Source organism: Bacteroides sp. AF39-16AC, from assembly GCF_003602735.1.
Taxonomy (GTDB): Bacteria; Bacteroidota; Bacteroidia; order Bacteroidales; family Bacteroidaceae; genus Bacteroides; species Bacteroides uniformis.
Genome location: NZ_QTLN01000029.1, coordinates 1 through 55,925, shown reverse-complemented (window position 1 = coordinate 55,925; position 55,925 = coordinate 1). Strand labels below are relative to the sequence as shown.

Genomic DNA, 55,925 nt, shown 5'->3' with positions numbered 1-55,925 from the left:
GAATTTCAACAATTTCAAAGAACGACTATGATTTTTTAGTGGACACTAATGTTAATGATATAACATAATAATTTAATACCATGAAGAATAGATTGAAATTACTGGTTTGGTTGTTTGCCCTCTCAGGTCCGCTGGCAGCACAGAGTGTATCTGTCAATGGTCCGGATGGAAAATTGCAGCTTACGGTATCCTGCCCGTCAGCCAACGGCGAAGTGTCTTACGCCGTCACCTACAATGGAAAGCAAATGCTGGAATCTTCTCCCTTGGGGATGGAGACAAATGTGGGTGATTTCTATAGAGGATTGCAGTTGAAGGAACATAAAGTCACAGCTCTCGATACGGTTTATGAACAATCCCGGATCAAAGCTTCGCGCATCCATTACTGGGCAAACGAATTGCTTTGTTCATTCGTCAACGGTGAGGGGAAGAATGTGCAGATAACTTTCCGCGTCAGCAACAATGATGTGGCTTTCCGTTACACGTTGCCCAGACAGGGGGGACGGGGAAGTGTGACGATAAAGAGCGAAAAGACCGGTTTCCGTTTTCCCGGACACACCACTACTTTCTTGACTCCGCAGAGCGATGCCATGATAGGCTGGAAGCGTACCAAGCCCAGTTATGAAGAAGAATACAAGGTGGATGCTCCAATGAATGTCCGTTCGCAGTACGGGCACGGCTATACTTTCCCCTGCCTGTTCAGGGTGGGCGAAGACGGCTGGGTGCTTGTCAGCGAGACGGGGGTGGACAGCCGTTATTGCGGTTCACGTCTGAGTGATGCCCAAGACGGATTGTACAGTATCGCTTTTCCGATGACCGAAGAGAATAATGGAAACGGAACGGTGGAACCGGCTTTTGCTTTGCCGGGTTCTACGCCATGGCGCACGGTGACGGTAGGTGAAAGCTTGAAACCCATTGTCGAGACTACCGCTCCCTGGGACGTGGTGGAACCGCGTTATGAGTCGGAACATGAGTATAAGCCGGGGCGCAGCACTTGGAGTTGGATTCTTTGGCAGGACGACAGTGCCAATTATGATGACCAGGTACGTTATGTCGATTTGGCTGCGGCTATGGGCTACGAATATATTCTGGTAGATAGCTGGTGGGACAAGATGACGGGATATGAACGCATGGAGAAACTGGTGGAGTATGCACACAGTAAAGGTGTGGACGTATTCTTGTGGTACAGTTCCAGTGGCTATTGGAACGACATCGAGCAAAGCCCCATCAATAAAATGGATAATTCCATCATCCGCAAAAAAGAGATGCGCTGGATGCAGAGTCTGGGCGTGAAAGGCATCAAGGTCGACTTCTTCGGCGGTGACAAGCAGGAGACCCTGCGTTTGTACGAAGAGATTCTGAGCGATGCCGACGACCACGGCCTGATGGTTATCTTCCACGGCTGTACCTTGCCTCGCGGTTGGGAGCGGATGTATCCCAACTATGCAGGCAGTGAGGCTGTGCTGGCTTCCGAGAATCTGGTATTCAATCAGCACTTCTGTGACAACGAAGCGTTCAATGCCACGTTGCACCCCTTTATCCGCAACACGGTGGGGTGCATGGAGTTTGGGGGAGTATTCCTGAACAAACGTCTGAACAAGGGAAATGATGGCGGCACGACACGCCGTACGACGGATATATTCCAACTGGCCACCGCAGTGCTTTTCCAAAACCCCATTCAGAATTTTGCTTTGGCACCCAACAACCTGACGGATGCTCCGCAAGTCTGCCTCGACTTTATGAAACAAGTGCCCACCACTTGGGACGAGACCCGTTTCATAGAGGGGTATCCCGGAAAATACATTGTCCTTGCCCGCCGTCACGGTGACACATGGTATGTCGCTGCTGTCAATGCAACGAAAGAACCGTTGAAATTGAAGCTCGATCTTCCCATGCTGGCAGGGCAGGAGGTATCTTTCTATAGTGATGACAAGAAGATGCAGCCCCAACTGAAACAGCAGAAGATAAAGGCCGACGGCAGTCTGCAACTCACGGTTCAGCCGCAGGGAGGGGCGGTCATCGTAAGGTAAAGAGTGCATGGAGTAGTCTTTGTTTGTAATAATATATCATCAAGGTTTGCTCCTTTGCAATCTTTTGATTATCAGTAGGATATAACTACCCTAATTCAGTCGTATACTGAATGGCATTCACTATACGACTGAACCCTATTCAGTATACGACTGAATGGCATTCAGTATGAGACTGATTGCGACTGTCGAACTAAATGTAAATGATTAATACCTATTTAATACCATGAACAAATTCTTGAAATTATTGTTTTTGTGTTTGCTTTTGACACTGACTGCTTCTTTGCAGGCCAAGACAAACGGAGTGGCGAACGAGCCCGACTCGGTCTACCTCTTCTCTTACTCCCAGGCCGATGGGCGTGGCGGCTTGAGGCTTGCCTGGAGTCCCGATGGCAACCGGTGGTTCGGCTTGGCAGAGGGTAGTTCCTTTGTCAACTCGGACTTCGGCCCCTGGGGGCAAATGAAGCGGATGCTGAAACCGCACTTGATGCAAACCTGTGCCGACGACCGTTGGCACTGCATCTGGGAACTGACGGAAAGCGGAAACTCCCTTGCATACGTCGAGTCTCCCGACCTGCTGCAATGGAAAGCGCAGAAATACTTTGACCGTTCCCGCCTTGCCGAATACCGGCCGGCAGAGGTCTATCCCACCGTGCGGAAGGAGGTTCTGCTGAACGGTACCATGCAGCAGGGCTGGATGCAGCGTGTGCCGTATGCCACGGTGCAGCGTGTCATCTCCTTTGCGGAGCATAAGAAGTACCGCCAGGCACTCTATGCCGAACGTGCCGAGCAAGACCCCATTCGTTTTGCCGGCCTGAAACCGGTGGAGGCGACTATCGAGGTGGAGACGGAATGTGCAAAACCCATCAACAAGCATCTGATAGGCATCTTCTTCGAAGACATCAACTATGCAGCGGACGGCGGGCTGTATGCCGAGCTGGTACAGAACCGTGACTTCGAGTATTCGTCCAAAGACGGTTCTTGTCAAGGTTGGGACGCTACATATGCCTGGGCGGTGAAAAAGGGCAATGCTTCGGCTGCCGTAACCATTGCCACTGCCGACCCCATCCATCCCAACAATCCTCATTATGCCGTACTGGAAGCTCGTCCCGGAGTGACATTGCAGAACGACGGTTTCGACGGTATTAGCTTGAAGAAAGGGGAGAAGTACGATTTCTCTCTCTTCGCCCGCGTGGCACCGGGCAGCAAGGGAGGCAAGGTGGTTGTTTGCCTGCTCGACCAGGATGGCCGTGAGATTGCCCGTTCCTCCGTCAATGTGTCCTCCAAAGAGTGGAAAAAACAGCAGACGGTGCTGACGGCGAATGCCGACGTACGTGCCGCCGTCCTCTCGCTTCAGCCGCAGACGGTGGGGACACTGCACCTCGATATGATTTCCCTTTTTCCGCAAAATACATTCAAGGGACATAAGAACGGCTTGCGTATCGACCTGGCGCAGACGCTTGCCGACCTGCATCCACGCTTCGTCCGCTTCCCCGGCGGCTGCGTGGCTCATGGCGACGGCATTGATAATATCTATGACTGGAAAGGCTCTATCGGACCGCTCGAAGCGCGTAAGCCGTTGCGCAATCTGTGGGGGTATCATCAGACACGCGGACTGGGCTACTTCGAGTACTTCCGCTTCTGCGAAGATATAGGTGCCGAACCTCTGCCGGTATTGGCAGCGGGCGTGCCGTGCCAGAATTCGGGCACACACTCGCACTATGCCGACAACTGTCCGCAGGGGGCCAACAAGGAACTGATGCGCTACGGCCAGCAGGGTGGCATCCCGATGGAAGAGATGCCTGCCTATATCCAGGATGTGCTCGACCTGATAGAGTATGCCAACGGCGATGCACGCCGCACCGTGTGGGGCAGGAAGCGTGCTGAGGCAGGCCATCCCAAGCCTTTCAATCTGAAGTATATCGGCATCGGCAACGAGGATATGATTACCGAAGTGTTTGAGGAGCGCTTTGCCATGATATACAAGGCTGTCAGGGAGAAGCATCCCGAAATTACGGTTGTCGGCACTGTAGGTCCCTTCTACGAAGGCGCGGACTATGCGGAGGGCTGGCGCCTTGCCACGGAACTGGGCGTGCCCATGGTGGACGAACACTATTACGTGGATCCGGGCTGGATGATTCACAACCAGGACTACTACGACCGTTATGACCGTACCAAGTCCAAGGTCTATCTGGGCGAATATGCCGCCCACCTGCCCGGACGTCCCAACAACATAGAGACAGCGTTGGCAGAAGCTCTCTATCTGACTTCGGTGGAACGTAATGCCGATGTGGTGGAGATGACCTCGTACGCCCCGTTGCTGGCGAAGGAAGGCCATACGCAGTGGAATCCCGACTTGATTTATTTCAATAACACGGAAGTGAAGCCTACCGTGGGCTACTACACACAGCAGATGTACGGACAGAATGCGGGTACGCAGTACATCACCTCGCACGTCACACTGAATAATGGGCAAGAGGCTGTCCGTAAGCGCGTCGGTGTTTCGGTGGTAAAGGATGAGGCCACGGGTGACCATATTGTAAAGCTGGTGAACCTGCTTCCGGTGGAGGTTTCCTCTACAGTGAAGCTGAAGGGCATCGACTTGCAGAATCCCTCGGCAGTGAAGACGCTCCTGACGGGTGACCCGAAAGACAAGCAGGCACGTTCCGTGACTTCCGCCTTCGTCGACATCGGCGGTACGGAGTTTCCTTATACCTTGCCTGCCTATTCGTTTACGGTGATACGTATCCATGAGAATAAGGGGAAATAAGGATAAATCCGTGTAATTCCGTGCGTGGGAACTTAAGAACTTAAAAACTTAAAAGATATGATACGATTATTGACTTTGGCACTTGTTGCAGCCATGACCGGCAGTGTGTCGGCACAAAAGCAACAGACTTTGCATTCCGGTTATCCCATCGACCCGGTTCCTTTCACTTCAGTGAAGGTGACGGACAGTTTCTGGGGACAACGCTTGAAGGCAAGCCGCGAGGTAACCATCCCGTTGGCTTTCAGTAAGTGTGAGGAAACCGGACGTTATGAAAACTTTGTGAAAGCTACTCATCCCAGTGATGAGTATAAGGTGGGAGGCTTCTCCTTTGACGATACGGATGTCTATAAGACGATTGAAGGTGCAAGTTACTCCTTGCAGACTTACCCGGACAAGAAACTGGAAGAATATATCGACAGCGTATTGGTCATAGTGGCCGCCGCCCAAGAACCGGACGGGTATCTTTACACCGCACGTACCATGAACCCCAAGCATCCGCACGATTGGTCGGGGCCGGAACGCTGGTCGGAGGTGGAGAATTTGAGCCACGAGTTCTATAATCTGGGTCACATGGTGGAAGGGGCTGTGGCTTATTATCAAGCTACAGGCAAGCGGAACTTCCTGGATATAGCTATCCGTTATGCCGACTGCGTATGCAAGAATATCGGTGAAGGCCCCGGACAGAAGCGTGTGATTCCCGGACATCAGATTGCCGAAATGGCATTGGTACGCCTCTATACCGTGACAGGAGATAAGAAATATCTCGACCAGGCCAAGTTCTTCCTCGACGCGCGCGGCACTACGGCACGCAAGGACATCTATTTGCAGTCGCACAAGCCTGTACTGGAGCAGGAAGAGGCAGTGGGACATGCCGTACGTGCCGGTTACATGTATTCCGGTATGGCTGATGTGGCTGCCATTACGGGTGACAGCTCCTACATCAAGGCTATCGACAAGATATGGGAGAATATCGTCGGCAAGAAGATATATATTACCGGCGGTATCGGTGCGCGTCACACGGGCGAAGCTTTCGGTGATAACTATGAATTGCCGAATCTGACTGCCTACAATGAGACCTGTGCCGCCATCGGCAATGTTTACATGAATTACCGCCTCTTTCTGCTGCATGGCGATTCCAAGTATTTCGACGTGCTGGAACGTACGCTTTACAACGGATTAATCTCCGGCGTTTCATTGGACGGAGGCAAGTTCTTCTATCCCAATCCGTTGTCTTGCGATGGTAAGTATCACTTTAATGCCGACCATACGATTACACGCCAGCCGTGGTTTGGTTGTGCCTGCTGTCCTAGCAACATCAGCCGGTTCATTCCTTCTTTGCCGGGATATGTGTATGCCGTGAAAGACAATCAGGTGTACGTCAACCTTTTCTTGTCCAACCGTGCCGAGCTGAAGTTGAATGAAAAGAAAGTGGTGCTGGAGCAGGAAACCGGATACCCCTGGAACGGAGATATTCGTGTGAAGGTGGCTCAGGGCAACCTGCCGTTTACGATGAATATCCGTATTCCGGGTTGGGTGCGCGGCAGTGTACTTCCGAGTGACCTTTATTCGTATGCCGACGACCTGAAGTTGGGCTATCGTGTATTGGTGAATGGCGAGGAGGTGACCGGTGAACTTCGTAAAGGCTATCTCCGGATAGACCGGAAGTGGAAGAAAGGGGATGTGGTAGAGGTGCATTTCGACATGCACCCCCGTGTGGTGAAAGCCAATGAAAAAGTGGTTGCCGACCGTGGACGGGTGGCCGTTGAGCGTGGTCCTATCGTTTATTGTGCCGAGTGGGCCGATAATGATTTTAATATACAGAATATCATCCTGAACCGTCATCCGAAATTCCAGGTGACGGAGAAGCCCGAACTGCTGTATGGCATCAACGAAATTACCACAGAAGTGCAGGCTCTTGGTTTTGATGCTGCCGGAAAGTTGGCAACCAGAGATGTGACGCTGACCCTGATACCTTATTATGCATGGGCACACCGGGGTGAGGGCAAGATGGATGTATGGTTGCCGGTAAATAGGATTGATGTAGAATAGCTAAGTATGTCGTCATAATTTAGCTTATGCTATCGTTATAAACAGATTAAAACCATGAAAAGACTTTTATTTCTATTGACATTGTTCGTTGTTCTTGGCATGCAGGCGCAACAGCATGTGATGACTGTTGATGTATCAAAACCGACGGCTCGGATAAATCCTGCCATGTATGGAATCTTCTTCGAAGACATTAATTTCGGTGCGGACGGTGGTTTGTATGCCGAACTGGTAAAGAACCGCTCTTTTGAGTTCCCGCAGCCGCTGGTGGGGTGGATACCTTTCGGCGAGGTGACGGTACAGGACGAGCGGCCCTGCTTCGACCGCAATCCGCATTATGTGCGCATTACCAATGACGGCTGTCTTTTGCGTGCCGGACTGGATAATGAAGGTTATCGTGGCATCGGCCTGAAAAAAGGAGAAGATTACCGTTTCTCCGCCTATGTCCGTACGCCGGATACCAAACCAATGAAGCTTTCCGTCGAACTGGTGAATTCCAACGGAGAGAATCTCCTGAAGAAGGAACTGGAAGTGAAAGGCAGTGAATGGCAGAAGCTGACGGCTGTGCTGAAAGCTCCTTTTACCGATGTTCGCTCGCGTCTGCGTGTTGTGTTGCAGACGGAGGGTACGGTAGATATGGACCACATCTCTCTCTTCCCGGTGAACACTTGGAAGAAGCGTGAGAATGGATTGCGTGCCGACTTGGTACAAGCCCTCTATGACCTCAATCCCGGAGTATTCCGTTTTCCCGGCGGTTGTATCATCGAAGGCAACAGCCTTGCCACCCGTTATCAATGGAAGAATTCCGTGGGTCCGGTAGAGAACCGTCCTTTGAACGAAAATCGCTGGAACTATACATTCAAGCATAAAGCTTTCCCGGATTATTTCCAGAGTTACGGACTTGGCTTTTACGAATATTTCCTGCTGAGTGAAGACCTCGGTGCAGAGCCTCTGCCGGTACTGAGCTGCGGGCTGTCCTGCCAATACGAAAGCAACGAAGTGGTTCCCCTTGGAGAACTCGGCCCGTACGTGCAGGATGCCCTCGACCTCATCGAGTTTGCCAACGGTGCTGCAACCTCCAAGTGGGGAAAGGTGCGTGCCGATATGGGACATCCCGAACCGTTCGGTCTGAAAATGATTGCCATCGGCAATGAACAGTGGGGGGAAGTCTATCCCGAGCGTCTGGAAGTGTTCACGAAAGCCATCCGTGCGGAATATCCCGATATGCAGATTGTAGGTTCTTCCGGTCCGAGTGCAGATGGGGACAAGTTCGATTACCTCTGGCCCGAAATGAAACGCATCGGGGTGGATTTGGTGGACGAGCATTATTATATGGCTCCCGACTGGTTCTTTGCCAATGCTGCCCGCTATGATGACTATGACCGTAAAGGACCGAAAGTCTTTGCCGGTGAATATGCATCGCATGACCACCCCACCGGGAAAGCCAATAATTTCTTGGCGGCACTGTCCGAAGCAGCTTTTATGACGGGACTGGAACGTAATGCCGATGTGGTGCGCCTGGCTACCTATGCTCCGTTGTTTGCCCATGTGGATGCCTGGCAGTGGAATCCCGATTTGATTTGGTTCGACAATCTCCGTATGATGCGGACTCCCAACTATTACGTACAGCAGATGTACGGTATGAATGCCGGAACAGATGTGCTGAACCTGCAAATGGACGGAAAACCCGTGACGGGGCAGGACAGCCTTTATGCATCGGCAGTGCTGGATGCTCCTACGGGAGAAGTAATTCTGAAGCTTGTCAATGCGGGCAGCAGATCGGAGAAGGTACAGATAGAGTTCAGCGGATTGAAGAAGCGGCAGCTTGTCTCGGGTTCCTGCACCTATTTGCAAAGTGATGACTGGAAAGCCAAGAATACACTGGAGCAGGAGGCTATTGTTCCACGTATTCGTCCGGTGGAGGTGGCTTCCCGTTCTCTGAGCCTGGAGCTTCAGCCCCGTTCGTTCGGAGTCTATCGTTTGCGGATAAGTACTCAATCAAAATAAATTCCCATTTAGTCACCTAATTTAATTATGTGAACTAGTTATGAACACTTATTTAAAGAATTAAATTCAGCCTTTTTTGAACGATTATTCTTCCTTTTAATTATAGGATAGGCGTATCTTTGTGACGGCATACCGGTTCTGCTTGTATGCCGTTGCTAATTTTTATAAACTATTTACCATGAAGAAACATTTCATTACCGGACTGCTTGCGACTTTTGCCATTGCCGCAAGCGCACAGTCCTTCACTGAATGGCAAAACCCTGAAGTGAATGCCGTGAACCGTGCTCCGATGCACACCAACTATTTTGCCTATGAGTCGGCAGATGCTGCGGCTCGTGGAGCAAAAGAACATTCTTCCAATTACATGACTCTGAACGGTATCTGGAAATTCTTCTGGGTGAAGAATGCCGATGCCCGTCCCACGGATTTCTGGAAAGTGGGGTTCAACGACAAGGGATGGAGCGATATGGCCGTTCCCGGTATGTGGGAACTGAACGGTTTCGGCGACCCTATCTACGTGAATACCGGATATGCCTGGCGCAATCAGTTCAAGAACAATCCACCGCAGGTGCCAACGGAGAATAACAATGTAGGTTCCTACCGTCGTGAGATTGTAATACCTGCCGACTGGAAGAGTAAGGACATCATTGCTCATTTCGGTTCCGTGACTTCCAATATGTATTTGTGGGTAAACGGCAAGTACGTAGGTTATAGTGAGGACAGCAAACTGGAGGCTGAATTCAACCTGACACCCTACTTGAAGCCGGGACAAAAGAATCTGATAGCCTTTCAGGTATTCCGCTGGTGTGACGGGACGTATCTGGAAGACCAGGACTTCTTCCGTTATAGCGGTGTAGGGCGCGATTGCTACTTGTATGCCCGTGACAAGAAGCGCATTCAGGACATCCGTGTCACTCCCGATTTGGATACTGCTTATAAGAACGGTTCCCTGAAAGTACAGCTTGATGTGAAGGGTGGCGGCAATGTCAGTCTTGAACTGCTGGACGCTGCCGGAAAACAGGTGGCTACAGCTGTCGCCAAAGGTAACGCTACTGCCTTGATAAATGTGGAGAATCCTCATAAGTGGACGGCGGAAACGCCCTACTTGTATACCCTACGTGCCACTTTGCAAGGCAGCAGTGAAGTGATTCCCGTAAAGGTGGGCTTCCGAAAGATAGAGCTGAAAGGAAGTCAGATACTTGTCAACGGCCAGCCCGTTCTCTTCAAGGGAGCCAACCGCCACGAGATGGATCCGGACGGTGGTTACGTCATTTCTCGCGAACGCATGATTCAGGATATTCAGGTGATGAAGCAGTTCAACCTGAATGCCGTGCGCACCTGCCACTATCCCGACAATAATCTCTGGTACGACCTCTGCGACCAATATGGTATTTACGTAGTGGCCGAAGCCAATATCGAATCCCACGGAATGGGTTATGGGGAAGAGACACTTGCCAAACGTGAGGACTATAGGAAAGCACATATGGAGCGTAACCAGCGCAATGTGCAGCGTAGCTTCAATCATCCCAGCATCATTTTCTGGTCTTTGGGCAACGAAGCCGGCTATGGCGCTAATTTCGAAGCTGCCTACGATTGGATAAAGGCTGAAGACCCGAGCCGTGCCGTACAATATGAACAAGCCGGTAAAACAGGCAAGACAGACATCTATTGCCCGATGTATTATGGCTATGACGGATGTAAGAAATACAGTGAGGATGATTCTATGACAAAGCCCCTGATTCAGTGCGAATATGCTCACGCGATGGGAAACTCGCAAGGAGGTTTTAAAGAATATTGGGATTTGGTGCGTAAATATTCCAAATTCCAAGGTGGCTTTATTTGGGATTTTGTTGATCAGTCTGTACGTTGGACAGGAAAAAACGGTAAGATGATTTATGCCTACGGCGGTGACTTTAACCGTTTTGATGCCAGCGATGGTAACTTCTGCGATAACGGTCTTATCAGCCCCGACCGTGTGCCCAATCCCCACATGTATGAGGTAGGCCGTATCTATCAGGACATCTGGACTACTCCGGCCGACTTGAAGAACGGCGAAATCAATGTGTTCAATGAATACTTCTTCCGTGATCTTTCTGCCTATTATATGGAGTGGGAGGTACTGAAAGGCGGTAAGGTGATACGGACCGGTCGTGTGGATAATCTGAATGTAGCTCCCCAACAGACAGCCAAAATCAAGTTGGACTTGGGCAAGACTTGCCAATGCACCGAGTGGTTGCTGAATGTTTCCTATAAGCTGAAGAACCGTGAAGGATTGCTTTCCGCCGGACATGTAGTGGCAAAAGACCAGTTGACGCTCAATCCTTACCAAGCTCCTTCCATGGAATTGAAGAACTGCGAACAGAGCAATATCGAGATGACGGCTCCCCAAGTACAGGATAACGATTGGAACTACCTCATCGTCTCCGGTGATGCTTTCCGTGTAGAAATCAACAAGCACAACGGTTATCTGACCAAGTACAAAGTGAATGGCCGGGATATGATTAAAGACGGCGAGGCTTTAAAACCAAACTTCTGGCGTGCGCCTGTTGACAACGACTACGGTGCCAATCTGCAACGCAAATATATCGCTTGGAAGAATCCGGAAATCAAACTGACCTCTTTCAAACAGCGCACGGAGAACAATCAGGTGATTGTAGAATCTGCTTACGACATGCCGGGTGTTTCAGCTAAGCTGAACCTTGTTTATGTCATCAACAATGCCGGTGCCGTCAAGGTGACCCAGAAGCTGACTGCCGACAAGAATGCCAAAGTATCGAACATGTTCCGTTTCGGTCTGCAGATGCCTATGCCGCGCAGCTTTGAAACCGTTGAATACTATGGACGCGGTCCGGTTGAAAACTATATTGACCGTAATCATTGCGCCGACTTAGGCATTTATCGCCAAAGTGTGGCCGAGCAGTTCTATCCCTACATCCGTCCGCAGGAAAACGGAACAAAGACCGATATTCGTTGGTGGAAGATGTTGGATCAGTCTGGTAATGGCATCAAGATTGTGGCAGCCGCTCCCTTCTCCGCATCTGCCTTGCACTATACCATCGAGTCTTTAGATGAAGGCTGGAGCAAAGAGCAAGGACACTCGCAAGAGGTGGATGAAGCTGATTTGACTAATCTCTGTATCGACAAGGTGCAAGCCGGTCTGGGTTGCGAAGACAGTTGGGGACGTATAGCCCGTCCGGAATACCTGGTGCCATACGCTGATTATGAGTTTACGTTCATCCTTTTTCCCGTATGCCATAGTATCGGAATAGAATAACATTTCTTCTCAGTGTATTACATACTGAGAAACAGATTTTATAACACTGAAGCGGTCGCCTTTCCGATGGGGGAGGGTGACCGCTTTGTGTTGATGTTTTGCTTGCTTCTGTATATTTCTTTGTTTTATTGTTTCTGATTTCGGCAAATGCAATCCGTCAGATGGTCGTTGATAAACCCCGAAGCTTGCAGATGGGCATAGCAAATGGTAGAGCCGAAGAACTTGAATCCCCGTTTTTTCATGTCTTTGCTCATGGCATCTGATTCGGGAGATGATACCGGAATCTCACTCAATGACTGGAAATGATTGATAATGGGGTTCCGGTCGGGGAAGAAGGATAGCGTATAGTTGTAAAAGCTGCCGAATTCTTTCTGTATGGCAAGAAACTGCTTTGCATTGGTGATGGTCGACTTGATTTTCAGACGGTTTTTCACGATGCCGTCAAAGTGCATCAGCCGTTCCACGTCTTCGTCGGTCATTTGCGCCACTTGCGCGGCATCGAAATTGCAAAAGGCTTTGCGGTAGCCTTCCCGCTTTTTGAGGATGGTTATCCAGCTCAGTCCCGCCTGGGCACTTTCCAATACAAGAAACTCGAATAGTGTCTTGTCGTCTGTTACCGGTTTTCCCCACTCTTCATCGTGGTATTTCACATACAGCTCGTAGGTTCCGCACCAGCCGCAACGTCCGTTTATAATGTCTTGCATAAGCGTTATTTTTGTAATGAGGTGCTAAGGTAGTGCTTTCATTCCGAATAAACAAATCTATCTATTCTAAATGGATAGATTTGTTTATTCGGAATGGAATGTTTATATTTGTATCTGAATATAAATGACATAGCCCTATGATAAGCAAATCGGATATAGTAGAAGCCATACGTGTGCAACGTGAACGGTTGAGGAAATTTCAAAGTTTCCGACGTGACCTATTGTTGTCTTTACCTCCCTTGGTAGCAGACTATGCACTGATTATATCTGGTATTCGCCGTTGTGGTAAGAGTACATTGCTGGCACAATTATCGGTGGATAGATACAAGCCGGAAGAGGTGCTCTCCTTGAATTTTGATACCCCTTTACTGTATGGATTTGAATTCAGTGATTTCCGTATAGTGGATGAAGTTATTAAGGAACATGAAGGGTGTATCGCTCTTCTTTTTGACGAAATACAGATTGTTGATGGTTGGGAGGTGTATATTCGGGGCAAGTTGGATGAAGGGTTTTATGTGGGAATCACCGGCTCCAATGCTTCGATGTTGAGTCGTGAATTGGGCACGAAGTTGACAGGAAGACATATTACGAAAGAACTGTTCCCTTTTTCGTATGCTGAATATTGCGGTTTTACGGGTAAGACTATCGGTGACAGTTCCTTGTACGACTATCTGCATCAGGGTGGCTTCCCTCAATACTTGCAACTGGATGATCAGGATGTTCTGACGGATTTAGTCAATGATATAGTATATCGTGATATTGCCGTGAGATATAATATACGTGATGACCACTCTTTGAAAAGTCTCTTGGCCTATTTGATGGGGAATGTGGGCAATCTGGTGTCTGCTACAAAACTGAAACAGATACTGGGAATGAAAAGTACTTCTACTGTGTCTGATTATTTCTCTTATTTCGAACAGACTTACTTGATAAACTTTGTTCCGAAATTTTCATATTCATATAAAGCGCAACTGTTGAACCCGAAGAAAGTGTATTGTGTGGACAATGGTGTTGTATTTGTCACCTCTCCATCTTTCACCCGTGATGAGGGTCGGAGGCTGGAGAACATGGTTTTTGCGGAATTGCGTCGCCGTTATTCTGAGATATTCTATTATAATGAGAACCGGAAGGAATGCGACTTTATAGTTGTACGCAATTCTGTGCCCCAGCTTGCCATCCAGGTATGCTATGCCTTGACCGCAGAAAACCGGAAAAGGGAAGTAGGTGGCTTACTGGATGCCTTGTCTTTCTTCAAGATGGGGCATGGACTGATACTCACTTATAACCAACATGACAAATTTTCCGTAGGAGATAAAACGATAGAAGCATTGCCGGTGTCTGAATATTTTAAAGACTAATCTTCTTGTCTCTTGCACTCCACCACATGATACAGCGTGCCGAACCGTGTTCTGCGGGATGGCACTTCATGTTTCTGCAGTATCCTTCCGAATACATTCACTCTCTTGGTGGACAGCGGGATGGCGCTGTACCGGCGCAGGCGGTTCAGTATTTCGGCAGACGACAGCCATTCTCCCTCCTCGTCATTTCCGGCAACGCGGAAATAGTGGTAGAACAGTTGCTCTTCGGGCGGTATCTGTTCGAAATCGTGGTTGTTTTCCGTCATAATCCGTTCGTCCGACTGGTCGAACCAATAGCGTTCGCCGTGGTCCAGTTCGTGCATGGCCTGGGTATAAAGCTGGTTGTAGTCTATCGGGCGGTTGGTGTCTATTGCTTCCGTCACTTCTATGCAGATGAACCGGCGACTGCCGCTGGGGTCGGTCAGCAAGTCCTTCTGGTTGCTGGTGGCGATGAACGAGGCGTATCGGCGCATCTCGAGCACGGCATTGGCGTATGGCTTGCGCACGTTGACCACCGGCTTCTGGAGGATATGTTTCAGGAATCCTTGCTGGGTGCTGCTTATTTGGTCGAATTCATCGATGTTGATGAGCGCAAAACGGTTGAGGTAAAGTTCGGCGTCGCGCTTGCGCGAGAAGTCGATGCTGTCCGTATAATAGGCACGCAGCTCGGGCGGGACGATGCTTCGGCAAAAGGTGCTTTTGCGGGTGCCTTGTGCACCTACCAATAAGGGGGAGACGCTGTTGGCATATTTCTTGTCGGTATTGCCGCGCCAGTGTGCCACCATGTTGAGAAACCAGCGGTGGAACAGTTCGGCCCAGTACGGGTTGTTGCAGGGTACTGTCTGGGCGAGTGCCAGGATACGGTCTTTCCCGTCCCAGTGCGGAAGGTCGTACAGATAATCTTCCAGCGGATTGAATACCGGGATGCGGTTGGAGTAGATATATCGGCTGATGTCCCTATCCCACAGGGGAATGCCTTCGCTCTGTGCGTCGAGGGCAATGCTGTTCAGCGTGCGCTTGTCGATGGGGGAGAAGCGGAAACGGAACGAGTGGCGTTCACGGTATTCCACCTCACCCACTTGGGTGTTGTAGCGGAAGTCGTAGCGGCGTTTCATGAACTCGTCCGTCTGTATGGCAAGTCTTTGCTCTTTGCTGAGGCTGCTTTGGGTATTGAAGCCTTTGTTCTCTTGGTAAACGCTTCTTACAATCTGCCGGATGACAGTCTCTTTTTGGCGCAGATAATAATGGAAATAGGTACGCTTCACGGTCTCTTCTTCGGGGATGCCCGAACGGAAACAGTTCTCGGCAAGGCGTACGGTCAGCGAGTGCAGGCTGTTGTCGGCACCGGCACCCGTCGCTTCGGCGAAAGTCTTCTGCAAGGCGGCTTCAAACAGCATGATGATGGCTTCTTCGGCTTCATATCCCGGCACGGCGCGCGTCAGGGGTGACTTCTCGTCTTGCAGGGCTTCCCGATAGGTGGTTTCGTCGGGCATGGAGGCGGGCTGTGCAAGATAGAACTGTATGGAGTCCGGGCGGTACATGGCTTCGGGGTCGAAGGAGAGGCGGGAGTACTGTTCCAGCTTGGGCTCTTTCAGCAGAATGTCGAAAGGCAGTTGGGGCTGGTAGCATTTCACGGCAAGGCGGTAGGCATGGGCGTGGAATACTTCGGCTTCTTCCCGTTTGCCCGGCAGCGAATTGTTCGGACGGGTGAAGGTAGTCCAAATCTTTACAGTCCGTCCGCTGGAACCGGTGAATACGAGCCGCGTCTGGGGCTGTTCCCAGGCAAGACGTTTCACAAGGGCTATTTCGGACTTGCCGGAAAGCGGGCCTACGGTCAGTTCCACGATGCCGTTGTAGGTTTTCATCTGGCAGACACCGTTCGTCTTGCGGAATTCGGCTGCCGGGAGTACTTTGGGCAGTCGGTCTGCCTCGTTGCAGCGCTTGCCGGGCAAGCAGTATCGCAGTTGCTGGCGGAAAGTGGATACGGGCTGGGTTTTGGTCTCCGTTTTGATTTTCTGTAGGAAGGTGTCCAAGTCTGTCGTGCTCAGTGTCAGATTCCCGTCTTTTTCTCTCAGTTGGGTGATTTTCATTTCTATTTTTTGTTTTGTCACATGCAGGCAAAATGGTTTGCTTACAGTGTACTAAGGTACGACAATTAGGCTCTTTTTGCAAGTGATTCCATGCTTTTTTAGGTCGATTCCAGCGTTTTTCTGTGGAAAATCTGATGTTTTGAGTCGAAAAAGCTGGTGATTTGGGATGCTTTGTGCAGACTTCCACGCTGGTTTTGCTTGTCGGAACAATAGTTTCCGGCTATTGAAACAAAAGGTTTTACTTGTTGAAACCAATGGTTTTCCTAAGGGAAACTCTCAGTTTCTCTTGTTGAAACTTTTATTTTAGAAGGTTGAAACCAATAGTATTTGCTTAAGAAACTAAAAGTTTCATACTGAGAACTAAGCATATAGCACTATTCTGTGGTGAATGAAGTAAGTATCGGATACTGCTTTTGTTATGGCGTGATGGATGGTTGTGAAGATTTTTATCTATCACGGGTATCTTTCACGCTTTAATCGGTTTATAATCAAAAGGATATCCCCCTCTGCGTGATAGCATGACAGATGTTTTTCAAAAATAAACTTTGTAAGAGCTGAGCTGTCCGGATGCTTCAATCGTTGTAGCTGTATTCTTCGCTGTATCTCTCGAATTTCGGTTCTTCGGCAATTCCGTATTGTTTGAAAACCTGACGGATATATGCTTGTGCCTTTGGAAACAAGCCTTGTTCCTGGCGGTAAAAGCGATAATAGGTGGTCTTGCCAAAGTGTCCTACAAGCTGGTTCCTCATCGGGGCTGCACATTTGTGGGGTACATTGTCCAGCAGATGCCGGATGCCCCATGCTACTCGGTACTTTTGGGCTTTCCGAAAATAAGGGCAGTCGGTGGTATCGGCAGGGATACGGTTCGGGTTGATGATACTTAAGGTGGGATATTGCGAGGTACAATTGATAGCGGCCAGATGGTGCAGGCATTCTTCCTTATGGATGCACTGGCTGTGGAAGCAATGCGCAAAGCCATAAGGCACAGACTGGTAGTCGAAATAATCTTCCATTATTATGTTCTATATATATGTGCAAAGGTAAAGATAAAATATGGAATCGACTGTTTTTTTCCTGAATATCTACCTTTGTCGTTTGATGTATTCTGAAGGTGTCATTCCGTATTCTTCCTTAAAGCAAGCCCGGAAATACCCCAAATCGTTGAAACCGCTGGCATATGCCGCTTCCGATATGTTGTTGCCTTCTTCCATCAGTAGTCTCAAACTGTTTTTGAGTCTGATTTTCCGGATAAACTCATTGCCCGACATGTCGGTCAGTCCTTTTATTTTTCGGTAGAGGGTGGAATGACTCATGTGCATCTTGTCCATTATGAAGGATATGTCTAACTTTTCGGTTTCTATGTTTTCTTCAATAATCCGGGTCAGCTTGTTTAGAAATTCCTCATCCAGCTTGTTTATCTTCATGGGTTCTCGAAGAATTTCCGGTTTCAGTTCTTTGGTACGGTCAGCAATTAAGTGAGCCAACTTTCTGCGTGATTCCAGCAGATTCTGTACGCGGCTGTTCAGTAATTTGGCACTGAAAGGTTTTGTCAGATACGAATCTGCACCGCTTTCGTAACCTTCTTCCTTATCTTGTATGGAATCTTTGGCTGTAAGGAGAATGATGGGGATATGGCTGGTACGTATATCTTCCTTGATGGTCTTGCAAAGCTCGATACCGTCCATAACGGGCATCATGATGTCGCTGATGATGATGTCCGGTATGCACTTCAAAGCCTGCTTCACACCTTCTTTGCCGTTGGCGGCTGTGATAATCCGGTAGTTGCTGCTGAAGGATGTGGCTATGTATTTGCGGATGTCATCATTGTCTTCTATTATCAGGATTACGGGAAGCATGTCTGTCTCTTCTTTTTCCTCTTCTTCCTTTGGTTTTTCTTTCTGAACGGTTTCCGGGTTTTCTTCTTTGTGCAGAGCATGAGGATAAGTGTTTTGGGTCAGTAATCTGAAAGTGAAGGTTGTCCCTTTACTTACTTCACTTTCAACTGACAGAATACCTTCGTGCAAGTCGGCCAGGGCTTTGACCAATGCAAGTCCTATACCGGTTCCCGATGCTTGATGTTTGCTGTCGGCTTGATAGTAGCGGTCGAAAATGTGCGGCAATACTTCCGTACTGATTCCATATCCGGTGTCACTGACAATGATTTCCGTATACATGTTATCTTGCTCTTGCACAGACTGCATAATCAGACAAATAGTTCCCTCCGGGGTGTATTTTATGGCATTGCTCAACAGATTGTTCAATATGGTAGTGATGATGTCTGCATCAAAGTAAAGTTTAGTCTTATCCGTATCAATGCTGATGTGGAACTTCACTTTAGTGTTGCGGTTCAATTCTTTGTACCGTAATCCGATTTCTGTAACCAGATTTCCCAAATTTCCCTTTGCTACTGTGAGTTTTCGGTTTTGCGTTTCTGTCTTGCGAAATTCCAGTATCTGATTTATCAGGTTTAGCAATCGTAGTGCACTGTCATGAATCACCCTTATCTTGTTGCTGTAGAATACCGGTAGATTGGAGTCATTCACCAAGTCTTCAAGCGGACCGAGTATCAGCGTCAGCGGAGTGCGTAGCTCATGGGTAATATTGGTGTAGAAACGTAGGCGTTCATTGTTGAGTTCTTGTTCGTTTAAGCTCTTTTTACGTTCCAGTTCGAGTGAGCTTTCCAACATCAGCTTGCGTTTGTAGAAGCGGAACCAAATATATCCCCCCAATAATAGGATTAATATGTAGAATGCTTTAGCATACCAAGTCAGCCATATGGGAGGATGAATATGGACTTTCATGGCAGCAATATGCTTGTCATCCCATTCTTGATTTCTTAACCGTGCTTTTACCTTGAAAGTATATTCACCCGGAGCAATGTTTCGGAAGGTCACTTGGTTATCTCCCAATGTATTGGTCCATGAGTTTTCCAAGCCTTCAATGAGATAGGCATACTCTACCAGGCGGCTTTGTGAATAGTCGGGTACGGAGAAGGATATACGAAATGAGTTCCGGTTGTGTGGCAATTCGATACTTCCGCCGGATGGCTGTATCATTGTTTCTCCACTACGGTTTTCTATTTGGTTGTTAAGGCCTTTGCATTCGATGATTTGTATGGGAGCCACTTGCTGTTCTGCTGTAAGGTTCTTTGGATTGAAAAAGCAGACTCCATTCAATGAGCCGAAATAGAGTGTACCGTCTTGCATGCAGCATGCCGAGCCTTCGATAAAATTTCCTATGGGAATTCCATCCCGATAGTCGTAATTCTCGAACTTTTGCCTTTGCGGATTCCAGTGAGAGATTCCATCGTTGGTACTAAGCCAGATGCCTCCTTTCTTGTCTTCCTGTATAGTGCGGACAAAGGTATCTTCGAGTCCCTGGCTATAGCCATAGAACTCGAATTCTTCAGGGCGGTTGGTGTCTTTTATGTAACCTATACCGTTACGGGTTGCTGCCCAGATTCCTCCCTGGATGTCCATGTGGAGGTGATTGATGGCATTGGAGCAGAAACTGGTGTTTGTACTGAGAATAGTAAGGAGTGTGTTGTCTTTGTTGAAAATGGCTATTCCTCCTCCATAGGTACCTACCCAAAGTTTGCCTTGGCGGTCACGGCAGATTCCATATACCGATTTGTCAGGGAGCAGCTTGGTTATATTGTTCTCTTTGTTGAGGATGCCGTCGGTATAAGTGTATATGCCATATTCCGCACCTATATATATCGTTCCATCGGTGTCTTTAAAGAAAGTGATTATATCTATGTTTTCTATATCCAGCAGAATCCTTTCAATATGATTGGTGTTGGTATTGTATTTCAAAAGGCCATCGTCATAGATTCCGAGCAATAAGATGTCATCTTCGGCGTCAATGATAGAGAAAACCTGACCGTAAGGTCTTGATAATTTGCTTGTAATGTCAATGCTTTTTATGAACTTATTATCTTTGAAAAGGCATACTTCATTTTCGCCTCCCAACCAGATTTGTTCTTTTGCATCTTTGCAAAGCCCCCATACCGGTTTGTATTTCAACTCCTTGCCGTTTCCTGTCATATAAGGTAATGAATGGAACACGGGTTGTGTATGGCTGATGAAATCTATTCCGCTGCCATAGTTCCCTATCCAGATGTTACCGAAAGAGTCTTGCAGTAGGCTGCGGATATTACCAGAGGATACTCCGTGCTTGCCGTTGTCGGCTGTTATGTTATGGAACCGGATGCTTTCGGGATTGCGGAATGTGATGCTGTGAAGGTCTAATATGCTGATGCCGCCTATGTCGCTGGCTATCCATAGGGTGCCGTCGGCCATTTCCCTGATATTGTAAATGTGATCGGCAATTAGGGAGTAGGGATTATTGTATTCGTGCCGGAATACTGTAAATTCTTCGGTTCTGGGATTGAATAGGCCGAGCCCGCGGTTAGTTCCTACCCAGATATTTTCCAGATGGTCTTTATAAATGGAATAGACACTGTTGCCGGGCAAGCTCTTGGGGTTGCCGGCTTCATAGCGGAAGTTACGGATGCTTTTGTCTTTCAGGTTGACAATGCTCATTCCTCCCTGGGCATGTCCGATGTATAGATTTTCTGCCCCATCATCAAAAGTACACCAGTTCGAAGTGTTCAGGCTTTTGATTCCTTTGTCCGATAGTGATGTGAAGGTTTGGGAACGCTTGTCATAATAAACAATGTCTCCATGATGCATTGTAATCCATATCCCTTCATTGGCGGCGTGTGATAAGTGAACGACATTGTCGATATTTGCTCCTTCCGCTTCGCCGTAGCTTCTGAACCGGTAAGTGGAGCAGTCCAGTGCACAAATGCCTTTGAACTTACCGCTTATCCAAAGTAAGTTCTCCGTTTCGTCGTACAACAGCACATTCAACGCATCGCTGCTCAGTCCGGTGTTATTGCTTTTGTAGGTGGTGAAGTTGCATCCGTCAAACCTGTTCAGTCCGAGTTCTGTTGCTATCCAGATACATCCTTGACGGTCTTGTGCAATGTCGCGCACGTAGTTGTTGGACAGCCCGTCTTCCACTCCCAGATGTCGTAGGGTATAAGGTTGTGCCAAGCTGTCGGCAGCAGGTAGCAACCACAAGCAAAATAGCAGCAAGAAGTGTGTATATGTTCGCATGGTAGTTCCTGAATTTGGTGATTATCTTTGCACCCCAAAGATACAATAAATCTTTTTTGTGTATACTTTCCATTGCGTTTTTGCCCTATCAGCCTCTGTTGTTTGATGAATTTGCCTCTATGTGCACCCTTTTTCCCTACGAAGAGACAGATATGTCAAATGCAGGGGCGAAACAGTCGTGACGAATTTGTCCTTATTTGAAAACGAATTTGTCTCCGGCCTTTTAGAATAAACTGCGATATATTTGCACATCCCTTTTCGGGGATAACTTGGAGATTCAATTAACCTTATTATTATCTAATTTAAAAGGAAAACAATGAAATCAGATTCTTTTAGAAACAATCGGAAGGCGCTTGCAGCCTTATTGCTTTGTACTGGTTGCATTGCCGGACATCCCCTTGCGGTGATGGCTGAAAGCAATGACGCCGCTATGGAAGTTGTTCAGCAACAAATCTACGTTTCGGGTGTGGTGAAAGATGCAATGGGACCGGTTATTGGTGCCAGTGTCGTAGAAAAAGGCAATCCTGCCAATGGAACTATCACGGATATGGACGGTAATTTCTCTCTTACGGTGAAACCGGGAGCCACACTTGTCATCTCTTATATAGGTTATAAGACACAGGAAGTGCAAGCGGTTGCCGGTAAAGTTGTTAATGTGATGTTGGAAGATGATACGGAAATGCTCGATGAAGTGGTTGTAGTAGGTTTTGGTACGCAGAAGAAAGTGAACCTGACCGGCTCGGTGGGCATTGCTACAGCGAAAGAGCTGGAATCTCGTCCGGTATCATCGGCCACTCAGGCTTTGCAAGGGCTGGTGCCGGGATTGAAGATTACGACCAACTCCGGAGCTTTGGACCAGAATATGAATATTTCCGTACGTGGTACGGGGACTATTGGTTCTTCAAGCGGTTCGCCGTTGATTCTGATTGATGGTATGGAAGGTGACATCAATACGGTGAACCCACAGGATATTGAGAACATCTCGGTACTGAAAGATGCGGCCGCTTCCTCTATCTACGGTTCCCGTGCACCATTTGGCGTAATTTTGGTTACGACGAAGAAAGGAAAGGCAGGAAAAGCAACTGTTAACTATAACAACAGTTTTCGCGTGGCCAGTCCTATCGGGCTTCCGGAGTCGATGGACTCATATACCTTTGCTGTTTATATGAATTCGGCTCTCAGGAATAGCAATAAAGACGCTCGTTTTTCTACGGAAACCATGCAGAAGATGCTTGACTATCAATCCGGTAAGCTTACGGGAGGAATGGACCCCAGCCCCAGCAATCCCGAAGCATGGAATGATGTATGGGCATATGCTTATGGCAATAATGATATTTATGATGAGCTATACGAGGGTTCGGTCTTTTCTCAGGAACACAACGTCAGCATATCGGGTGGTAGTGAAAAGATGACCTATTATGGGTCGTTCAACTATCTTGACCAGGGTGGTTTGTTGAGAATTGGCGAAGATGGCATGAAGCGCTACAATGCTACGGGTAAGTTTACCAGTGAATTGACCGATTGGCTGAAATTCAATTTTACGGCACGCTTTACCCGGAACGATGTGTGGCGTCCGCGTAAGTTCAATGATAACTTTTACCGCATGTTCGGCCGTCAGAACTGGCCTAATATTCCGATGTATGATCCTAACGGAAATATCTTTGGCTATAATGCTGTTGAATTGGAACAAGGAGGGCAGCGTGACGTACAGACCGACCGACATTACTATCAGGCCGCTCTAATCTTTGAACCGGTGAAGAATTGGATTACGAACGTGGAGTTTAATTACAGCATCATGAACCAGAAGATAAAGGAAACTACTCTGCCTTCCTATCAATTGGGACCCACCGGGACCAGGTTATATCGTGAGCAGGATTCTGGATTATATCAGGAAGACAAGAAGGAAAACTATCTGAACCTGAATGTCTATAGCGAATATGCACATTCATTCAACACTGTACACAATTTCAAGATTATGGGAGGTTTTCAGGTTGAAGAGATGGAGCAAAGCAATCTTAATGTGTTTAAGAATGGGCTGATCATGGAAGACATGCCGGAGTTTGACCTGACAAACGGACAGTTAAGTAGCGGATTGTCTAAAGATGCTACTGTCAAGGGATATAGCAACAGATGGGCGACTGCCGGATTCTTTGGACGTCTGAATTATGATTATCAGGGGCGTTATCTGGCAGAGGCCAACATCCGTTATGACGGTACTTCCCGTTTCCGTCGCGGCAATCGTTGGCAGTGGTCTCCATCTTTCTCTTTGGGTTGGAACATTGCACAAGAAGAGTTCTGGGAACCGATACAAGACGTGGCCAATTTGTTGAAACTTCGTTTCTCTTATGGACAATTGGGTAATCAAAATACAAACACGTGGTATCCTACTTACCGGACTATGTCTTTGGGTATTCTGAATGGAGGTTGGTTGCAAGGGGGAACCAAGCCCAATACGGCAAAGGTTGGTGATTTGATTAGTACGGTTTTGACTTGGGAAAAGGTGCGTACTTGGGACATCGGCCTTGACTATGGTTTCTTTAATAACCGCCTGACCGGTTCGTTCGATTACTTTGTTCGTTATACAAAGGATATGGTGGGAGATGCTCCTGAATTACCTCTAACATTGGGAGTCAATCCTCCTCAAACCAATAACTGTGATTTGAAAACCAAAGGATGGGAAGTTTCATTGGCATGGAGAGACCGCTTGAAGAACGGTTTGAACTATGGCATTGCAATATCATTGTCCGACCAACAGACTTACATAGACAGTTATCCGAGTAACAAAACAAACTCCCTGACTACTTACGATTCCAGTAGAGGAGTGAATAAGTCGGCATATCTGGCCGGTAGGAAACTGAATGAAATCTGGGGATTCGAAACAATCGGCATAGCTAAGACACAGCAGGAAATGGATGCGCATCTCGCATCGTTGCCTAATGGCGGACAAAGCGCTATCGGTTCGCAATGGAGTGCCGGTGACATTATGTACAAAGACCTGAATGGCGATGGTAAAATCTCTACGGGTGCCAATACTTTGGGCGATCATGGTGATTTGAAATTACTGGGTGATGCCAATCCGCACTATTTCTTTGGTATCGACCTTACTGCCGACTGGAAAGGCTTTGATTTCCGTTGTTTCTTGCAGGGGGTATTGAAGCACGATTTCTGGCCCGGTGGTGATGCAACTACTAAAAATGACGAGGCGGGTGGCTATTTCTGGGGAGTGAAAGGCAACCAGAATGAATGGCATATACGTGGTTTTGAACAGCATAATGACTATTTCCGTGAGGAACCGGTAGGACTGGAAGGTCATCAGCTTTCTGCAAATACTGATTCTTATTTTCCACGCCCGTTGCTGACCGATGCGGATGGTGCCAAGAACCAGCGGATACAGAGCCGCTATATGCAGAATGCAGCATATATGCGTTTGAAGAATCTGCAATTAGGATATACCTTACCTGACATGTGGACTCGGAAAGCCGGTATATCCAAATGCCGTTTGTTTGTATCAGGCGAGAACTTGTTGACTTTTACTTCTTTGTTTGATGTGTTTGATCCTGAGACTTGTACTGGTGGTATCGGAGGTAACGTATATCCGTTGTCAAGCACGTGGTCATTCGGTTTGAGTTTAACTTTTTAAATGTATTATAATATGAAATCATTATATAGAATAGCGTTAGCCGCAACATTTGTTTTCTCTTTTGTGTCTTGCGACGATTTTTTGGACAGTGAACCACAGTCTGCGGTAGATCCGGACAGATACTTTACGGAAGTTTCCCAGTTACAAGCCTATGCGGATGAAATATATCCACGCGTTCTTCCCGGCAGTAATCGCGGGTATTATGAAACAGATGATCAATATACCGATAACCAAATATCCGAAGTGGCTCCCGACCGTTTCTTTGAGGGACAATGGAAAGTACCCTATTCGGAGGGAAACTGGTCGTTTGAAACGATTTATAGATTGAATTTCTTTTTTTCGGAAGTGCTGCCTCGGTTTGGAGAAGACCTGAGTGGCTCACAAAATACAATTTCCGGTGATTTGGCAAGTATCAGGCACTATATCGGTGAGTTGTACGTTTTGCGTGCGCTCGAATATTTTAAGCGCTATCGGGCTTTTGGTGATTTCCCTATTATCACTGAACCATTGCCGGATGATGAAACTGTGCTGAGTGAAGCCAGTAAACGTATGCCACGTAACGAGGTTGCACGTTTTATTTTGTCGGATTTGGATAAGGCGGCAACTTTGATGGATGGGAAAAATATGGCAACTACCCGCATTAACCGTGACCTTGCGCTGCTCATCAAATCGCGGGTTGCCTTGTACGAAGGAACCTGGCTGAAATATTTTAAGGGGACGGCGTTTGTACCCAATGGTGATGGATGGCCGGGTAAGTCAAAGGATTATAATGCCAATTATCAGTATCCGAGTGGGAGCATTGAAAATGAAATCAATTACTTTCTTGATGAAGCTATCTCTGCTTCGAAAGAGGTAGCGGAGAAGTATAAGAACTCGTTGACAGCCAATACAGGCATACTGCCACAAAGCGCAAGCGAAGTTGCCAATCCGTTTTACGATATGTATGTGTCGGACGACCTTTCTTCTTATTCGGAAGTATTGCTGTGGAAGCAATATACCTATGGAATATCTACGCATGGTGTGTGTGTAGGTGCCAATCAAGGTAATTGGGCATTGGGGGTGACCCGTAGTTACGTACAGAATTTCCTGATGGCGGACGGTACGCCGGTTTATGCCAATGGCTCTTATGCCGAAGGTAATGGAGTCTATAAAGGAGATAAGACGATTGCCGATGTTCGTGCCAATCGGGATTCACGTCTTTCTGTCTTCCTGAAGGAACCCGGACAGAAGAATATTCTGGTTGATGGCACAAGTCCGCTCAGTACCTTCTATCGTACGGAGCCATATCCCGGCATAACGGATGGCGCTAACCAGACACGTGCCACTACCGGCTATCTCTTACGAAAAGGTGGAGCTTTTGATGTAAAGCATTATCAGGATGTATGGGCAGGTTTTGTCGGCGTAGTTCTATATCGTTCTGTAGAGGCATTGCTGAATTACATGGAAGCCAGTTATGAAAGGAACGGAATGCTTGATGGTACGGCCCGTGAATATTGGCAGATTATTCGTCGTCGTGCCAATGTCAGTGATAATATTGAAGCTACCATTGCGGCCACCGATATGAGCAAGGAAGCTGAGAATGATTGGGGCGCTTATTCTGCCGGACAATTGTTGACGGACAAGACTCTGTATAATATCCGTCGTGAACGCCGTTGCGAATTCCTTTCCGAAGGGCTTCGATACATGGATGTATGTCGTTGGCGGGCAATGGATCAGTTGATTGCCAAACCGTATATTCCTGAGGGAATACATCTTTGGAATACTCCGATGGAGAAATGGTATAACGGTTTGGTGGCCGACGGTTCAGCAAGTGCTACCGTATCGCAGAAATCGGATAGTGAGTATCTTCGTCCTTATCGGCGTAACAGTGGTCAGAGGTGTTATGATGGTTATACCTGGAAGATGGGGCATTACCTTGAACCGATTATGGCAAAACAATTCTTGATTACAGCCCCGGACGGAGTATCTGTCGAAAGTTCTCCTATCTATCAGAACCCGTATTGGAAGACTGATGCCGATACGCCGGCTGAACGATAGACGTAAATGCTAAAACAAATATCATGAAGAAACATTTATTGAAGAGAATAGGGACGCTTGTCGGTATGTTGAGTGTATCAGGTTTCCTGTTTGCGGGGAGTTCTCCTATAGAAGTGAAGAGTAATGCTTCTACCGGTGCTCTCAGCGAAATGAAGATACAAGGTGATGAGCGCAACATGAATTGGGTGGTAAAAACAGACGGTACCCAGTATCCTTGGATAAAGGAGAATTATGGCTGGGGATTGGGCTATTTTACTGTAGTCAAAGGTCGGGAGAGCATAAAGAAGGAATGGATGAATCCTACTAAAATGAGTGCCGACGGCATGGAAGTGACTTATCGTGAGAGTGATATCGGCATCCGGGTGATAAGGGTGTTTGAACAGGACGACCTGGTAGAAAGATATACTTTCACCAATGAAGGCGGAGTACCGGTTTCCATCTATGATATCGGCATCTATACGCCTTTCAACGATAACTATCCTGATGCGGAACAGTGCATCAACACCCGTGCTAATGCCCATATCTGGGAAGGTGGGAGTGCGGCTTATGTAAATGCCATTCGTATGGGAGGCTTTGCTCCTCACTTGGGACTGGTGGTGACAGAGGGTGCCATCAAGAGTTATGAGGTATGGGAACGTGGACGTCAGAAAGCGAACTCCCATACAAGAGGCATCTTTGCTTTGAACTTGCCCGATATGCAACTGAAACCGGGAGAAAGCTATTCGTTGGAATGGCATCTGTTCTCTCATGCCGGTAATGAGGATTTCCGCAACAAACTGCTGGAACGTGGCAGTGTACTCGTTTCGTGCAATAAGTATGTTTTTGAAAAAGGAGAAAAGGCACGTGTGGAACTTCGCAGTGCACGGCCCTTGAAGGAATGTACGGCCAGGCTGAACGGCGTTCCGGTATCTGTCAAGCCGGAAGGAAACATGTATGTGGTGGAGATGCCGATGGAACAGGCTGGTGAAGCCCGATTTGATTTTTATTATAACGGAGATAAGCAGACACATGCCGACTGTCTGGTAATCAACAATACGGATGGACTGATACAAAAGCGTGTTGACTTTATCCGCACTCATCAGCAAATGAATAATCCGGCAGATTTGCGCGACGGCGCTTACATGGTTTATGATAATGAAGGAGACAGCATCTACCTGAATGACACGCCGAATTGCAATCCGGTGGATCGTGATGAAGGGGCGGAGCGTGTAGGCATGGGAGTATTGTTGGCTAAACAGTACTTGTTGACAAAAGACCCGGAGCTGAAAACATCGCTCCTGAGATATGCAACGTTTATACGCGGGAAACTGCAGACCGATGATTACGTAACCTATTCGAGCGTTGACCGGAAGAATCGTAACCGTGGATATAATTATATGTGGGTGGCAGAGTTCTATTTTCAGATGTATAAAGTGACCGGAGACAAACAATATGCTATGGATGGTTATCAAACGCTTCAGGCAATGTTCCGCCAGTTTGGTAATGGTTTTTACGCCATCGGCATCCCGGTACGCCTGGGATTGCAGGCTCTGAGAGAAACCGGCATGAAGAAGGAGTACGAGAAATTGCTGGACGATTTCATAAAGACGGGAGATGTCTTCATCAGGAATGGATTGAACTATCCGGCGCATGAAGTGAATTACGAACAAAGCATCGTAGCTCCGGCTATTCAGTTCCTTGCACAACTTTATCTGGAAACCGGCAGCCGGAAATATCTGGATGAAGTGAAACGCCAGATGCCGGTGTTGGAGGCCTTTAATGGCTTTCAGCCCAGTTATCATCTGAATGAGGTGGCTATCCGTCACTGGGACGGGCACTGGTTTGGTAAACGGGAAATGTTTGGTGATACCTTCCCGCATTATTGGAGTACGGCAACCGGAGCTGTTTATCATTTTTATGCACTCTGCACCGGTGATAAACGTTACCAGAAGCGCGCCGAGGATGTAGTAAGGAATAATCTTTGCCTATTCTTTGAAGATGGGAAGGCTTCTTGCGCCTACATGTATCCATATAAGATTGATGGGGTGAAGGCTCAGTTCTACGATCCTTATGGCAATGATCAGGATTGGGCGCTGGTCTACTATTTATTGGTTAATAAAGGATTATAGAATATACTATGCGAAACGGATTATTGAAAAGAGCTTTGGGGGCGTTCGGCTTGTCAGCCATTTCTTTGTTTTCTGCCTATGGGCAGTATAAGGCGATAAATGTGGACGCTCCTTTCCCAATGAATTCCATAAAGGAGTTTGTTTATCCTCAGAAAGATTTCTCCATCACAGAGTATGGAGCAGCCAAAGGTGGAGTGACAGATAATACGGAAGCCATTGCTAAGGCTATCGACGCTTGCAACAAAGCTGGTGGCGGTAGAGTAGTGGTGCCCGAGGGGGAATGGCTGACGGGCCCTATTCACTTCAGGAGTAATGTAAACCTTTACCTTACGGAAAATGCTATATTGCGTTTTACGGGCAATCCATCAGATTATCTGCCTGCCGTAATGACTTCGTGGGAAGGTATGGAGTGTTATAACTACTCTCCGTTGGTTTATGCTTTTGAATGTGAGAATATTGCCATAACGGGCAAGGGGATGTTAAGCCCGGAAATGGATACCTGGAAAAGTTGGTTTGCCCGTCCGGAGGCTCACATGGAGGCACTGAAGCAGCTTTATACGATGGCTTCAACAGATGTTCCGGTTGAGGAAAGGCAGATGGCAGTGGGCAAGAACCATCTGCGTCCCCATCTGATTCAGTTCAACCGTTGCAAGAATGTGTTGCTCGATGGATTCAAGATACGTGAAAGCCCATTCTGGACTATTCATATGTATATGTGCGATGGTGGCATAGCCCGTAATCTGGATGTAAAAGCGCACGGACACAACAACGATGGTATCGACCTGGAAATGACACGCAACTTCTTGATAGAAGATTGCACTTTCGATCAGGGAGATGATGCAGTGGTTATTAAAGCCGGACGCAACCGGGATGCATGGCGACTGAATATGCCGACTGAGAATATCGTTATCCGCCATTGCAATATTCTGGAAGGGCATACTCTGTTAGGCATTGGTAGCGAAATATCGGGAGGTATCCGTAATGTGTATATGCACGATTGCAAAGTTCCCCAATCTGTCCGACGTCTTTTCTTTGTAAAGACCAACCATCGCCGGGGGGCTTTTGTTGAGAACATCTACATGGAAAATATCAAGACCGGGCACGTGCAGCGCGTGTTGGAGATTGATACGGATGTGCTTTATCAGTGGAAAGACCTTGTGCCCACTTATGAAGAACGCATCACCCGCATTGACGGCATCTATCTGAAGAATGTTTTGTGTGATTCGGCCGATGCGGTTTATGAACTGAAAGGAGATGCAAAGCTGCCTATCCGGAATGTATTCATTGAAGATGTACATGTAGGCAAGGTCAATGACTTTATTAAAAGAATCAGTCATGCCGAGCATGTACAAGAGAAGAATGTAACGATAGGCAACAGCCTGGTACGTAACGGCATTCCCTGGTTTGATGACCGTGGAAACATTGTCAATGCACACGGTGCCTGCATTGTAGAAGACGGAGGACGTTATTATCTTTTTGGTGAATGGAAGTCGGATGAGAGTAATGCCTTTCCCGGTTTCAGTTGTTATTCTTCGGACGACTTGGTGAACTGGAAATTCGAGAATGTAGTGCTGAAGGTACAGCCGGATGGAATACTTGGCCCTGACCGGGTAGGTGAGCGTGTGAAGGTGATGAAGTGTCCCAAGACCGGAGAGTACGTGATGCTGATGCATGCCGATGATATGGGATATAAAGACCCTTATATCGGTGTTGCCATTTGCAAGACGATTAATGGCGACTATGAGCTGCAAGGGCCGCTGCTTTATCAAGGCAAGCCCGTGAAGCGTTGGGATATGGGAACCTTTCAGGATACGGACGGTAAAGGGTATCTGCTTATTCATCATGGACCGATCTATCGTTTGAGTGATGATTACCGTTCGGTGGAAGCAGAAGTGGCTTATGTGGAAGGTGCCGGTGAATCGCCGGCCATGTTTAGGAAGAATGGTGTTTATTATATGTTATACTCCAATCTGACCAGTTGGGAAAAGAATGATAATTTCTACTTCACAGCTCCGAAGATTGAAGGTCCCTGGACGAAGCAAGGACTGTTCTGTCCCGCAGGCAAGTTGACGTACAATTCTCAAAGTACGTTTGTCTTCCCGTTGAAACGCGGAAACGATACGATACCTATGTTCATGGGCGACCGTTGGTCTTATCCTCATCAGGCTTCTGCTGCTACATATGTGTGGATGCCGATGCAAGTGGACGGAACAAAACTGTCAATCCCCGAGTATTGGCAATGCTGGGATATTCATACTTTGCAACCGGTGGATATATTGCAAGGTAAGGAAGAAATAGCTTTTAAGGATATGATGCCCTCTGCCGGCTGGAGGAGAAAGGACGGCCGATGGACTTCAAATACAAAAGGCAGTGTGTTGTCGGTAGCTTTCAAGGGAACTGCTGTAGCCGTGGTGGGGGAGTCTGATTCTCATAGCGGATATGCAAAAGTGAGCATATTGGATGCAAAGAAAGATACGGTTTATTCTTCGTTGGTGGACTTCTACAGTAAATATCCGGAGAAAGCTATCCGGATTATTACTCCTGAAATGCCTGAGGCAGACTATACTCTGTCAATAGAGGTGACGGGGATAAAGCCGGTATGGACTGACAAGACAAAAGCTATTTATGGAAGCGACAATACATTTGTTACGATTGATAATATTTATCGATTCAGATAGCAACCAATAGTGATGTTTTACTTACTTTTGTAGGATATAAATGGGAATTGAATAAATACCATGAAGAAAATAATCTTAAGTTTGCTCTTGTTCGCTGTGGCGCAAGTTTCTTGGGCACAATTCATCTTGAATGCAGGAAAGCCCGTAGTGCTGGCTTATGACAAATCCGAGGGAATGGTGGTGCATACAGCTTTGGAACTGTTCACCCGGGACTGTCAGGCTGTGCTTTCTGCTCCCGTGCAGCAAGATGGCAAAGCAGGTCATATAGTAATAGGTACTGTTGGCAAGAGCCCGTTGATAGCGGAGACCGGGGCAGATGTTTCTGTTTTGGAAGGCAAGAAGCAGGCTTTTCTGTTGACTGTACTTCCGGATGGAAAATTGCTGGTTGCCGGCAGCGACCAATATGGTACAGCCTATGGCATCATGGAACTTTCCCGCTCGATGGGCGTATCTCCGTGGGAGTGGTGGGCGGATGTAACGCCTGAAAGGAAAGACCGATTTGAACTTCCGGCCGGTTATAAGACGATTCAAGCACCTTCTGTGGAGTATCGCGGCATCTTTATCAATGATGAAGACTGGGGATTGATGCCTTGGAGCAGCTTGAACTATGAACCGTGGTATAAGCCCGGACGCATTGGCCCGCGTACCAATGAACGTATTTTTGAGTTATTGTTGCGTTTGCGTGCCAATGTCTATTGGCCTGCCATGCACGAGTGTACCGTTCCGTTTTTCCTGACGGAAGGGAATCGGGAAGTTGCCGAAAAGTTTGGTATTTATATCGGTTCTTCCCACTGTGAGCCGATGGCATGCAATGCTGCCGGCGAATGGAGCAGAAGGGGAAAAGGCGATTATGACTATGTGAATAACAGCGAGGCTGTCTGTAAATTCTGGGAAGACCGGGTGAAAGAGGTGGCCGGGCAGGAAATTCTATACACCGTGGGAATGCGTGGCGTGCACGACGGACAGATGCAGGGAGCCCGGACGGTGGAAGAACAGAAAGCGGTGTTGGAACGTGTACTCAAAGACCAGCGCAACTTGTTGCAGAAGTATGTTGATAAAGATGTGACTGCTGTGCCGCAGGTCTTTATTCCTTATAAGGAAGTGCTCGATATTTATCATGCCGGTTTGCAGGTGCCGGAGGATGTAACGTTGATGTGGTGTGATGATAATTACGGATATATCCGCCATTTCCCCAATAAGGAGGAACGTGCCCGTAAAGGTGGAAACGGTATTTATTATCATGTATCCTATTGGGGACGTCCACACGATTATCTTTGGTTGGGAACCTTCAGTCCGGCGTTGCTGTATCAGCAGATGAAAACGGCTTATGACCACGGCATTCAAAAGATGTGGGTGCTGAATGTGGGTGACATCAAACCGGCCGAATATCAGATGGAACTCTTTCTTGATATGGCGTGGAACATAGATAAAGTAGCCGGAGAAGGGGTGTATAGACATTTATGCAACTTCCTGAAGCGCGAGTTTGGAGAGACGGTAGGCAATCAATTGCTACCGGTTATGCAGGAACATTATCGTTTGGCATATATCCGCAAACCGGAGTTTATGGGGAATACCCGCGAGGAAGAATATCATACGAATGACTACCGCATAGTGAAAGACATGCCATGGAGCAGAGAGTTTATCAATAAACGTCTGGAAGATTATCAGACTATCTCGGATGAGGCTGAACGGTTGGCTTCGCAAATACCGCAGGGACGCCGGGATGCTTATTTTCAGTTAGTGAAGTATCCGGTACAGGCATCTGCTGAAATGAACAAGAAAATGCTCTATGCACAGTTTGCCCGTCATGGGGAAATGGATTGGGGTAAGAGTGATGCTGCTTATGACAGTATTGTGTCGCTTACCCGTATCTATAATAAAGGTATAGAAAACAACGGCAAGTGGCATCGTATGATGGATTATCAGCCACGTAAGTTGCCGGTGTTTGAACCGGTAGACCGGTCATCTGTTGAAGTGCCTGTGCTCGAAGAACATTCAAGTCTGCATAAGTGGAATGCTGCGGATTTCTCAGACGGGAATCCGGTATTTTGCGAAGGATTAGGATATGAAGGCAAGGCGGTGATGCTGGCGAAAGGTGAAGAATTGGTTTTCGACTTTAATGATTGCCGGGCCGATTCGGTGGAAGTGGAGATTCGTCTGCTGCCGAATCATCCGATTGATGGAGAACAACTGGGTTTCATCCTTTCACTGGATAATAAGTATTCTGCTCCTATAACTTATGAAACAAAAGGACGTAGTGAAGAGTGGAAGGAAAATGTCTTGCGCAATCAGGCCATCAGACGGATCATTCTTCCTGTAGGAAAAAGAAAAAAACACCGGCTGACAATCAAGGCGCTTGGCGAAGGGGTTGTACTGGATCAAATTCTGCTGTACCGTTAAGTATGTCATCAGAATTAGTTTGTATTATTGATAGTAACTTCATTCCCCTCCCCGGAGGAGGGGAATGAAGATACTCTATTTAATATAAGCTAATTATGGCGACATGCTTATAGATAATTAATATAAAGAATGGAAAAGACTTGGAGATGGTTTGGCAAGAAGGACAAGATAACCCTTGCCATGTTGCGACAGATAGGAGTGGAAGGCGTTGTCACTGCCTTGCATGAAGTTCCCAATGGTGAAATATGGACGTTGGAAGCCATTGAAGATTTGAGGGATTATATTGAATCCTTCGGATTGCGCTGGTCTGTAGTAGAAAGTCTGCCGGTATGCGAGGCTGTCAAATATGCGGGGAGTGAGCGTGACCGATTGATAGAGAACTATAAGATAAGCCTTGCCAATCTTGGCAAGGCAGGCATCCGGACGGTATGCTACAACTTCATGCCGGTGATTGACTGGATTCGCACGGACTTGCAACATCCCTGGGAAGACGGGACTTCTTCCCTTTATTTCGACAGAATCCGTTTTGCCTACTTCGACCTGAAGATATTGGAACGGGAGAATGCGGAAGCCGATTATTCTCCGGAAGAGCTGGACAAGGTGGCAGAACTGGATAAGGTGATTACGGAGTCCGAAAAGGCAGAACTGGTAGATACGATTATCGTAAAGACACAAGGATTCGTAAACGGCAACATCAAGGAAGGGGACAAGGAGCCGGTAATCCTGTTCAAGCGTTTGCTGGCGCTATACAAGGGGATAGACCGGGAGGCTCTGCGCGGGAATATGCGTTATTTCTTGTCTGCCGTCATGCCGGTATGCGAGGAATATGGGGTGAATATGTGTGTACACCCCGATGACCCTCCTTTCCAGGTATTGGGGTTGCCGCGCATTGTGACAGACGAGGCGGATATTGCCTGGATACTGAGTGCAGTGGACAATCCCCATAACGGCCTGACTTTTTGCGCCGGTTCATTGAGTGCCGGTGAACAGAATGATACCCGTGAACTGGCAAGGAAGTTTGCCAAGCGTACCCACTTTGTGCATTTGCGCAGTACGAAGGCCATGCCGGGTGGAAACTTTATCGAAAGTTCCCATCTGGAGGGAAGGGGACACCTCATTGACTTGATTCGTATCTTTGAGAAGGAAAATCCGGGGTTGCCGATGCGTGTGGACCACGGTCGCATGATGTTGGGCGACGAGGACAAGGGGTACAACGCAGGTTATTCTTTTCATGGACGTCTACTGGCATTGGCACAAGTGGAGGGGATGATGGCTGTGGTGGATGATGAATTGTCCGGAAAATCAGTTTGATTGATTTAAAGTTAGACGCGGATTACGCGAAAAATCATGGATAATAAATGAAAAATATCCATGATTTTTCGCGTAATCCGCGTCTAAAGAATCTATTAGTGTTGTAAATCCGGCTTAATAGTTGAAAGTCTTGGATTTTACGTAAACCTTGAAGTCTTTGATTCCACCCGGTACCTCGCTTTCCATTCTGGGTAGATATTGTATGCCGGTCAGGGTGTGGGTACTACCCAAGTCAATCACGACAGCATGCGGGTATGGAGTGTCTTTTGTTGTGCTCCAATAGGTTGATTCCTGGAGGTCGAAGATTTTGTCCGCAGAACAGTTGACGTGGGATACGTCTTCGCTGTCGGCATAATTGACAATCCAGGGTTCGCGTGACAGACGTTCCCCATTCTCATCCAGCAGATACATTTCGGCAATGCAAGCCAGGTCTTTTCTATCTTGTGCACTCAAGGCTTCCAGGCAGACGTAACGTCCGGTGACGGGTTGGCCGAATTTGCGTTCCTGCCAACCGTTGCCGGGATTGAAGCTGCCGGAGAGGACGGGCTGCTCACCGGACAAGTCGAGATTTTCACCCTCATTGCGGTGCGTCAGCGGTTTGGTAACGAGTAGTTGGTCTAGCAATGGCTCGCTCAGTCCTTCGGACTTAGCCTCTTTGGGACCGATGAGGTCGAAGACAATCACTTCATTCTCGCCTTTCTTCAACCAGCATCCCGGGATGTAGAGGGTCTGTTGCGGGCCGATTTCCCAAATGCGTCCCATGGCGTGCCCGTTGACGTAGACAAGTCCCTTGCCCCAAGTCTCGAAGTTTAGGAATGTGTCGCTGGGCTTGTTCACCTTAAAGGTGGCACGGTAGCAACCCGGAATGCGTTGTCCTAACTCATCTTTCAGTGAGCCGATGGGCTGGAACTTCATGTTCTTATAGAAATCGTATGTATCTTCGAGATTATAGACTTCCCAATCCTTCAGGTTGCAGGTGAAAGGACGGCCGTCGATGTCTACGGTAAGTTCTACGCTTTGGGTGATACCCTTGAAGTCCTTGATGGCACGTCCAAAGTTGATGCGGCCCATGGCTTCTACCAGAATGTCGAGGCGTGCACCTTTGGGGCAGGCGGGGAATTCCAGTTGCTTTTCACCGTTGCGGCGGTCCAGTTTGCCGATGTATTTACCATTCAGGAAAACTTGGGCATAATCGTGCGCATCGTTCACAGTGAGCAGGGACGGGGTTTTCATCTCGGGCAGTGTGGTGCGGTAGAGAATACTTCCGAATCCCTGGTTATATTCCTCCATGGTACGGATATTGCGGTCTTTCTTGGCAGCAGGAAGATTGTCGAACAAAGGAGCCATCTCTGTAAATTGGAAAGACGGAATACGGATGGGCTTGATTAAAGCGGGAACTTTAGCCTGCTTCTCGCCGTTCATGTATTTGGACAATGCTTTTCGCAATTCCCAGTATTTGGGAGTGGTCTGTCCCGATTCGCTGATGGGGGCGTCGTAGTCGTAAGAGGTTACGTCAGGGGCGAATCCGGGTGAGTTGGCTCCTGCCCAGTGTCCCCAATTGGTTCCTCCATGGGTCATGTAGAGGCTGAAGGAGATGCCTTTGGACAACATCTCGTCAATTCCGGCAATCATGTCGGCAGCCGGACGGGTTTCGTGGTTGGCTCCCCACTTGTCGAACCAGCCGCTCCAGAATTCGGAGCACATCAGCGGACTGTCAGGACGGAGTTTCTTCAGCGGTGCAAACTGTTGGTCGATGTTGGCTCCTGTACCGAAGTTCATGGTCCATACCAAGTCATGGAGCCCGTTCTTGGTGAAGTTGGACGCCCAGTCGCACTGGAACAGTGCTACGCCGGGGTAATTGGCGCGTACGATGTCACGGATTTGCGATACGTAACCTTTGTCTTCCCCGTAGGAGCCGTATTCGTTCTCTACTTGTACCATGATGATGGGACCTCCGTTCTGTATGGTCATACCGGCTACCTGCTCGGCAACAGCTTTTTCGAAGATACTTACACGCTCCATAAAGTAGGGGTCGGATTCGCGCAGGCGGATATCTTTTTTCTTGAGTAACCACCAGGGCAGTCCGCCCATTTCCCATTCGGCACAGACATACGGTCCCGGGCGCAGGATGACATACATGTCGTTCTGCTGGCATAGGCGGCAGAATTCCGCCAGGTCATTCTGTCCGGTGAAGTCGAACACTCCCGGCTGAGACTCGTGGGAGTTCCAGAATACATAAAGGCAGATGGTGTTCATGCCCAGTGCCTTGCATAGCTTGATGCGTTGGTCCCAATAGGCCTTGGGGATACGTGGATAGTGCAGCTCTGCGGCTTTGATGACAAACGGCTTGCCATTCAATAGGAATGTTCCTTTGCCGGCAGAGAAGTCGCCTTGTCCTTCCCACTGGGTACGCGGGTCCCACCTGTCGCGCCAGGGTATCGTGATTGTTCCGTCCTTGCCGAATTCAAGCGGGAGCCATACGTAGCGTGAGTCCTCAAGGTCTTTCTTTTTCCAGCGGTCGAACATGGCAATGTAGGCATTTCCTTTTCCGTATATTTGCTGCACGTAAGTACTTTGTGCATAGAAGGTCTTGTCTGCATCAGGACCGGTACACGGATTGCCGATGGTAGTCCATTGCCCCATGATGGAGTCGGCTACAGCCAGTTCGGCAACATTGGGATCCCAGCCGGTACAACCGGAAGAGAGCATATAGTACTTGCCGTTATACTTGAATACGGCGGGTGCTTCGCGGCTTTGCTTCACGAAATTGCGTGTATAGCGACCAGTGGGCTTCAGGTAGTCATCCGTTAGCTCGCTTATATATAAGGTAGCGTTGTTTTCCGAAGAGTAGAACTGATATGCCTTGCCGTTATCATCAACGAACACTGTTTGGTCGCGGCTCATCGCACCGTTGGGACGGAAGCTGCCTACATAGGTGAATGTCCCGGTAGGAGAATCGCTGACCGCTACGCCGGCACATGCCTTACTGTAGTCGGCGCTTTCCACATGCGCCCACATGACGAATTTCTTTGTTTTTTCGTTGTAAATCACTTTGGGACGTTCCAACACCTTGCTGGGGTGCAGGTCGTGTTTCTCGTCGTCTTTCACGGCAGGAAGTACGATACCCTCGAACTTCCAGTTCAGCAGGTCTTTCGAAGAGTAGCAGCTGACACCGGTTACGTCGGTGCGGTAGCATTCCCACGTAGCCCATTCGGGCAGGATGGTTTCCCCTTTTTTGTATTCGCCATACCAATAGTAGGTCCCTTCGTGGTAAAGAAGGCCGCCGCCATGGGCGTTGATGGGATTGCCGTCGGTGTCTTTCCATACTTCCCCGGGTATGATTGCGGCATTTTTCGTTTGTGCTTTTGTTTTTGCAGATGGCAGGCAGCAAAGGCAGGCCAGCAATGCAAAACTCCAAATAATTTTCCTTTTCATTTAAGAATTCGGTATTAGATAATTAATAAATCGTTTATGTTTTGGGCAAAGATATGCGAAAGTTGAGAAATGGAGGGTATGTAAATGTGTCAAAAAGGAGAGATTATAGCTCTAATCTCTCCTTTTTGTGATGTTTTTCGGTCTTTTCTATTTGGTTTGTACTTGTTTCATCACCCGGAGGAAATTTCCACCCCATATCTTGGCGATGTCTGTTTCTGTAAATCCATGTTCCAGCAGACGGACGGTGATATTGATGAAATCATTGTCCCCATTGCATCCTTTGACCCCGCCTCCACCGTCGAAGTCCGAGCCAATGCCCACGTGGTCTATGCCTGCCACTTCAACCATGTGCAGCAGGTGTTTCATGAAGTCCGTAAGGTTGGTTTTCTTGGCATCCGGGTTCAGAAACTCGTCTACCAGGCAGGCTTGAGCCACACCGCCATGTGCGGCAAGGGCGCGTAGCTGTTCGTCGGTCAGATTGCGGTCGTGTCTGTAGATGGCGCTTGCAGAGGAGTGGGAGACTATGACCGGTGCTTTTGAATATTTCAGTACATCCCAGAAGGTGCTTTCGGCTGCATGGGAAAGGTCTATCATTATTCCCAGCCGGTTCATTTCTTTCACCACTTTTCTACCGTAAGGACTTAAGCCGTTCCAACGGGCAGTCGTGTCCGAAGAACTGTCGCAGATGTCATTGTTGCGGGTGTGGCAAAGGGTGATGTAGGTAACGCCTGCATCATGGAAACGGGTGATATTCTTCAAATCCTTGCTGATGCCGTATCCGTTTTCGATGCCAATATAAAAGGCTTTCTTTCCTTCGGTCTTGAGCCTGGACAAATCATCGGGCGTGCGGGCTATGGCACATTGCTCCCCGTTCATCTCCACTTGTCGGTAGATGTGGCGTATCAACTCATCCACTCGGTCAATGGCTTTCAGACTGTTCTCTTCATCGCACGGGCCTTGACGCACCCAGCATGCCAGGTATTGTCCATCCAATTTTCCTTCTCGCATCTTGGGCAGGCAAACCTGCGTTTTTTCGCGCGTACCTATATTATAGGAAACGTCAAAATCAAGTGGGGTGTCTGTATGCGTGTCGAGGGAGAGGATGCGGCGATGAATCTCTTTGGCATGCCGGTAGGTAGCTGCCTTTTGAACCAGAAAATAGAAGAATCTGGCAGAGATGCTGTCGCCTGCCGTAGCCAGAGCTTCGGGATGGAATTGCACACCCCATATCGGATATTCGTGAGAAGACTCTATAGCTTCGGGAATACTGTCTGACGACCAACCCGTTACGCTGAATCCCGGGGCAACTTGCTTGACCGCCTGGTGATGGTGAGTATTGGTGAAAAGTTGTGTCTGTCCGGTTATGGATGCCATGGCAGAACCGGGAGTGAGGTGGACGGTATGAGTTGGTATACTGCTCGGTTCCTGCTGCTGGTGGCAGACAGTGGTGTCGGGATGCTGGGTAGGGATATCCTGATAAAGGGTTCCGCCGAAAGCTACATTGATTAACTGTTCTCCCCGGCAGATGCCAAACATCGGAATGTTACGCCGGGTAGCCAGGCGGATGAGTGCCATGTCGTATACATCACGCAGGGAGTCCACCTCTCCCAGCTGTTCGATGGGCGATTCATTGAAATAGGAAGGGTGGATGTCTCCTCCTCCTATCAGAATGATACCGTCCAGCCGGTTGGCAATGTCTGTCAAGACAAGGCTATCGGTAGTGATGGAAATCAGTATAGGTGTTCCACCTGCCTGGATTACAGACTCGGTATACGTCATCTGTGTGGATGAGCTTCGGCCCGGATGTGAGCAGGAAATGCCGATGAGAGGGGCTTTCCTGGTTGTTTTTTGGTTGGACTGTCCCATTGCCAAATATGGACATAGAACGAGCAGTGTTGTTAACAGTAGTTTGTTCATGGTTTTCGGGGGGAATTCTTTTTCCTGCAAAGTTATAAGAAATATTTAAGCCGTCCAAGAAGTTGGATGACTTGTGAATTCGGGCAGTTTATTGGCAGAAGAACATTATATTCTTTGTTGGTGGAGGAAGTGTGTTATATAACATGCTTCCCGATGTTGCTTTTCTTTGAATTAATGCCTAATTTGCGCCTCACAAAAAGTTAACGGCATCATCGTATGTCAGGTTATTCACTTAAAATCTTAATATATCATGAAAGTATATCAGACGAATGAAATTAAGAACATTGCCCTCCTTGGCAATGACGGCTCGGGTAAAACCACTCTCACGGAAGCGCTGCTCTTTGAGAGTGGTATTATAAAACGTCGCGGCAGGATTACTGCCAAGAATACAGTCAGCGATTACTTCCCGGTGGAGCAGGAATACGGCTATTCTGTGTTTTCCACCGTTTTCCATGTGGAGTGGAACGGCAAGAAACTGAATATCATTGACTGCCCGGGTAGTGATGACTTTGTAGGGGCTGCCATGACGGCGCTCAACGTTACAGATACTGCCATTCTGCTGCTGAACGGGCAATACGGTCCCGAGGTAGGTACGCAGAACCATTTCCGCTACACCGAGAAACTGGGCAAACCGGTTATTTTCCTGGTAAACCAGCTTGATAATGAAAAGTGCGATTATGATATGGTGCTTGAGCAGTTGCAAACCATATACGGTCCGAAGGTGGTGCCCGTGCAATATCCGCTGGCTACCGGACCGAACTTCAATTCGTTGATCGATGTACTTTTGATGAAAAAATATTCGTGGGGACCCGAAGGTGGCGCTCCCATTATTGAAGAGATTCCGGCCGAAGAAATGGAAAAGGCTACAGAACTGCACAAGGCTTTGGTAGAAGCTGCAGCCGAACATGACGAAGGCCTGATGGAAAAATTCTTTGAGCAGGACTCTTTGACAGAAGACGAAATGCGCGAAGGTATCCGCAAGGGACTGGCTTCACGAGGTATGTTCCCGGTATTCTGCGTCTGTGCCGGCAAGGATATGGGTGTACGCCGTCTGATGGAGTTCCTGGGTAATGTGGTGCCGTTTGTGGACGAAATGCCACCGGTGCACAATACACGCGGTGAGGTGGTGAAGCCGGATTCTAACGGACCGACTTCCTTGTATTTCTTCAAGACTGCCGTTGAGCCGCATATCGGTGATGTTCAATACTTCAAGGTTATGAGTGGTAAAGTGCACGAAGGTGATGATTTTACCAATGCAGACCGCGGTTCCAAGGAACGCATCGCGCAGATTTATGCTTGTGCCGGTGCCAACCGTATCAAGGTAGAGGAAATGGTAGCCGGTGACATCGGCTGTACAGTGAAACTGAAGGATGTACATACCGGCAATACATTGAACGGTAAGGGCTCTGAAAACCGTTTCAACTTCATTAAATATCCGAACTCCAAATACTCACGTGCTATCAAGCCGTTGAACGAGTCGGATACAGAAAAGATGATGGTTGCTTTGAACCGTATGCGAGAGGAAGACCCGACATGGGTGATAGACCAGTCTAAAGAATTGCGTCAGACTATTGTACACGGACAAGGTGAATTCCATTTGCGTACCTTGAAGTGGCGTCTGGAAAACAATGAAAAACTGCAAATCAAGTTTGAAGAACCGAGAATACCGTATCGCGAAACGATTACCAAAGCTGCCCGTGCGGATTATCGCCATAAGAAGCAGTCGGGTGGTGCAGGCCAGTTCGGTGAAGTTCATCTGATTGTTGAGCCTTACTACGAAGGCATGCCGTTGCCCGAAACCTATAAATTCAATGGTCAGGAGTTCAAGATGAACGTCAAGGGTACCGAAGAAGTTCCATTGGAATGGGGTGGCAAGCTGGTATTCGTCAATAGTATTGTGGGTGGTTCCATTGATGCACGTTTCATGCCGGCCATCTTGAAGGGTATCATGTCACGTATGGAGCAGGGACCGTTGACTGGTTCGTATGCTCGCGATGTACGTGTCATCGTATATGACGGAAAAATGCATCCGGTTGACTCCAATGAAATCTCCTTTATGCTGGCGGGACGGAATGCGTTCAGCGAAGCGTTCAAGAATGCAGGCCCGAAGATTCTAGAACCCATTTATGACGTGGAAGTATTTGTTCCGTCGGACAAGATGGGTGATGTGATGGGGGACTTGCAGGGACGCCGTGCCATGATTATGGGTATGAGCAGCGAGGCCAGTTACGAAAAACTGAGTGCTAAGGTGCCTTTGAAGGAAATGTCATCCTACTCTACGGCACTTAGCTCACTGACTGGTGGACGTGCTTCGTTCATCATGAAGTTTGCCAGCTATGAACTCGTTCCGAGTGATGTGCAGGATAAACTGATTAAGGAATTTGAGGCAAAGCAAGCTGAAGAATGATTTTCAGGGGTTGGTAGTTTGGCTGTTGTAACTACCGGCTGCTAATATAACAATTGTTAAAGCCGTTGTTACTTCATGGCAAGTAATAACGGCTTTTTTCATTAACGTAGATTAAGAACATGCAGAATTGTGAATTGAATGATTAATTTTTTATTAAATTTGCAAACCAAAGGCTTGTGTTTTTGTTATAATGCTCATAATACAACCTAAAAAATGGTCTTCGGTTAATTTACGAGAACGTCCGGTTAAATCAGGTTAATTGGTTAGGAGTGTTAATTAGGGAGTGTTAATTTTGTGACTATGAAAAAGTCAACTATATGGATATTAGGTGTTGTTATGGGGCTTTCCTTCCTTAGTTTGCTGTATCTGCAGATAAGCTATATTGAGGAAATGGTGAAGATGCGTAACGGACAATTTGATGAATCGGTGAAGCGTGCGTTGATGGCTGCTTCGAAAGAGGCAGAGTCCGCAGAGGTTGTGCGTTGGCTGAATGAGGATATCTCCGAGGCAGAAAAGAAGGCGTGGGAACAATCGCAAAGCAGTAGCGGAGTGATGCGTACCCAGCGGTTTGTGATGACAGCTCCGGATGGCAGTGTCCGTTCTTCGGTGGAATTGAAAACTTTCAGTAACGAGCCTTCTGAATTGCCAAGAGCAATGATTTCACGCAAACACGGAGCAAAAACCATTCCTCAGACTTCACGCTCGCAGATAGAGATGCTTAAAAACCGCTATCTTTACCAGCGTGCATTGGTAGACGAGGTGGTGTTGCAGATGGTATACAATGCCAGCGACAAGCCGATTGAGGAGCGTGTTAATTTCAAAAGTCTGGACCAGTATCTAAAAGCAGGTCTGATAGAGAATGGTCTCGGTGATATGGATTATCACTTCAAGGTGATAGACCGGGAAGGTCGGGAGGTATACCGTTGTGCGGATTATAGCGATGCAGGGAGTGAAAGCTCTTATTCGCAGCCATTGTTTTTGAATGACCCACCAGCCCGTATGAGTATCGTCAAGATACATTTTCCGGGAAAGAAGGATTATATCTTCGATTCGGTCAGGTTTATGATACCGTCGATGATATTTACTTTTGTACTGCTGGTGACGTTCATCTTTACGATTTACATCGTATTCCGCCAGAAGAAGCTGACGGAGATGAAGAATGATTTCATCAACAATATGACGCACGAGTTCAAGACGCCGATATCGACGATTTCTCTGGCGGCACAGATGTTGAAAGACCCGGCTGTGGGCAAGTCTCCGACTATGTTCCAGCATATATCGGGTGTCATCAACGATGAAACGAAGCGCTTGAGGTTCCAGGTAGAAAAAGTGCTTCAGATGTCGATGTTTGACCGTCAGAAGGCTACTTTGAAGAATAAGGAACTGGATGCCAACGAGCTGATAGCGGGTGTTATCAACACGTTTACACTGAAAGTGGAGCGTTATAATGGAAAGATTGAATCGGAGCTTAAAGCTACCAACTCTGCCATTTTTGCCGATGAGATGCATATCACCAATGTGATTTTCAATCTCATGGATAATGCAGTGAAGTATAAACGTCCGGATGCGGATCTGCAACTGACGGTGAAGACTTGGAATGAGCCTGGCAAACTGATGATTTCCATCCAAGATAACGGCATCGGCATCAAGAAGGAGAATTTGAAAAAGATATTCGAGAAGTTCTATCGCGTGCATACAGGTAATCTGCACGATGTGAAAGGCTTCGGCTTGGGACTGGCTTATGTGAAGAAGATTATCATGGATCATAAGGGAACTATCCGGGCAGAAAGTGAACTGAACGTAGGAACTAAATTTATTATTGCATTACCTTTATTAAAAAATTGATTGATATGGACGAGAAACTGCGTATTTTATTGTGCGAAGATGATGAAAATCTTGGCATGCTTTTAAGAGAATATTTACAGGCAAAAGGTTACGCTGCCGAGTTATATCCCGATGGAGAAGCTGGATACAAGGCTTTCCTGAAGAATAAATATGACTTGTGTGTGTTTGATGTGATGATGCCAAAGAAAGACGGATTCACACTGGCACAAGAAGTGCGTGCGGCCAATGCCGAAATACCTATTATCTTCTTGACGGCAAAAACATTGAAGGAAGATATTCTGGAAGGTTTCAAGATTGGTGCCGATGACTACATCACCAAGCCCTTCAGTATGGAAGAGCTGACTTTCAGAATTGAAGCTATCCTGAGACGTGTTCGCGGAAAGAAGAACAAGGAGAGCAACATCTATAAGATTGGTAAGTTTACATTCGACACGCAGAAACAGATTCTGGCGACTGCCGAGAAGCAGACTAAACTGACCACCAAAGAATCCGAACTGCTGGGCTTGCTTTGTGCACATGCCAACGAAATTCTGCAGCGTGACTTTGCGTTGAAGACTATTTGGATTGATGACAACTATTTCAATGCACGTAGTATGGATGTATATATCACAAAGCTGCGTAAGCACCTGAAAGAAGATGATTCGATTGAAATCATCAACATTCACGGAAAAGGATATAAACTGATTACTCCGGAAGCTGAGTCTTGATGAGACTCGGCTCCTCTGGGGGAGAGAAAATAAAAAAGGCGGTTTGCATGTATATGCAACCGCCTTCTTTATTTCTTTTCTTTTGATATTAGTCGACAATTCTCTTGTTGATGACAATGTAGGAAATCAATCCCACTACAACCAAAACGGCAGAACTGCCCAAGATGGCATTGTTGTTAACATTGCCGGTAAAAGAACATGCAACCAGGATTACAGCTCCTATTACGACTAATATCAATCCCAGATTTTTTAATAAGCCTTTCATGTGTGTGTATTTTAATTAGATTATTATATTCTTTCGTATTCTTGTCACAAAGAAAAGCATAATTCTTTAACAAGCGAAATTATTTTTGCAAAAAATCCATATTTTAATAAAGAATGGAAGATGAGGAATGAAAAATGACGCTTCATCCCCTTATTTTCTCCTCCCTTAATCTCTAATCCTTAACCCCTAATCCCTATATCTTAGTCCTTCGTATTGAAGAAAATCTTCCTCAGCACCTCCTGGCTCACACTGAGCTCTTCGATGGTGATGCCTTTCAAGGCTTCTTTGAGGGTCTGGTTGGCAATGACGCGCGCGCGTTCTTCCAGCTCCTTGCCGTCCTTGGTCAGATGTATCAGATTGGTTCGGCGGTCTTTCTTGTCCGATATGCGCACGACGAGATGCTGACGCTCCATATTGTCTATCAAGCGCGTCATGCTGGGCTTGTCTTTGAAAGTTGCATTACACAACTCTTGTTGCGTCACCCCGTCCTTTTCCCATAAGAAGATGAGGACGGTCCACTGTTCCGGAGTAATCTCCAAACCGTTCTGGCGGAAGTTGCGGGACAGCTTTCGGTTAATGGCAGCCGACACTTTACCGTTCAGTATGGCAAAGATAAGGCGGATATCAAAGTTAAATTGCTCTATCATGAAATTATTGTTTAAACAACTTTGCAAAGATAAGGCAAGCTGAAGACAATTCCTATATCCCTACACAAAAAAACATTAAATGTTTGTAGTTCAAAATAAAATGTCTACCTTTGCACCGCATTTTTAAAACGAATAATTTATTTATTTAATTAAACGAGTATGAATCAATACGAAACCGTTTTCATTTTGACTCCCGTTTTGTCTGATGTTCAGATGAAGGAAGCGGTAGAAAAATTCAAAGGCATCCTTACTGCTGAAGGTGCTGAGATTGTAAATGAAGAAAACTGGGGACTGAAGAAGCTGGCATATCCTATCCAGAAGAAGTCAACCGGTTTCTATCAGCTGATTGAGTTCAATGCAGAACCTACTGTCATTGAGAAATTGGAAATAAACTTCCGTCGTGATGAGCGCGTTATCCGTTTCTTGACTTTCAAGCAAGACAAGTACGCTGCTGAATATGCTGCGAAGAGAAGAAGTGTTAAATCAACTAAAAAGGAGGATTAATCATGGCACAACAAGTTCAATCAGAAATCAGATATTTAACTCCGCCCTCAGTAGACGTTAAGAAGAAAAAATACTGCCGTTTCAAAAAGAGCGGTATTAAGTACATCGACTACAAAGATCCCGAATTCTTGAAGAAATTCTTGAATGAGCAAGGTAAAATCCTTCCGCGTCGTATTACCGGTACTTCTTTGAAGTTCCAACGTCGTGTAGCTCAAGCTGTGAAGAGAGCACGTCACTTGGCGTTGCTGCCCTATGTAACTGACATGATGAAATAATAGGAGGAGGAAAGTATGGAAATTATATTGAAAGAAGACATTGTAAACTTGGGTTATAAGAACGACATCGTAACAGTAAAGTCTGGTTACGGTCGTAACTACCTCATCCCGACTGGTAAAGCTGTCATCGCTTCACCGGCTGCAAAGAAAATGTTGGCTGAAGAGCTGAAACAACGTGCTCACAAGCTGGAGAAAATCAAAAAGGATGCTGAAGAACTGGCTGCTAAGCTGGAAGGCGTATCATTGAAGATTGCTACTAAGGTTAGCTCTACTGGTACTATCTTCGGTTCTGTTGGTAACATCCAGATTGCTGAAGAGTTGGCTAAATTGGGTCACAACATCGATCGTAAGATTATCGTTGTTAAGGACGTAGTGAAAGAAGTTGGTAACTACAAGGCTATCGTTAAGCTGCACAAGGAAGTTTCTGTAGAAATTCCTTTCGAAGTAGTTGCTGAAGAAGCATAAGAAAAGACTTAATAATGATAAGGAAGCCCGGTTCTGATAAAGGACCGGGCTTTTCTATGTTCGGAGCGTATGTGTGTGAGCTTATTGAGGGATACGTAAAGCTGCGGTTATAGAGGTTTACGAATCTGAAGTAGAGGTTTACGCGCGTGGTATAGAGGTTTGGCAAGAATACTCTTGTGTCTCTTTACGAGGTTACTAATGCAAAAAAAAAGAGCATATCCACTCAGGGGTATGCTCTTTGCCTTATTGTCAGCCAATAATTCTTTTAGTTTCTTGGCAATGCTTCTTTCACTACCATTTGGCGGCCTACATATTCTGCTCCATTCAGTTTGTTGATTGCTTGTTGGGCTTCAGCAGCTTCGGGCATCTCTACGAAGGCAAAACCTTTTGATCTGTTTGTATTACGGTCCATAATCAGTTTTACTGATTCTACTGTTCCATACTCTTCCATTACTTGTCTCAAATCTGATTCCCTAACGTTGTAGCTAAGGTTTCCAATGTACATATTCATAAAATACAAAAATAAAAAATTAATAATTCAATAAAGGAGTCTTAGGAAGTTGTAGTCAGAAATGAAAATTCTCAATGTGGCTAATCGAGGAGAAACATAGTGAAACGTAGATCGTAATAAACCTCTTATTGTTTTGTTGATGCAAAGTAACGGCTTTTATTTGGTATATGCACTATACTTTATCATTTATCTGCCATATAATACCCTTTTTTGTGAAATAAGACCAAGACTTAACAATTGGAAGGGAACAGAAGGAGAGGATAAGACATAAAAAAAGTCTGGTGTGCTTGTATGCACGTCAGACTTTCAATTCTCTCGAGTGTTGTACTGAAATTATTCAGCTACAACAGCTGCGCTATCTACTGCTACAGTGTCAGCTGCTGCGGCTGCTGCTGCGGCTTCAGCTGCTGCTGCTTCTACAGCTGCGATTGAGTCAGCGATACGGATAGAATCTGCAGTTGCTTGTTCAGCGTTAGCTGCTTTGTTGCCACAAGATGCGAAAGATACTGCTACGATAGCTGCAGCCATCAAAACTAATTTTTTCATTTTCTTTACTTTTAAAACGTAATACAATCAATTGCTTTATTAAAACGTTGCAAAGGTATGTACTTTTTGAATATGTTGTTCTCGAAACCCCAACTTTTTTTATATTTTTTTTGGAGCTTCGGCTGTTTTTATCCCTATCTATATGTTTTACAACATATTAATCTTCGGCAATGCTGTTGTATAAGTATCTCTTGATACTTCTTTTGGGCGTTTTCTCAAATTCAGTCGGATAAAGTTGGATTTGGCTTACTTTTTCATAGGCTGCCACACTATTATTCAGATTTTTGAGATTCTCATCCATAATGGTTTTGAGGTTGTCCGGCTGGTTCAACCCTAAAGAATCCAAGGCTTCATAGTCGGCATAAACCAGTGCCACCAGTCTTTTATTCCGTTCGATGACAAGACTTTCCAGGACGAAAGGCATGTTGTTGAGCCGTGCTTCTATCTCTTCGGGGAAGATATTCTGTCCACTGGAACTGAGAATCATGGTCTTGCTGCGTCCGCGTATGTATAGGTTGTTGTCGTCGTCCAGTGTACCCAAGTCGCCGGTGCGAAGCCATCCGTCTTCGGTGAAGACTTCTTTGGTGGCTTCGGGGTTTTTGTAATAACCCGTCATCACGTTCTCACCACGTACTTGTATTTCGCCGAGTTTGTCGTCCGGGTTTTCCTTGTAGATACGGGCTTCCATGATGTCGAGTACCCGTCCGGAGGAAGTCGGGACAAATTCATTCCAGGGAGCATAGCTGATGAGAGGGGCACATTCAGTCATGCCGTAGCCGATGGTGAAGGGGAACTTGATGCGGTGGAAGAATTCTTCCACTTCCGGGTTCATGGCCGCGCCTCCTATGATGACTTCCTTGAAACGTCCGCCCAGTGCGTCAATCAGTTTCTTGCGGATTTGCCCGTATATCTGTCCGTCGAGCAAGGGAATGCTGAGTGCCCATTTCATGGTCTTTTTGTTGATGATGGGCTGTATGACATTCTTGTATATCTTTTCAATGACAAGGGGTACGGTGATAATCAGGTTGGGTTTCACTTCCTCGAAAGCTTTCATCAGAATCTTTGGGGAAGGTACTTTTCCCAACAGTGTGACGTGTGTGCCGACGGCCGTGGCGGTAAGGAAATCGAATGCGCAGCCGTATGCATGTGCCAAAGGCAGGAAAGAGAGCACTTTGTCCCCTTTCTTCAGCAGCTCGGTACGTATGCCGAAGGTGACGTTGCCGGCCAGGTTGTTTCCCGTCAGCATGACGCCCTTACTGAATCCGGTGGTGCCCGAGGTATAATTCAGCAGCATGACCTTGTCGTTGGAAAGGTCCGTGTAAACGATGTCTTCCTTGCGGAACCCGTTCGGGTAGGTCGCTTCCATTTCATCGCCCAGATGCTTGAGGAAACGCTGGATGGTTTCGCCGTCCCGCTGATACAGACAGCGGAAGTCGCTCAGCGAGAACACACCGCGAATTCCGGTAAGCCGTTCTTCTTCCAGATGTTCCCAAATGGCATCGCTGGTGAAGAGGAACGTCGATTCGGAGTGGTTTACGATATGATGGACATCATTGGGGTTGAAGTCTTGCAGAATGGGGACTACGATACCGCCGTAGGTGATGGTGGCCATATAGGCGATGCACCAGCGGGCATTGTTCTTGCCGATGACGGCTATCTTGTCGCCGCGGCGCAGTTGGCAGTACTTGAAAATAAGGTGCAGTCTGGCTATTTCTTGTGCCACTTCGCCATAAGTATAGCTCTCATTTTCTCCATAGTTGGTATAGCAGGGGAGGTCCCAATTCTCGCGGAAACTATGCTCGTATAGTTTGATAAAGTTCTCTTGTATCATTGCACAAATTTTAGTTGAGTGTGCAAAAGTAGGAAAAATAGATTAATAATGTATATATTTGCAGCATAAATGTGTTTATAAGCTCATGATAGATACCAATATATTTCAAGATAAGACGGCGGTTTACTATACGTTGGGGTGCAAACTGAACTTCTCGGAGACCTCTACTATCGGTAAAATTTTGCGGGAAGCGGGCGTACGTACGGCGCGCAAGGGTGAGAAAGCGGATATTTGTGTAGTGAATACCTGCTCGGTGACGGAAGTGGCAGACAAGAAGTGCCGCCAGGCCATCCACAAACTGGTGAAGCAACATCCGGGTGCATTTGTCGTGGTGACCGGTTGCTATGCCCAGCTGAAACCGGAGACGGTGGCAAAGATAGAAGGTGTGGACGTCGTGCTGGGAGCCGAGCAGAAGAAGGACCTGCTCCACTACCTGGGCAATCTACAGAAGCACGAGACCGGCGAGGCCTACACTTCCGCTTTGAAGGATATACGTTCGTTTGCTCCGTCTTGTTCGCGTGGCGACCGGACCCGTTTCTTCCTGAAAGTGCAGGACGGCTGCGATTATTATTGTTCCTATTGCACCATTCCCTTTGCCCGCGGACGTAGCCGTAACGGCAGCATTGCTTCTATGGTGGAGCAGGCCAGCCAGGCGGCTGCCGAAGGTGGAAAGGAAATTGTATTGACCGGCGTCAATATCGGAGACTTCGGCAAGTCTACCGGTGAGACTTTCTTCGACTTGGTGAAGGCGCTGGACGAGGTGGAAGGCATTGAGCGTTACCGCATATCCTCCATCGAGCCGAATCTGCTGACAGATGAAATCATAGAATACGTGTCCCGTTCCCGGCGTTTCATGCCTCATTTCCATATACCGCTGCAGTCGGGCAGTGACGAGGTGCTGAAGCTGATGCGACGCCGTTACGATACCGCCTTGTTTGCCTCGAAGATAAAGAAGATAAAGGAAGTGATGCCCGATTCCTTTATAGGGGTAGACGTGATTGTGGGTACCCGTGGAGAGACGGAGGAGTATTTCGGGCAGGCTTATGAGTTTATCAAGAGCCTGGACGTGACGCAGCTCCATGTCTTCAGCTATTCGGAGCGTCCCGGCACGCAGGCCTTGAAGATAGACCACGTGGTGGCACCCGAAGAAAAGCACCGCAGGAGCCAGCAATTGCTGGAGCTTTCGGACGAAAAGACCCGTGCTTTTTATGCGCGCCATATCGGGCAGACGATGCCGGTGTTGCTGGAACGTCCCAAACCCGGACTGCCGATGCACGGCTTCACTCCCAATTATATCCGTGTGGAAGTCCCTCATGATGCTGCCTTGGACAACCAGCTCGTGTCTGTGCGCCTGGGCGATTTCAATGCCGACGGCACCGCACTCTTGGGAGCAATGGAATGAGGAATGCCGCCTTTGCAACAAATAACTCATAACTTATAACTCATAACTGACGAAGTGAAATCAAAAATTGTCTATTGGCTGACTTATGCGGGCATGTGGCTTGTGGCACTTCTGCCTTTCCGGGCGCTTTATGCATTGTCTGACGGGCTGTACTTCCTGATGCGCCACGTCGTGCATTATCGGAAGAAAGTCGTTCGCCGCAACCTTCGCAATTCTTTTCCGGAGAAGTCGGAAACCGAATTGATGGAGATAGAGCGCAAGTTCTACCATTATATCTGCGACTATATGCTGGAAGAGGTGAAGATGCTGCGCATGTCTTTCGAGGAGCTCTGCCGCCGGATGAAGTATGATAATAAGGAAGAATACCTTGCCATGATAGAGAAGCATGGAGGCATTGTACTGTTGATTCCCCATTATGCCAATTTTGAGTGGATTATAGGCATGGGGGCCATCATGCATCCGGGCGACATCCCGGTGCAGGTGTACAAACCGCTAAGCAATAAGTATCTGGACGAGATGTTTAAGCATATCCGTGCCCGGTTCGGAGGATACAATGTGGCGAAACATTCCACGGCACGCGAAGTGATAAAGCTTCGCCGTGAAGGCAGGCGGATAGCCATCGGCCTGATTACAGACCAGTCGCCCAACCGCAGCGAGGCCCATTATTGGACCACTTTCTTGAATCAGGACACCGTGTTCATGGATGGCGCCGAGCGCATTGCCAAGCTGATGGACTTCCCCGTCTTTTATTGTGAATTGGAACGGACATCCAGAGGATATTGCAAAGTGCTCTTCGACTTGGTTACCGAAACTCCCAAGCAGACGGCGGATGGCGAGATAACCGAGTGCTTCGCCCGTCGTCTGGAGCAGACCATCCGGCGCGAACCGGCTTATTGGTTCTGGTCTCATAAACGCTGGAAAAAGAAACGAAAAGAAGCTGTGCAACATGGATAAGATTGCTGTTGTCATATTGAATTGGAACGGATGTGATATGCTCCGTTCCTTCCTTCCCTCTGTTGTGCGTTTTTCGGAGGCGGATGGTGCTGTGGTGTATGTGGCGGACAATGGCTCTACGGATGCTTCTGTGGCAATGCTCCGTCGCGAGTTTCCTTCTGTGCACTTGATTCTGCTGGAAGAGAACCACGGTTTTGCCGACGGATACAATCTAGCATTGAAGCAAGTGGAGGCAGAATATGTAGTGCTGCTCAATTCCGATGTAGAGGTCACCGAGCACTGGCTTGTCCCGTTGGCAGAGTATATGGATGCCTATCCGGAGACGGCCGCTTGCCAGCCGAAGATACGCAGTTGGCGTAACAAGGGGCAGTTTGAATATGCCGGAGCTGCGGGAGGTTTCATCGACCGCTATGGCTATCCCTTCTGCCGCGGCCGTATTATGGGCGTGGTAGAAGAGGACAAGGGGCAATACGACACGGTGATACCCATTTTCTGGGCTACGGGGGCGGCTCTGTTCATCCGTCTGGCAGACTACCGGGAAGCGGGTGGGCTGGACGGACGTTTTTTTGCCCACATGGAGGAGATAGATTTATGTTGGCGGCTTCGTGCCCGTGGCAGACAGTTGGCATGTATACCGCAGAGTGTGGTATTTCATGTGGGAGGGGCCACTTTGAAGAAGGAGAATCCGCGCAAGACCTTCCTCAATTTTCGTAATAACCTTGTCATGCTTTATAAGAATCTGCCGCAGGAGGACTTGGCGTCCGTGATGCGTGTACGTGCGGTGCTCGATTATGTGGCTGCGTTCAGTTTCATGCTGAAAGGCCAGTTACCCAATGCTTTGGCCGTATTCCGTGCGCGCCGTGCCTACCACTCCCTCCGCACTTCATTGGCAGCGTCCCGCAAAGAGAATCTGAAAAAAACTACGCTTGCCGTAATACCGGAACGGACAAAAAACAGTATATTGGCGCAGTTTTATCTGCATGGAAAGAAATTCTTTTCCCAATTGTAGGAACTGTTGCCTTTTATAATTGTTCAATCTATTAAAGGTTTTGAATTATGGAAAAACTAGTTAGAAAAATCGGATTAGTGGCACACGACGCCATGAAGAAAGACCTCATCGAGTGGGTACTGTGGAACTCGGAATTGCTGATGGGGCATAAATTCTATTGTACGGGCACCACGGGTACCCTTATCCTCGAAGCCCTCCGGGAGAAACATCCTGATGTGGAGTGGGATTTCACTATCCTTAAATCCGGTCCTTTGGGCGGTGACCAGCAGATGGGCTCGCGCATTGTGGACGGAGAGATTGACTATCTTTTCTTTTTCACCGACCCGATGACCCTTCAGCCGCACGATACGGATGTGAAGGCGTTGACCCGCCTTGCCGGTGTGGAGAACATCGTGTTCTGCTGCAACCGCAGTACGGCAGACCATATCATTTCCAGCCCGTTGTTTGTCGACCCGACGTATGAACGCACTGTTCCCGATTACAGCAACTACACCAAGCGGTTTGCAAATAAGCCGGTGGTGGCCGAAGCGGTGGAATCGGCAAAGAAGCGGAAACGGCAAAAATAAGGATGAAACTCGGTTCTACTGGGCATTCTTAATCTATCGCTACCCTTCGTTCATGGACAGCCCACACTGGTGCGATAGCCCACCCTTGCCGTTTGAAGTCATAGAGTTGCACAATAATGGTGTTGGTGAATCTGCCCATTCTATGTCGTTGAGGTATTGGTAGGGGAAGCGGAACTCTGTGAGGTTTATTTTCAATAGTTCATTCCTTCTGAAGTCTGCATAGTTGTATGGGTTTGTAAAGTCGTAAGGGGTGGGCAGGTAGAGGGCATTTCTCCAATGAAACTCGGAGCTGTATTTGATAGCAAGCGGCCGGTAGCAGGAAGAGAGCGACGATGGGGAGTAATGCCAGTCGTTGTATAGCGTTTCTCATTGACTTTTTGTTGATGATGGGGCAAAGGTACGGAATATTGGTATCAATGGTTGTATTCTACGGCAGAAAAGTTGCTGCATGCTCACTGCAGAACTTCTGTATACATTTTGCAGTGCTACTGCATATCTGTTGCAGCGTCACTGCAAAGCTATTGCAGTACTACTGCAAATATATGTGCAGCGCCACTGCAAAAAGCATGCAGTGTCTTTGCAGTGGGAAGTGTCTGTGTATCAATAGTGAATGGGGTGATTCGGCAATCTGTCATTCTCCGCGGCGTTGGCATATTTCCACTCCTGCAGCCTCTATATCCGCGCCCATCGGTGGATTGCGCTTTGCCAGCTTGAGGGTTATTTCCTCTATCTGTGGGAAGTCGTGGAACAATCGGTTTATAATTCGCCCGCATACATGTTCCAATAGTTTGGAAGGAATGTCCATCTCTGCCTTCACAGCTGTATGTACATCGGCATAGCTCACGGTGTCGGCTACGTCGTCCGTTTCTGCCGCACGCCGGATATCAACTTGCAGGCGCAGGCTGACGGTAAACTCATTGCCTACCACGGTTTCTTGTTCGCCCACGCCGTGATGGGCGAAGAAGCGAAGCGTGTCAAGGAAAATATAACTGGTCATTACTTGTAGATTGTTTTCTGCAAAGTTACTACAAAAAAGTGAAATGCGGAAAGATATAGTGATAGAATTGAG

At 47.5% G+C, this 55,925-nt stretch carries 34 protein-coding genes and 1 pseudogene; 23 read left to right on the top strand and 12 right to left on the bottom strand.

What is annotated here, in order from left to right:
* Positions 1 to 80 precede the first annotated feature (80 nt).
* The 5 genes from DW039_RS18185 (at position 81) to DW039_RS18165 (ending at position 12,121) form a co-directional block, all read left to right on the top strand.
* Complete coding sequence (locus DW039_RS18185) at positions 81 to 2,027, top strand: glycoside hydrolase family 97 protein (RefSeq protein ID WP_044467595.1); 1,947 nt, start codon at positions 81 to 83, stop codon at positions 2,025 to 2,027.
* Positions 2,028 to 2,250: 223 nt separating this feature from the next.
* A complete protein-coding gene (locus DW039_RS18180) occupies positions 2,251 to 4,794 on the top strand; it encodes an alpha-L-arabinofuranosidase C-terminal domain-containing protein (RefSeq protein ID WP_120382194.1) in 2,544 nt (847 codons plus the stop codon).
* A 57-nt stretch (positions 4,795 to 4,851) separates the two neighbouring features.
* Positions 4,852 to 6,843, top strand: a complete 1,992-nt coding sequence (locus DW039_RS18175; RefSeq protein WP_005830129.1) for a glycoside hydrolase family 127 protein — start codon at positions 4,852 to 4,854, stop codon at positions 6,841 to 6,843.
* Between the two features lie 54 nt (positions 6,844 to 6,897).
* Positions 6,898 to 8,847: an alpha-L-arabinofuranosidase C-terminal domain-containing protein gene (locus DW039_RS18170; RefSeq protein WP_005830131.1), complete on the top strand. Its 1,950-nt coding sequence runs from the start codon at positions 6,898 to 6,900 to the stop codon at positions 8,845 to 8,847.
* Positions 8,848 to 9,025: 178 nt separating this feature from the next.
* Entirely contained in the window at positions 9,026 to 12,121 is a 3,096-nt protein-coding gene (locus DW039_RS18165) for a glycoside hydrolase family 2 TIM barrel-domain containing protein (protein ID WP_117681301.1), read from the top strand.
* 125 nt (positions 12,122 to 12,246) lie between these two features.
* On the opposite strand, the gene DW039_RS18160 is transcribed toward DW039_RS18165, so the two are convergent.
* The gene (locus DW039_RS18160; protein ID WP_119957944.1) at positions 12,247 to 12,825 is read right to left on the bottom strand and encodes a DNA-3-methyladenine glycosylase I; all 579 of its coding nucleotides are present in this window, start codon (positions 12,823 to 12,825) and stop codon (positions 12,247 to 12,249) included.
* Between the two features lie 137 nt (positions 12,826 to 12,962).
* On the opposite strand from DW039_RS18160, the gene DW039_RS18155 reads away from it, so the two are divergent.
* Positions 12,963 to 14,183 (top strand): ATP-binding protein, encoded by a 1,221-nt coding sequence (locus DW039_RS18155; protein WP_120382193.1) that lies wholly within the window; start codon positions 12,963 to 12,965, stop codon positions 14,181 to 14,183.
* On the opposite strand, the gene DW039_RS18150 is transcribed toward DW039_RS18155, so the two are convergent.
* From DW039_RS18150 to DW039_RS18140, 3 genes are all read right to left on the bottom strand, one after another.
* Positions 14,180 to 16,273 (bottom strand): BT4734/BF3469 family protein, encoded by a 2,094-nt coding sequence (locus tag DW039_RS18150; RefSeq protein ID WP_005830140.1) that lies wholly within the window; start codon positions 16,271 to 16,273, stop codon positions 14,180 to 14,182. The genes DW039_RS18155 and DW039_RS18150 overlap by 4 nt on opposite strands.
* Positions 16,274 to 16,845: 572 nt before the next feature.
* Complete coding sequence (locus DW039_RS18145) at positions 16,846 to 17,286, bottom strand: DUF6078 family protein (RefSeq protein ID WP_044468175.1); 441 nt, start codon at positions 17,284 to 17,286, stop codon at positions 16,846 to 16,848.
* A 69-nt stretch (positions 17,287 to 17,355) separates the two neighbouring features.
* On the bottom strand, positions 17,356 to 21,396 hold the full coding sequence (locus DW039_RS18140) for a two-component regulator propeller domain-containing protein (RefSeq protein ID WP_120382192.1): 4,041 nt from the start codon (positions 21,394 to 21,396) through the stop codon (positions 17,356 to 17,358).
* Between the two features lie 316 nt (positions 21,397 to 21,712).
* On the opposite strand from DW039_RS18140, the gene DW039_RS18135 reads away from it, so the two are divergent.
* The 7 genes and pseudogenes from DW039_RS18135 to uxuA all read left to right on the top strand — a co-directional run bounded on the left by DW039_RS18135 (position 21,713) and on the right by uxuA (position 35,570).
* On the top strand, positions 21,713 to 25,036 hold the full coding sequence (locus DW039_RS18135) for a TonB-dependent receptor (protein WP_044468177.1): 3,324 nt from the start codon (positions 21,713 to 21,715) through the stop codon (positions 25,034 to 25,036).
* Positions 25,037 to 25,048: 12 nt separating this feature from the next.
* A complete protein-coding gene (locus DW039_RS18130) occupies positions 25,049 to 27,073 on the top strand; it encodes a RagB/SusD family nutrient uptake outer membrane protein (RefSeq protein ID WP_044468179.1) in 2,025 nt (674 codons plus the stop codon).
* A 23-nt stretch (positions 27,074 to 27,096) separates the two neighbouring features.
* A complete protein-coding gene (locus DW039_RS18125; protein ID WP_119957943.1) occupies positions 27,097 to 29,181 on the top strand; it encodes a six-hairpin glycosidase in 2,085 nt (694 codons plus the stop codon).
* Between the two features lie 8 nt (positions 29,182 to 29,189).
* Positions 29,190 to 30,548: pseudogene (locus DW039_RS21370) on the top strand (glycoside hydrolase family 28 protein); the annotation flags it as partial.
* Complete coding sequence (locus tag DW039_RS21125; protein ID WP_227224301.1) at positions 30,549 to 31,859, top strand: family 43 glycosylhydrolase; 1,311 nt, start codon at positions 30,549 to 30,551, stop codon at positions 31,857 to 31,859.
* A gap of 60 nt (positions 31,860 to 31,919) precedes the next feature.
* Positions 31,920 to 34,259, top strand: coding sequence for a glycosyl hydrolase 115 family protein (locus DW039_RS18115; RefSeq protein WP_044468166.1), 2,340 nt, complete (start codon positions 31,920 to 31,922; stop codon positions 34,257 to 34,259).
* A 129-nt stretch (positions 34,260 to 34,388) separates the two neighbouring features.
* Positions 34,389 to 35,570 (top strand): mannonate dehydratase, encoded by a 1,182-nt coding sequence (gene uxuA / locus DW039_RS18110; RefSeq protein WP_044468165.1) that lies wholly within the window; start codon positions 34,389 to 34,391, stop codon positions 35,568 to 35,570.
* Between the two features lie 114 nt (positions 35,571 to 35,684).
* Here uxuA and DW039_RS18105 read toward each other — a convergent pair whose 3' ends face one another.
* Together DW039_RS18105 and DW039_RS18100 are read right to left on the bottom strand one after the other, a co-directional pair.
* Entirely contained in the window at positions 35,685 to 39,005 is a 3,321-nt protein-coding gene (locus DW039_RS18105; RefSeq protein ID WP_119957941.1) for a beta-galactosidase, read from the bottom strand.
* A 147-nt stretch (positions 39,006 to 39,152) separates the two neighbouring features.
* Positions 39,153 to 40,922, bottom strand: coding sequence for a gamma-glutamyl-gamma-aminobutyrate hydrolase family protein (locus DW039_RS18100; RefSeq protein ID WP_117887776.1), 1,770 nt, complete (start codon positions 40,920 to 40,922; stop codon positions 39,153 to 39,155).
* Positions 40,923 to 41,172: 250 nt separating this feature from the next.
* On the opposite strand from DW039_RS18100, the gene DW039_RS18095 reads away from it, so the two are divergent.
* The 3 genes from DW039_RS18095 to DW039_RS18085 all read left to right on the top strand — a co-directional run bounded on the left by DW039_RS18095 (position 41,173) and on the right by DW039_RS18085 (position 45,881).
* Positions 41,173 to 43,329 carry a translation factor GTPase family protein gene (locus DW039_RS18095; RefSeq protein ID WP_008664112.1) on the top strand — a complete coding sequence of 719 codons (2,157 nt, stop codon included), beginning with the start codon at positions 41,173 to 41,175 and terminating at the stop codon, positions 43,327 to 43,329.
* 300 nt (positions 43,330 to 43,629) lie between these two features.
* Entirely contained in the window at positions 43,630 to 45,174 is a 1,545-nt protein-coding gene (locus DW039_RS18090; RefSeq protein ID WP_005830174.1) for a sensor histidine kinase KdpD, read from the top strand.
* 5 nt (positions 45,175 to 45,179) lie between these two features.
* Entirely contained in the window at positions 45,180 to 45,881 is a 702-nt protein-coding gene (locus tag DW039_RS18085) for a response regulator transcription factor (RefSeq protein WP_005830176.1), read from the top strand.
* A gap of 88 nt (positions 45,882 to 45,969) precedes the next feature.
* Here DW039_RS18085 and DW039_RS20995 read toward each other — a convergent pair whose 3' ends face one another.
* Together DW039_RS20995 and DW039_RS18080 are read right to left on the bottom strand one after the other, a co-directional pair.
* Positions 45,970 to 46,146 carry a hypothetical protein gene (locus DW039_RS20995; protein WP_005830181.1) on the bottom strand — a complete coding sequence of 59 codons (177 nt, stop codon included), beginning with the start codon at positions 46,144 to 46,146 and terminating at the stop codon, positions 45,970 to 45,972.
* A gap of 200 nt (positions 46,147 to 46,346) precedes the next feature.
* Positions 46,347 to 46,793, bottom strand: coding sequence for a MarR family winged helix-turn-helix transcriptional regulator (locus tag DW039_RS18080; RefSeq protein WP_005830183.1), 447 nt, complete (start codon positions 46,791 to 46,793; stop codon positions 46,347 to 46,349).
* A gap of 159 nt (positions 46,794 to 46,952) precedes the next feature.
* On the opposite strand from DW039_RS18080, the gene rpsF reads away from it, so the two are divergent.
* Genes rpsF through rplI form a run of 3 tightly spaced genes read left to right on the top strand, consistent with a single transcriptional unit; the run spans position 46,953 to position 48,037 of the window.
* Entirely contained in the window at positions 46,953 to 47,297 is a 345-nt protein-coding gene (rpsF, locus tag DW039_RS18075) for a 30S ribosomal protein S6 (RefSeq protein WP_005657357.1), read from the top strand.
* Positions 47,298 to 47,299: 2 nt separating this feature from the next.
* Positions 47,300 to 47,572, top strand: coding sequence for a 30S ribosomal protein S18 (gene rpsR / locus DW039_RS18070; protein WP_004288442.1), 273 nt, complete (start codon positions 47,300 to 47,302; stop codon positions 47,570 to 47,572).
* Positions 47,573 to 47,587: 15 nt separating this feature from the next.
* Positions 47,588 to 48,037 (top strand): 50S ribosomal protein L9, encoded by a 450-nt coding sequence (gene rplI, locus DW039_RS18065; protein WP_016273037.1) that lies wholly within the window; start codon positions 47,588 to 47,590, stop codon positions 48,035 to 48,037.
* Between the two features lie 265 nt (positions 48,038 to 48,302).
* On the opposite strand, the gene DW039_RS18055 is transcribed toward rplI, so the two are convergent.
* The 3 genes from DW039_RS18055 to DW039_RS18045 form a co-directional block, all read right to left on the bottom strand.
* Entirely contained in the window at positions 48,303 to 48,548 is a 246-nt protein-coding gene (locus DW039_RS18055; RefSeq protein WP_005830186.1) for an RNA-binding protein, read from the bottom strand.
* Between the two features lie 333 nt (positions 48,549 to 48,881).
* On the bottom strand, positions 48,882 to 49,094 hold the full coding sequence (locus DW039_RS18050) for a hypothetical protein (protein ID WP_005833237.1): 213 nt from the start codon (positions 49,092 to 49,094) through the stop codon (positions 48,882 to 48,884).
* 157 nt (positions 49,095 to 49,251) lie between these two features.
* A complete protein-coding gene (locus DW039_RS18045) occupies positions 49,252 to 50,925 on the bottom strand; it encodes a long-chain fatty acid--CoA ligase (protein ID WP_005833234.1) in 1,674 nt (557 codons plus the stop codon).
* 85 nt (positions 50,926 to 51,010) lie between these two features.
* Here DW039_RS18045 and mtaB point away from each other — a divergent pair, with 85 nt between their 5' ends.
* The 4 genes from mtaB to DW039_RS18025 are packed head-to-tail and all read left to right on the top strand — an operon-like array spanning position 51,011 to position 54,856.
* Entirely contained in the window at positions 51,011 to 52,327 is a 1,317-nt protein-coding gene (gene mtaB / locus DW039_RS18040) for a tRNA (N(6)-L-threonylcarbamoyladenosine(37)-C(2))-methylthiotransferase MtaB (protein WP_005833232.1), read from the top strand.
* A gap of 54 nt (positions 52,328 to 52,381) precedes the next feature.
* Entirely contained in the window at positions 52,382 to 53,281 is a 900-nt protein-coding gene (locus DW039_RS18035) for a lysophospholipid acyltransferase family protein (protein WP_008664096.1), read from the top strand.
* Positions 53,274 to 54,290 carry a glycosyltransferase family 2 protein gene (locus DW039_RS18030; RefSeq protein WP_005830203.1) on the top strand — a complete coding sequence of 339 codons (1,017 nt, stop codon included), beginning with the start codon at positions 53,274 to 53,276 and terminating at the stop codon, positions 54,288 to 54,290. The genes DW039_RS18035 and DW039_RS18030 overlap by 8 nt, the downstream gene beginning before the upstream one ends.
* Before the next feature lie 47 nt (positions 54,291 to 54,337).
* The gene (locus DW039_RS18025; RefSeq protein WP_005830204.1) at positions 54,338 to 54,856 is read left to right on the top strand and encodes a methylglyoxal synthase; all 519 of its coding nucleotides are present in this window, start codon (positions 54,338 to 54,340) and stop codon (positions 54,854 to 54,856) included.
* A gap of 631 nt (positions 54,857 to 55,487) precedes the next feature.
* On the opposite strand, the gene folB is transcribed toward DW039_RS18025, so the two are convergent.
* Entirely contained in the window at positions 55,488 to 55,853 is a 366-nt protein-coding gene (gene folB, locus DW039_RS18015; protein ID WP_005830212.1) for a dihydroneopterin aldolase, read from the bottom strand.
* Positions 55,854 to 55,925: the final 72 nt, after the last annotated feature.

Excerpts from the sequence above, each read along its gene's own strand:
- DW039_RS18185 (WP_044467595.1), top strand. The coding sequence starts at position 81 with ATGAAGAATAGATTGAAATTACTGGTTTGGTTGTTTGCCCTCTCAGGT.
- DW039_RS18180 (WP_120382194.1), top strand. The coding sequence starts at position 2,251 with ATGAACAAATTCTTGAAATTATTGTTTTTGTGTTTGCTTTTGACACTG.
- DW039_RS18175 (WP_005830129.1), top strand. The coding sequence starts at position 4,852 with ATGATACGATTATTGACTTTGGCACTTGTTGCAGCCATGACCGGCAGT.
- DW039_RS18170 (WP_005830131.1), top strand. The coding sequence starts at position 6,898 with ATGAAAAGACTTTTATTTCTATTGACATTGTTCGTTGTTCTTGGCATG.
- DW039_RS18165 (WP_117681301.1), top strand. The coding sequence starts at position 9,026 with ATGAAGAAACATTTCATTACCGGACTGCTTGCGACTTTTGCCATTGCC.
- DW039_RS18160 (WP_119957944.1), bottom strand. The coding sequence starts at position 12,825 with ATGCAAGACATTATAAACGGACGTTGCGGCTGGTGCGGAACCTACGAG.
- DW039_RS18155 (WP_120382193.1), top strand. The coding sequence starts at position 12,963 with ATGATAAGCAAATCGGATATAGTAGAAGCCATACGTGTGCAACGTGAA.
- DW039_RS18150 (WP_005830140.1), bottom strand. The coding sequence starts at position 16,273 with ATGAAAATCACCCAACTGAGAGAAAAAGACGGGAATCTGACACTGAGC.
- DW039_RS18145 (WP_044468175.1), bottom strand. The coding sequence starts at position 17,286 with ATGGAAGATTATTTCGACTACCAGTCTGTGCCTTATGGCTTTGCGCAT.
- DW039_RS18140 (WP_120382192.1), bottom strand. The coding sequence starts at position 21,396 with ATGCGAACATATACACACTTCTTGCTGCTATTTTGCTTGTGGTTGCTA.
- DW039_RS18135 (WP_044468177.1), top strand. The coding sequence starts at position 21,713 with ATGAAATCAGATTCTTTTAGAAACAATCGGAAGGCGCTTGCAGCCTTA.
- DW039_RS18130 (WP_044468179.1), top strand. The coding sequence starts at position 25,049 with ATGAAATCATTATATAGAATAGCGTTAGCCGCAACATTTGTTTTCTCT.
- DW039_RS18125 (WP_119957943.1), top strand. The coding sequence starts at position 27,097 with ATGAAGAAACATTTATTGAAGAGAATAGGGACGCTTGTCGGTATGTTG.
- DW039_RS18115 (WP_044468166.1), top strand. The coding sequence starts at position 31,920 with ATGAAGAAAATAATCTTAAGTTTGCTCTTGTTCGCTGTGGCGCAAGTT.
- uxuA (WP_044468165.1), top strand. The coding sequence starts at position 34,389 with ATGGAAAAGACTTGGAGATGGTTTGGCAAGAAGGACAAGATAACCCTT.
- DW039_RS18105 (WP_119957941.1), bottom strand. The coding sequence starts at position 39,005 with ATGAAAAGGAAAATTATTTGGAGTTTTGCATTGCTGGCCTGCCTTTGC.
- DW039_RS18100 (WP_117887776.1), bottom strand. The coding sequence starts at position 40,922 with ATGAACAAACTACTGTTAACAACACTGCTCGTTCTATGTCCATATTTG.
- DW039_RS18095 (WP_008664112.1), top strand. The coding sequence starts at position 41,173 with ATGAAAGTATATCAGACGAATGAAATTAAGAACATTGCCCTCCTTGGC.
- DW039_RS18090 (WP_005830174.1), top strand. The coding sequence starts at position 43,630 with ATGAAAAAGTCAACTATATGGATATTAGGTGTTGTTATGGGGCTTTCC.
- DW039_RS18085 (WP_005830176.1), top strand. The coding sequence starts at position 45,180 with ATGGACGAGAAACTGCGTATTTTATTGTGCGAAGATGATGAAAATCTT.
- DW039_RS20995 (WP_005830181.1), bottom strand. The coding sequence starts at position 46,146 with ATGAAAGGCTTATTAAAAAATCTGGGATTGATATTAGTCGTAATAGGA.
- DW039_RS18080 (WP_005830183.1), bottom strand. The coding sequence starts at position 46,793 with ATGATAGAGCAATTTAACTTTGATATCCGCCTTATCTTTGCCATACTG.
- rpsF (WP_005657357.1), top strand. The coding sequence starts at position 46,953 with ATGAATCAATACGAAACCGTTTTCATTTTGACTCCCGTTTTGTCTGAT.
- rpsR (WP_004288442.1), top strand. The coding sequence starts at position 47,300 with ATGGCACAACAAGTTCAATCAGAAATCAGATATTTAACTCCGCCCTCA.
- rplI (WP_016273037.1), top strand. The coding sequence starts at position 47,588 with ATGGAAATTATATTGAAAGAAGACATTGTAAACTTGGGTTATAAGAAC.
- DW039_RS18055 (WP_005830186.1), bottom strand. The coding sequence starts at position 48,548 with ATGAATATGTACATTGGAAACCTTAGCTACAACGTTAGGGAATCAGAT.
- DW039_RS18050 (WP_005833237.1), bottom strand. The coding sequence starts at position 49,094 with ATGAAAAAATTAGTTTTGATGGCTGCAGCTATCGTAGCAGTATCTTTC.
- DW039_RS18045 (WP_005833234.1), bottom strand. The coding sequence starts at position 50,925 with ATGATACAAGAGAACTTTATCAAACTATACGAGCATAGTTTCCGCGAG.
- mtaB (WP_005833232.1), top strand. The coding sequence starts at position 51,011 with ATGATAGATACCAATATATTTCAAGATAAGACGGCGGTTTACTATACG.
- DW039_RS18030 (WP_005830203.1), top strand. The coding sequence starts at position 53,274 with ATGGATAAGATTGCTGTTGTCATATTGAATTGGAACGGATGTGATATG.
- DW039_RS18025 (WP_005830204.1), top strand. The coding sequence starts at position 54,338 with ATGGAAAAACTAGTTAGAAAAATCGGATTAGTGGCACACGACGCCATG.
- folB (WP_005830212.1), bottom strand. The coding sequence starts at position 55,853 with ATGACCAGTTATATTTTCCTTGACACGCTTCGCTTCTTCGCCCATCAC.